Source organism: Fluviispira multicolorata (assembly GCF_009208585.1).
In the GTDB taxonomy this organism is placed as follows: domain Bacteria; phylum Bdellovibrionota_B; class Oligoflexia; order Silvanigrellales; family Silvanigrellaceae; genus Silvanigrella; species Silvanigrella multicolorata.
In genome coordinates, this window is record NZ_WFLN01000006.1 from 519043 (window position 1) to 576713 (window position 57671).

General features: G+C 31.6%; 53 protein-coding genes (2 of these 53 only partly in view). 26 read left to right on the plus strand and 27 right to left on the minus strand.

Going from position 1 to position 57671, the window contains the following annotated elements; genetic code table 11:
* Positions 1–431, minus strand: partial view of a hypothetical protein gene (locus GCL57_RS08715; protein ID WP_152212964.1) — the 5' portion only. 238 nt of this gene lie to the left of the window's left edge; the window shows 431 of its 669 coding nt (coding positions 1–431); its start codon is at positions 429–431; the stop codon falls past the left edge of the window.
* Between the two features lie 84 nt (positions 432–515).
* On the minus strand, positions 516–1271 hold the full coding sequence (locus GCL57_RS08720) for a substrate-binding periplasmic protein (protein ID WP_152212965.1): 756 nt from the start codon (positions 1269–1271) through the stop codon (positions 516–518).
* Between the two features lie 273 nt (positions 1272–1544).
* On the opposite strand from GCL57_RS08720, the gene GCL57_RS08725 reads away from it, so the two are divergent.
* Positions 1545–2927, plus strand: a complete 1383-nt coding sequence (locus GCL57_RS08725; protein ID WP_152212966.1) for a hypothetical protein — start codon at positions 1545–1547, stop codon at positions 2925–2927.
* Between the two features lie 8 nt (positions 2928–2935).
* Here the strand turns inward: GCL57_RS08725 and GCL57_RS08730 are convergent, their stop codons facing one another.
* The 8 genes from GCL57_RS08730 to GCL57_RS08765 all read right to left on the minus strand — a co-directional run bounded on the left by GCL57_RS08730 (position 2936) and on the right by GCL57_RS08765 (position 10197).
* Positions 2936–4591, minus strand: a complete 1656-nt coding sequence (locus tag GCL57_RS08730) for a ribonuclease J (protein ID WP_152212967.1) — start codon at positions 4589–4591, stop codon at positions 2936–2938.
* 11 nt (positions 4592–4602) lie between these two features.
* Entirely contained in the window at positions 4603–6372 is a 1770-nt protein-coding gene (locus tag GCL57_RS08735) for an AgmX/PglI C-terminal domain-containing protein (RefSeq protein WP_152212968.1), read from the minus strand.
* 5 nt (positions 6373–6377) lie between these two features.
* Positions 6378–6920 (minus strand): hypothetical protein, encoded by a 543-nt coding sequence (locus tag GCL57_RS08740; RefSeq protein ID WP_152212969.1) that lies wholly within the window; start codon positions 6918–6920, stop codon positions 6378–6380.
* Positions 6921–6928: 8 nt separating this feature from the next.
* Positions 6929–7480 (minus strand): hypothetical protein, encoded by a 552-nt coding sequence (locus GCL57_RS08745; RefSeq protein ID WP_152212970.1) that lies wholly within the window; start codon positions 7478–7480, stop codon positions 6929–6931.
* Positions 7443–8267, minus strand: a complete 825-nt coding sequence (locus GCL57_RS08750) for a MotA/TolQ/ExbB proton channel family protein (RefSeq protein WP_152212971.1) — start codon at positions 8265–8267, stop codon at positions 7443–7445. Before GCL57_RS08750 ends, GCL57_RS08745 begins: the two co-directional genes overlap by 38 nt.
* Before the next feature lie 9 nt (positions 8268–8276).
* Positions 8277–8582 carry a hypothetical protein gene (locus GCL57_RS08755; protein ID WP_152212972.1) on the minus strand — a complete coding sequence of 102 codons (306 nt, stop codon included), beginning with the start codon at positions 8580–8582 and terminating at the stop codon, positions 8277–8279.
* 79 nt (positions 8583–8661) lie between these two features.
* Positions 8662–9921 carry a DNA methyltransferase gene (locus GCL57_RS08760; RefSeq protein WP_152212973.1) on the minus strand — a complete coding sequence of 420 codons (1260 nt, stop codon included), beginning with the start codon at positions 9919–9921 and terminating at the stop codon, positions 8662–8664.
* A gap of 9 nt (positions 9922–9930) precedes the next feature.
* Positions 9931–10197, minus strand: a complete 267-nt coding sequence (locus GCL57_RS08765) for a hypothetical protein (protein ID WP_130612309.1) — start codon at positions 10195–10197, stop codon at positions 9931–9933.
* A gap of 73 nt (positions 10198–10270) precedes the next feature.
* On the opposite strand from GCL57_RS08765, the gene GCL57_RS08770 reads away from it, so the two are divergent.
* The 6 genes from GCL57_RS08770 to GCL57_RS08795 all read left to right on the plus strand — a co-directional run bounded on the left by GCL57_RS08770 (position 10271) and on the right by GCL57_RS08795 (position 18110).
* A complete protein-coding gene (locus GCL57_RS08770) occupies positions 10271–10891 on the plus strand; it encodes a 5-formyltetrahydrofolate cyclo-ligase (RefSeq protein ID WP_152212974.1) in 621 nt (206 codons plus the stop codon).
* A gap of 366 nt (positions 10892–11257) precedes the next feature.
* A complete protein-coding gene (locus tag GCL57_RS08775) occupies positions 11258–13399 on the plus strand; it encodes a S8 family serine peptidase (protein WP_152212975.1) in 2142 nt (713 codons plus the stop codon).
* Between the two features lie 72 nt (positions 13400–13471).
* Positions 13472–14131, plus strand: coding sequence for a hypothetical protein (locus GCL57_RS08780; RefSeq protein ID WP_152212976.1), 660 nt, complete (start codon positions 13472–13474; stop codon positions 14129–14131).
* Between the two features lie 82 nt (positions 14132–14213).
* Complete coding sequence (locus GCL57_RS08785; RefSeq protein ID WP_152212977.1) at positions 14214–16172, plus strand: S8 family serine peptidase; 1959 nt, start codon at positions 14214–14216, stop codon at positions 16170–16172.
* A gap of 47 nt (positions 16173–16219) precedes the next feature.
* The gene (locus tag GCL57_RS08790; RefSeq protein ID WP_152212978.1) at positions 16220–16828 is read left to right on the plus strand and encodes a hypothetical protein; all 609 of its coding nucleotides are present in this window, start codon (positions 16220–16222) and stop codon (positions 16826–16828) included.
* A 319-nt stretch (positions 16829–17147) separates the two neighbouring features.
* Positions 17148–18110: a hypothetical protein gene (locus GCL57_RS08795; RefSeq protein WP_152212979.1), complete on the plus strand. Its 963-nt coding sequence runs from the start codon at positions 17148–17150 to the stop codon at positions 18108–18110.
* Between the two features lie 16 nt (positions 18111–18126).
* Here the strand turns inward: GCL57_RS08795 and GCL57_RS08800 are convergent, their stop codons facing one another.
* Genes GCL57_RS08800 through GCL57_RS08820 form a run of 5 tightly spaced genes read right to left on the minus strand, consistent with a single transcriptional unit; the run spans position 18127 to position 24256 of the window.
* Positions 18127–18594 (minus strand): acyl-CoA thioesterase, encoded by a 468-nt coding sequence (locus tag GCL57_RS08800; RefSeq protein WP_152212980.1) that lies wholly within the window; start codon positions 18592–18594, stop codon positions 18127–18129.
* Positions 18595–18640: 46 nt separating this feature from the next.
* Complete coding sequence (locus GCL57_RS08805) at positions 18641–19636, minus strand: GNAT family N-acetyltransferase (protein ID WP_152212981.1); 996 nt, start codon at positions 19634–19636, stop codon at positions 18641–18643.
* On the minus strand, positions 19637–20572 hold the full coding sequence (locus GCL57_RS08810; RefSeq protein ID WP_152212982.1) for a phosphatidylserine decarboxylase: 936 nt from the start codon (positions 20570–20572) through the stop codon (positions 19637–19639).
* Positions 20573–20630: 58 nt separating this feature from the next.
* Complete coding sequence (locus GCL57_RS08815) at positions 20631–23432, minus strand: excinuclease ABC subunit UvrA (RefSeq protein ID WP_152212983.1); 2802 nt, start codon at positions 23430–23432, stop codon at positions 20631–20633.
* A 38-nt stretch (positions 23433–23470) separates the two neighbouring features.
* Positions 23471–24256 (minus strand): ABC transporter ATP-binding protein, encoded by a 786-nt coding sequence (locus GCL57_RS08820; protein ID WP_152212984.1) that lies wholly within the window; start codon positions 24254–24256, stop codon positions 23471–23473.
* 135 nt (positions 24257–24391) lie between these two features.
* Between GCL57_RS08820 and GCL57_RS08825 the strand changes: the two genes are divergently transcribed.
* On the plus strand, positions 24392–25270 hold the full coding sequence (locus GCL57_RS08825; RefSeq protein WP_152212985.1) for a hypothetical protein: 879 nt from the start codon (positions 24392–24394) through the stop codon (positions 25268–25270).
* A 12-nt stretch (positions 25271–25282) separates the two neighbouring features.
* Here GCL57_RS08825 and GCL57_RS08830 read toward each other — a convergent pair whose 3' ends face one another.
* The gene (locus GCL57_RS08830; RefSeq protein ID WP_152212986.1) at positions 25283–26182 is read right to left on the minus strand and encodes an OmpA family protein; all 900 of its coding nucleotides are present in this window, start codon (positions 26180–26182) and stop codon (positions 25283–25285) included.
* Between the two features lie 124 nt (positions 26183–26306).
* Between GCL57_RS08830 and trmB the strand changes: the two genes are divergently transcribed.
* The 10 genes from trmB to GCL57_RS08880 all read left to right on the plus strand — a co-directional run bounded on the left by trmB (position 26307) and on the right by GCL57_RS08880 (position 35511).
* Positions 26307–27008: a tRNA (guanosine(46)-N7)-methyltransferase TrmB gene (gene trmB / locus GCL57_RS08835; protein ID WP_246164827.1), complete on the plus strand. Its 702-nt coding sequence runs from the start codon at positions 26307–26309 to the stop codon at positions 27006–27008.
* An 11-nt stretch (positions 27009–27019) separates the two neighbouring features.
* Positions 27020–27937 carry a cation diffusion facilitator family transporter gene (locus GCL57_RS08840; protein WP_152212988.1) on the plus strand — a complete coding sequence of 306 codons (918 nt, stop codon included), beginning with the start codon at positions 27020–27022 and terminating at the stop codon, positions 27935–27937.
* On the plus strand, positions 27937–29049 hold the full coding sequence (gene queG, locus GCL57_RS08845; RefSeq protein ID WP_152212989.1) for a tRNA epoxyqueuosine(34) reductase QueG: 1113 nt from the start codon (positions 27937–27939) through the stop codon (positions 29047–29049). The genes GCL57_RS08840 and queG overlap by 1 nt, the downstream gene beginning before the upstream one ends.
* 116 nt (positions 29050–29165) lie before the next feature.
* The gene (locus GCL57_RS08850; protein WP_152212990.1) at positions 29166–29951 is read left to right on the plus strand and encodes a hypothetical protein; all 786 of its coding nucleotides are present in this window, start codon (positions 29166–29168) and stop codon (positions 29949–29951) included.
* A 38-nt stretch (positions 29952–29989) separates the two neighbouring features.
* Positions 29990–31606, plus strand: coding sequence for an acyl-CoA mutase large subunit family protein (locus GCL57_RS08855; RefSeq protein WP_152212991.1), 1617 nt, complete (start codon positions 29990–29992; stop codon positions 31604–31606).
* Positions 31603–32100 carry a deoxycytidylate deaminase gene (locus tag GCL57_RS08860; RefSeq protein WP_152212992.1) on the plus strand — a complete coding sequence of 166 codons (498 nt, stop codon included), beginning with the start codon at positions 31603–31605 and terminating at the stop codon, positions 32098–32100. The genes GCL57_RS08855 and GCL57_RS08860 overlap by 4 nt, the downstream gene beginning before the upstream one ends.
* Before the next feature lie 93 nt (positions 32101–32193).
* Entirely contained in the window at positions 32194–32742 is a 549-nt protein-coding gene (locus GCL57_RS08865) for a hypothetical protein (RefSeq protein WP_152212993.1), read from the plus strand.
* A 243-nt stretch (positions 32743–32985) separates the two neighbouring features.
* Positions 32986–33273 (plus strand): co-chaperone GroES, encoded by a 288-nt coding sequence (gene groES, locus GCL57_RS08870; RefSeq protein WP_152212994.1) that lies wholly within the window; start codon positions 32986–32988, stop codon positions 33271–33273.
* A gap of 62 nt (positions 33274–33335) precedes the next feature.
* Entirely contained in the window at positions 33336–34970 is a 1635-nt protein-coding gene (gene groL / locus GCL57_RS08875) for a chaperonin GroEL (RefSeq protein WP_152212995.1), read from the plus strand.
* A gap of 118 nt (positions 34971–35088) precedes the next feature.
* Positions 35089–35511, plus strand: coding sequence for a hypothetical protein (locus tag GCL57_RS08880; RefSeq protein WP_152212996.1), 423 nt, complete (start codon positions 35089–35091; stop codon positions 35509–35511).
* A 20-nt stretch (positions 35512–35531) separates the two neighbouring features.
* Here the strand turns inward: GCL57_RS08880 and GCL57_RS08885 are convergent, their stop codons facing one another.
* On the minus strand, positions 35532–37292 hold the full coding sequence (locus GCL57_RS08885; RefSeq protein ID WP_152212997.1) for an ABC transporter ATP-binding protein: 1761 nt from the start codon (positions 37290–37292) through the stop codon (positions 35532–35534).
* 712 nt (positions 37293–38004) lie between these two features.
* Between GCL57_RS08885 and GCL57_RS08890 the strand changes: the two genes are divergently transcribed.
* Positions 38005–38643 carry an NADPH-dependent F420 reductase gene (locus tag GCL57_RS08890; RefSeq protein ID WP_152212998.1) on the plus strand — a complete coding sequence of 213 codons (639 nt, stop codon included), beginning with the start codon at positions 38005–38007 and terminating at the stop codon, positions 38641–38643.
* A gap of 90 nt (positions 38644–38733) precedes the next feature.
* On the opposite strand, the gene msrB is transcribed toward GCL57_RS08890, so the two are convergent.
* The 3 genes from msrB to GCL57_RS08905 form a co-directional block, all read right to left on the minus strand.
* On the minus strand, positions 38734–39237 hold the full coding sequence (gene msrB, locus GCL57_RS08895) for a peptide-methionine (R)-S-oxide reductase MsrB (protein ID WP_152213025.1): 504 nt from the start codon (positions 39235–39237) through the stop codon (positions 38734–38736).
* Positions 39238–39283: 46 nt separating this feature from the next.
* Complete coding sequence (msrA, locus tag GCL57_RS08900; protein WP_152212999.1) at positions 39284–39901, minus strand: peptide-methionine (S)-S-oxide reductase MsrA; 618 nt, start codon at positions 39899–39901, stop codon at positions 39284–39286.
* Between the two features lie 100 nt (positions 39902–40001).
* Positions 40002–41558, minus strand: coding sequence for an APC family permease (locus GCL57_RS08905; protein WP_152213000.1), 1557 nt, complete (start codon positions 41556–41558; stop codon positions 40002–40004).
* 385 nt (positions 41559–41943) lie between these two features.
* Between GCL57_RS08905 and GCL57_RS08910 the strand changes: the two genes are divergently transcribed.
* The gene (locus GCL57_RS08910) at positions 41944–44283 is read left to right on the plus strand and encodes an aminotransferase class V-fold PLP-dependent enzyme (protein WP_152213001.1); all 2340 of its coding nucleotides are present in this window, start codon (positions 41944–41946) and stop codon (positions 44281–44283) included.
* A gap of 2 nt (positions 44284–44285) precedes the next feature.
* Positions 44286–45029, plus strand: coding sequence for a 4'-phosphopantetheinyl transferase family protein (locus GCL57_RS08915; RefSeq protein WP_152213002.1), 744 nt, complete (start codon positions 44286–44288; stop codon positions 45027–45029).
* On the opposite strand, the gene GCL57_RS08920 is transcribed toward GCL57_RS08915, so the two are convergent.
* Positions 45026–45280, minus strand: a complete 255-nt coding sequence (locus GCL57_RS08920; protein WP_152213003.1) for a hypothetical protein — start codon at positions 45278–45280, stop codon at positions 45026–45028. The two genes, GCL57_RS08915 and GCL57_RS08920, sit on opposite strands and share 4 nt — an antisense overlap.
* A gap of 35 nt (positions 45281–45315) precedes the next feature.
* Complete coding sequence (gene serS / locus GCL57_RS08925; protein ID WP_152213004.1) at positions 45316–46584, minus strand: serine--tRNA ligase; 1269 nt, start codon at positions 46582–46584, stop codon at positions 45316–45318.
* Between the two features lie 178 nt (positions 46585–46762).
* On the opposite strand from serS, the gene GCL57_RS08930 reads away from it, so the two are divergent.
* Together GCL57_RS08930 and GCL57_RS08935 are read left to right on the plus strand one after the other, a co-directional pair.
* On the plus strand, positions 46763–47407 hold the full coding sequence (locus GCL57_RS08930; protein WP_161597670.1) for a nucleotide exchange factor GrpE: 645 nt from the start codon (positions 46763–46765) through the stop codon (positions 47405–47407).
* Positions 47331–48782: a hypothetical protein gene (locus GCL57_RS08935; RefSeq protein ID WP_152213006.1), complete on the plus strand. Its 1452-nt coding sequence runs from the start codon at positions 47331–47333 to the stop codon at positions 48780–48782. The genes GCL57_RS08930 and GCL57_RS08935 overlap by 77 nt, the downstream gene beginning before the upstream one ends.
* A 5-nt stretch (positions 48783–48787) precedes the next feature.
* Here GCL57_RS08935 and GCL57_RS08940 read toward each other — a convergent pair whose 3' ends face one another.
* Together GCL57_RS08940 and galE are read right to left on the minus strand one after the other, a co-directional pair.
* Positions 48788–50713, minus strand: a complete 1926-nt coding sequence (locus GCL57_RS08940; protein ID WP_152213007.1) for a leucine-rich repeat protein — start codon at positions 50711–50713, stop codon at positions 48788–48790.
* Positions 50714–50923: 210 nt separating this feature from the next.
* Positions 50924–51946, minus strand: a complete 1023-nt coding sequence (galE, locus tag GCL57_RS08945) for a UDP-glucose 4-epimerase GalE (protein WP_152213008.1) — start codon at positions 51944–51946, stop codon at positions 50924–50926.
* A gap of 191 nt (positions 51947–52137) precedes the next feature.
* Here galE and GCL57_RS08950 point away from each other — a divergent pair, with 191 nt between their 5' ends.
* From GCL57_RS08950 to GCL57_RS08960, 3 genes are read left to right on the plus strand one after another with little or no spacing between them, the layout of a single operon-like run.
* Positions 52138–53037 (plus strand): Hsp33 family molecular chaperone HslO, encoded by a 900-nt coding sequence (locus tag GCL57_RS08950; protein WP_152213009.1) that lies wholly within the window; start codon positions 52138–52140, stop codon positions 53035–53037.
* Position 53038: 1 nt separating this feature from the next.
* Positions 53039–53812 carry a DNA/RNA nuclease SfsA gene (gene sfsA, locus GCL57_RS08955; RefSeq protein ID WP_152213010.1) on the plus strand — a complete coding sequence of 258 codons (774 nt, stop codon included), beginning with the start codon at positions 53039–53041 and terminating at the stop codon, positions 53810–53812.
* Positions 53813–53821: 9 nt separating this feature from the next.
* The gene (locus tag GCL57_RS08960) at positions 53822–54721 is read left to right on the plus strand and encodes a DMT family transporter (RefSeq protein WP_152213011.1); all 900 of its coding nucleotides are present in this window, start codon (positions 53822–53824) and stop codon (positions 54719–54721) included.
* A 316-nt stretch (positions 54722–55037) separates the two neighbouring features.
* Here the strand turns inward: GCL57_RS08960 and ahcY are convergent, their stop codons facing one another.
* The 3 genes from ahcY to GCL57_RS08975 form a co-directional block, all read right to left on the minus strand.
* Positions 55038–56330 (minus strand): adenosylhomocysteinase, encoded by a 1293-nt coding sequence (ahcY, locus tag GCL57_RS08965; RefSeq protein WP_246164820.1) that lies wholly within the window; start codon positions 56328–56330, stop codon positions 55038–55040.
* Between the two features lie 168 nt (positions 56331–56498).
* Positions 56499–57524 carry a glycosyltransferase family 9 protein gene (locus tag GCL57_RS08970; protein ID WP_152213013.1) on the minus strand — a complete coding sequence of 342 codons (1026 nt, stop codon included), beginning with the start codon at positions 57522–57524 and terminating at the stop codon, positions 56499–56501.
* A gap of 30 nt (positions 57525–57554) precedes the next feature.
* On the minus strand, positions 57555–57671 hold the 3' portion of the coding sequence (locus GCL57_RS08975; RefSeq protein ID WP_152213014.1) for a glycosyltransferase family 2 protein. Its footprint extends 747 nt past the window's final position; 117 of the gene's 864 nt are visible here — the last part of the coding sequence; its start codon lies off the right edge, out of view; the stop codon is at positions 57555–57557.

The following is a 57671-nucleotide window of genomic DNA, read 5'->3' on the forward strand; positions in this document are numbered from 1 at the left end:
GATGAAAAATGTAGATTTCCTATTCCAAAATAGGAACCAAGTTTAATATCAATAATACTTAAATCTATCCCATATCCTGTTTTTAAACCTATATTTGCAATTTCATATGTACTCGCAGAAGTACTTATAGAGCTTGTAGATGTATTTCCATATAATACTCTTCCCCCGGTAAAAAAACCTTTGCGCATAAACGTTGCATCACCTCCAACAAGCAGCATTTGTGATTCAAACTTAGGTTGTCCTGCTGTCGAGGCTATTGTGGCAAATTTACCATAATCTGGCTGAAATAAACTGATTATAATGCCACCAGAAGATTCGTTATTTGCTGCAGATATTGGGTATGATATTAATAAACATAAGGATAACAATAAGGTATTTGTTATAACTAATTTAAAATTGAATTTTTTAAATTTTATAAAATTCATATTCATTTAACAGTCACTCATAGAGAAAATCTCTAAGTATTTTCGGAATTCATATAAGTTTTTATAGGAAAAATTGAGTCAATTTTATGTTTAAGGGTTTTGAAATTTCTTTAAAATGTCATCATAGAGACCATTGTCTTTAATTTCTTTTAAGCCTTTATTAAAGGCTTTTAATTTGTTTTCTGAATTGAGAGCTTTTTTTGAAAAAGCCATATAGAGGTCAGAAATTTCAATTTCCGGCTTTAAAATTGTAAAGGTATCTTCAAACTCATTCGGATTTTTTTGAATAAAATATAAAGCTACATTTTTATCGATTAATGCAATATCTATTTCTTTTAACTTAAGCTTTCTCATATTTGACTGCTCATCAGTACTTATAATTTTTCTTAGATCTTTTCTTTCATCGAAATTTTTTTCATAGGCATATCCACGAATAACTCCAAAACGATATTGCTTGAGTTCATTGTAAGTCATGTTTAGATTATCATATTTATTATATTTTATTTTTGAATTTTTTAGTGTTATTAAAACTAATGATGTACGTATAATAGGAGCAGAAAAATTAAAATATTTGATTCTTTCAGTTGTTTTATCAGCTGGGAATATAGCATCATAGTTTCCAAGCTTTGTTTCACTTAATGCAGAATCCCATGGCATAATATTTGTCTCTATCTTGTAGCCTTGCGTGTAGAATGCGGCTTCTATGATATTCTGAATCACCCCATTTTTATCTGGATTCTCAATTACATAAGGACACCAATTGAGTGAGCTAAGCTTAACTGTTAAATTTGCTCCATAGGAAATATTAAAATTTGCAAGGCAGATGATTAAAAATAATAGTTTCATTTAGAAAACCGGCCCTTTAATTTTGAGATCTTTCGATTAAAATGGTATATCGGTAAGACTTTTAAAAACTTGAATTTTAATTTGCTACAAATGAAAAAAGGTAAAATATGGAGAATAAAAATATTATTGACATTTTTAAAATAATCTTGTTAAATTAAAGTCTTATAAGTAATTAAATTAGAGAAAATCAAGCTTATATAAGAATTTTTCTTATTCGCTCTTGAAGAAAATTTGGATCAAAAAATGCAAAAAATATTATGAAAGGATATTTTAATGAATAAAAATTTATGTTTATCAATTCTAATTTTAATTATATCTTGTAGAAATAATAATAGCTCAGAAAATTTAAGCAATTGGCAGCCACCAGAAGATGCATGGAGAGATCCAAATCCAGCTTTAACAAATAAGATTAATGAAGAAATTTACTTTAAACTATCTAATATAACAGTGCCTTGTAGTTTAAATAACACCAATCAAAACTGTCAATTAATAGATATACATCCAAATTATATTAGTGATATTGAAGGGAATAAAGAGAGTGAAGGATTAAGGGTATTGATAATTGATGACTCAAGTATGAGACTAGCTGCTTATACTAGATTTCGTAAGAGAGTATTCCTTAATTTATTAGAAAATTCTGAAGGTAGTTTTTTGCTAGATAAAACTACCATTAAGATTCCATATGCGGCAAAAAATATATTGATTGATATATTAAATAAAAATGAGTATGAAAAATTTCCATCAGAGCTATTGGTAAAAAATAAAGGATTATTTAATCGGAAAATTTCTGGATCCTTTGACAATTTAATATTTAATAAAAATTCTGGGCATGGGTTATATATTTTTAATTATATTGCAAATAATAGCCCTAAATCTCAATTTATACTTGCATATATGACACAGGAAAAATTCTCCAATATTTTAAATGAAACTTTAGATGCGGATATTTTAAAGCGAGAGATTGATTTATTATTTCGTAAACAATCTGATGAATTAAAGAAATATATCGAGAGTTATAAAATTGATTTTATTTCTTTATCATACGGTATATCTGTTAATTATCTTGATAATTTTTTTCCTCATTTAACGAGTCAAATAAAAAACTATATTATTGCCTCATATTATAAGAATTTTATTGATAATATTTTGTATAATAATAATGTCATTCTTGTTCAGGCAGGGGACAACTCAATAACTCCAAATCCCGAAAATAATCCAGGTTATTTAGCCGATTGTACAAAAAATACGAGACGATTGCGAGTCAGTTTTGTAAAGGATCTTAGTTTTTCTATCCCTTTTTTTGGAACGAAAGACTTAAATTTAATAAAAGGAAAGCAAAAAAATTTTATACCTTGTACAGATATTTATATAAATTTTTCTGTAGGAGATGTTAGACCATATATTTATAATAAAGGAGTAATAAACTTTTCTTCATATAATATTGGTACTTTACCAATTACAATAACTGATGCTTCAAGCTCGAATGCTACTCCAGTTGCAGTAACGTATCTTCTTTTTTTAAAAACTTTGAATCCATTATTAAGTAATTACGAGTTAATGGAGCAAGTCAATATTCTTAAGGGAAATTCATTTGTAATTTTGGATCCTTCATTGCATAAGCAGTTACCAATCTATAAATTAGGGTATTTAAATTGAAAACTATATTAAATCCTCTGAAAAAGAATAAGAACATTTGTTTTAAAATTGAGTTTCTTTTCAATATATCTGCGCACTGCAATGCGAAGATCTTCCTGCATAACTTCATCGTTGAAATTTCGTTTTTTAACTGCGAGATCATAGGTATAGTTAAAAATCATAGACATTTTTTTGGAAAGTTCTTGAGCATTTAAGGGAATTCCTTTTAAAGAAACAGAGGGTGTGCCTAGAAGTTCATAGCCCTCATCTGGAAAGACAAAGCTAACAGCAACAACTCCTCCATAAATAAGTGCCAAACGATCTTTATAAAAAGGGCTTGATTGAGGAAAAATGCCACCAGGGCAGACGTAGTCTCTCCCTGAATGAACAGTTTCAACCACTCCAAGAGCCTCAGGACCTGCGACAACCACATCTCCATTTTCTGCGAGAAAACAATTTTCAGGCAGTAAACCACAATCGATGGCAAGTTCTCTGTGTTTCTTTAAATGTCTATAAGTTCCATGCACGGGCATAAATGAAATAGGCTGGGCTGTTTTAATACATTTAATAAGATCTTCTTGATAGCCATGTCCACTGACATGAATATTTTTATGATCTTTTGCTGTGACAACTTGACATCCCGAGCGTGTCAATTGAGTCACTATACTTTCAATGGGTCGTTCATTTCCAGGGATAATTCGTGAAGAAAAAATAATTGTATCTTCAGGATCAATCTTAAAATCAGACACATTGTCCCAAGCAATTCTGTGCAGACCTGAAAATGATTCTCCTTGACTGCCTGTGCAAATTATACAGACTTCATGTCTTGGATATTTATGCACATCCTGTATTTCTATAATTGTATTTTCTGAGAAGTTTAACAATCCCAATCTATTTGCAATTTCGGTATTGCGAAAAAGTGATCTACCAAATAAAGCAACTTTACGCCCAGTTAATCTTGCAGATTCAAAAATACTTTGTAGACGCCATATGTTACTTGCAAATGTTGCAATAACAACAATTCCTTTTTCTTTATCAAAAAAATCAATGATACTTGGAAGTATTTCTGTTTCACTAAAATCTGTTCCTGTTTGAAATGAATTTGTGCTGTCACTCATCATCAGGTGCACAGTTTTATTATTTAAAACTTTTTTTATATTTTCATGCGTCATCGATTTTTCGGGTGGATAGTAATCTATTCGAAAATCACCCATGTGGAGAATATTACCAAGTTGTGTTTCAAAAAAAAGTCCTGCAGCATCTGCAATACTGTGATTTACGGGAAAAGGCGTTACTTTTAGATTTCTAAAAAAGACGGTTTCAAAGAAATCCCATTTATTTAAAATAGCATCATTGATTTCTGCATCTTCAAATTTAGATTTTATAAGTTCAAGAGTAAATTCTGTGCCATAAATAGGAGCCGGATATTTTTTGTAGAGATGTGGAAGAGCACCAATATGATCTTCGTGTCCATGTGTTATTAACCAAGCTTCGGGCCATATTTGGTTTTCATCAATAAATTTTGTGTCTGGTAAAATAAGATCAACACCTAAAAGGGAAGCGTCAGGAAATAATGCTCCTCCATCAACAAAGAAATATCTGTCCATGACACACAAAATTGTCATGTTCATTCCGATCTCGCCACATCCGCCGAGAGGAATGATTTTTAAAGAAAAATCGTCCATTTAAATTCCAATCACTTTTTCTGAGTCACAATAAATTGAAATGGGTAAGTGACAACAACAGAGCCATTTTTAGGTTTTGGAAAATTCCAAAACGAGATACGAGACTCTATGCAAGTTATCAGATTTTGATCTTTAATGCTTGAGTTCAAAACCACTATATTTGCAGCCTTACCGCTTTCTAATATTCGCCATCTTAGTATTAAGTTTCCTTGTAAGACCGGATTTTTACGTAAAACAGTATTATAGCATGATCTCAATTCTTCTTTTTTATTAAAAATCGAAAATTCAACCATTTTTATATCAATGGTTGCTTTTGGAGGGGGTTCGTCAGGAATTTTATAGACGCCCGTAGAATAAAGTGCGTTATGCCACATATTGGCAAATTCTGTTTCTTTATTCTCATTATCATAAATTCTTTTCATATTTGCGGGAATTATTAAATTTGTATTTGTAATCCAAATAACAGGTGTGGAAAGTGATGAGGATTGTTTTTCAAGGATATCTTTGTTTTTTTCTATATCTCTAGAAAAAGATTTTCTAAACTCTGATTTTTCAGCAATGGATGCATTTCTTTCTGCATCTTTATATTGTTGAAACTCTGTATAGAAGGACTTGGCTGGTTGGCGTCCAATAACCTGTCCAGTTGAGGGTGGTTCTACTATACCAACTTTTTTTGCATTAAATTCTTTAGCGTAATATTCTTTTAAAATTTCATGTTCACTTGTTAAGTACTCTACAATTGCTGCATCTGTTCTTTTTAGTTGATTAATTCTTTTAATTAAGGTAACGAATTGAGACTCTCCTTCGTCACCTGAAATAGTTGTAAAGAAAGCAGGATAAGGTTTTAAATATTTAAAATATCTTTCAAAAGTAAAAAAGGGAGTCGATGTGTCGATTTTTTTATAATTTTCAAATATCTTTTTTTCCCAAATTTCATATGGAGTATCAAAATCAATATATTTATGCGCATCTTGTAAAAAAGGGATGACCGATTGATATTCTTTTCCTGTTTCAGCATATTCCCATCTTTTTTGTAATTCTCTAATCCAAAATACAGCAAGTTTAGCAGAGTTTTCTTCTGAATACTGTGTTTTAAATACAAATGGAAGAAGGCGTAAATTATCAGGTGCAATGAATCCTAAAGAGACTTCTTGAGGTAAATTAATAAGTCCTGTTTCAGGTTTCATAGGTGCTTTTAATAACCAAAATAATATGGGGAGAAATGCGAGTCCTGTTGCGAGAAGGCTTATAGGAATAACATTACGCTCAATTGAAACATCATAGGGAGGTAATGCGAATGGATTATTTTCAGCCCCTTTTAAATGCGGAAATTTTTTAGGAATTTGTTCTTTTTCGATTTTAAATGCGATGTCAAAACCACTGTAACGTACCGTTCCGCGCGATCCATATTCCAAAGAAACAATAAGAGGATCTTCAATTGATGTTAATTTAGCTAGAGAGCCACGTGGTGAGGTGAACTCTTTTAATTCTCCAAATTTATTTCCTGAGTTTAAAAAGCCATCAAAGCGTGGATCAAGAATTATATCTACATAGCTCCGGCCAATTTTAAATATACACATTTCGAGCAGTGCTCGGGCATAGGGAATAAAAATATCACATGTTGGCTTTGATCCTATATTCACTTTTTTTGTAAAAAGTGAAGAGATTTTTAACTTTTTTTCAACTTGAATGGCACCCATTTGAAACACAGTCAAATGTAGATATGCATTTTCGGAAAGAATTTTTTTTCTTTTCATTCCTTTAAAATAATTTCCTGCCATAGAGCTTACCTCTCTACCACGAAATCAAAATCATCATATCCATATTGAGAAAATAATTTCATAATATAGCGAATATCTTTAAATGAAACATTGTTATCAGACCATATTTTAACGCGTGAAATTGAGCGATCTTCAATGCGCATAAGCATTGATGTGAGCATTATATTTTGTCTTCTATCCTCAAGATATTTCAAAAATTCATTGCCTTGTTTTGGTAGATAAAATGATTTACCAGTGTCAAAGTATATTTTAAAACCCGAATCTTTTTCTAACAGAAGGAGAATGGAAAGCGCAGATTTTCTTTCAGTGAAATAAAAACCAGGATTTATTTTCTTTAAATTCTTAAATTTTGTAAATGATCTTGTAGTGGACTCCATGACATAAAACTCTTGTCTTATTTTGATTGTTATTAAAAATATGAGCCAACTTACAAAAGCAGCAATCGCTAATGAAAAGAAAAAATGTCGAGAGGTGACTAAATAGAAAATTTTAGAACTTTCTCTTTCTTCCTTCCAAACACCAAATTTTTTTGTTGCTCTCGTAAACATTCAATTCCTCATGGAGATTTTATTGCATCTAAAAAAACCACAGATGGATAAGACTTTTTTAAAGATGTTTTTCCTAAAATTTGATTCTCTAATGTTATAACTTCAAAAGCTTGTTGAAGTATTTCAGCATGTTTTTCATATGAAAGATTTCGTTCGAAAACAATTCCATAAACTTTAGCAGGAAATATAACTCTTTTATTTTTATAGAAACTTATTTTTTCTAGAAAATCTTCCTTCCAATTTTCACCTAAAATAAGCACGTCATTGTTTGGTTGTGGAGCTATAATACTTTTCAATGATCCGAATAAAACATTATCTTTTAAAAAAACAAAGACAGGTGAATTATTTGTAAGCATAGCTTCATTTTTAATTGGTTCTGTTTTTGAATATTCAGTATTTACAGTTCTGACATTAAAAAAAACAACTTTTCTGTCGTGCATTTTTACCAACTCAATAAATGTAAATAAAATGCCCAGTCCGATTGTAACAATGAGAGCAAAACCCCAGTGCGTCCAACCAAAACTAGATAATTTCTTCTTCGTCAGGAACCTCTTGTACACTACTCGCTCCGCCTTCATTACCCATTCTCCTCGGTTGTGCTTCCATACCGTCGTCAGGATCCATTCCACTTGAAGGGGAATAACCTCCGCCTTGAGAGTCATCGTTTGAATTATTATTGTTATTTGATCCGCTTCCACCACCACCACCCGCAAACATAGGTTGCATTTCTGGTGAAAGAATATTTAAAATAACGCACAAACTGTGCTCCATTTCTGCTTCAAGTCTCCATGCTATGGCGTCTAAAATTCCAAAAGGTAACATAAGCACCACAGCGGAAACGAGTGAAATGGCTAATGGTAAAAGAGCGTGGGAAAGACCAGAGGAAAAGGCAAAACTTTTAATACCAAGCTCAAGACCTTCAACCATATGAAAGGAACCCCAAATTCCTTGAACGGCAGCTATTGCACCTAATAAAACACAGGTAGCAGCTAAATTCGGGAGTTGGTTGATACGCCTTCTGATGCGCGGGAAAAATCTTAGACTTTCTTCTGATACAGCTGAACGGACACGCATTGGGTCCGTTTCATAAGCATCTATCGCTTTTATTGTAAGCATTGGGACTGTTGTTCTTGAAGTTGCGCGACAAAAATTACGAGCTCTTTCCATGTCATTTGCAGACAGCATTTTTTTCATTTGAGTGTTGTATTTCTCAAAATTGATGCGATAAACAAACTGAAGAACGATAAATTTTTCGAATATAATAATGTACCCTACGGACACAATTGCTAATAAAATATAGGGGATAATTTCTCCATTCCGATACATCATAAATATATCATTTAACATAAAAACCCCTTATTTTTTTATATCAAAATCTAAAGATAAATCTTTTTCTGTTATGCCAGCTAATTCTTCAGGTCTATCAAGTAAATTAAGCAATTCTTTTTCTGGTTTAAAACCCGTATTGAAGGTATCAAAATCATATTCAAAGGGGGAAAGTGGAATATCTGAAACGTCTGCACCTTCAGGTTCCCCTTCGATTTTTATTGATTTTCTATTATCATCAATGGATTGTGAATAAATTGTAGATGAATTAAGTAGACAAAGTTGGATTAAACTAACAAATATAAATTTATTTTTCAATTTATTTGCGAAATACATCTTTTTCCCTTCAATTTATAAAAATTGATACATTTTGTTATATTTTGCTGTAATATTTCATTAACATCAATAATAAGTATTAATTTTTTTGACTTTTTGTTATGAAAATTTTGCATCTAGGAAAAATTTTGTACTTCTCTTCAATTGTAGTAATTCTTTGTTGAGCAATGTCTGCTACTGAATAAAGACCTTTATAGTTTATTAACTTATTTATTTTTTCTTCATTTTGAATGCAGCAAAATGAATATTTGTTTTCATTTTTAAAATTTAATTCATGAACAGCTTGGGCAAGAGTTGCCGTGCCTGCAAAAAAATCTAGGCAGTTAATTTTTTCATTATCACACTTATTTTGATACATAGAAAGTAGATTTTTTAAAAGTCCAACGGGTTTTGGAAAATCAAAAACTTTTTCGCCATTAAATAAAGATTTAAGTTGAGTTTCGGCATCTTCATTGCTTTCATAATTTAAAGTAGCATCGTCCGTTGCATGTCTTTTTACTTGCTCTATGTCTTTTATAATGCGTCTTAGTCCAAATGATTTTGTGATAAATACGCTCTGATTAAGAATATCTTGTGAGACTCGAAATTTTCCATATACAAGTAAATCGTTTTGTAAGAATCCATTTTTTATGATGGCACTATTATTAATCTCTAAGTTAAGTGTTCTATTTGTATATACCCCTTTGTTATAAACTCCATCTTTGCATTTTGCTTTTGTACCTGCATATAAAATTCGTGATGAAATTGGATTTGTAAAATTTAAAACAGGCCTGCTTAATTCAGTGCTTTTATTTCCCACTAATTTCATAAGTTTTGCTTTATCTTTTGCAAAAATAAGCACATATTCAATGACATTTCCTATGTGCTTATCTAAAAAAGAGGGTTTGTTTTTTTTACGCCACTTAATTGTACCGATATGATTTTCTTTTCCAAAGATTTCACGCATAATAACAGTAAGGTTTGCATTTTCTCTATCATCAATTGAAACGAACATCACTCCATTTTCATTTAAGATATTGTGGGCAAGAATAATTCTTGGAAACATCATACAAAGCCAAGCATCTTGATTTTCATGTTGTGCTTTAAATTTGTCATTAAAAGTAAATTTTAATCCCGTATTGTAAGGAGGGTCAATATAAATAATATTAAACTTAGCCTCAATTTTTTTTAAATATTTGAGAGCTTCAAAATTTTCGCTGCGAATGAGTAGATTATTATCTTTTATTATTTTTTGAGATAAAGAAAGAGATGACCCCGATTCATAAAAGTCATGTCGAGGTGATTCGAGTGCAAGGCTAGCTGCAAGTTCTTTGCCAATAAAAGAAAGAGTAGCGACCATATTTATTAATTATTCGTCTTCATCTTCATCATAAATAATAATATCTTCCCATGAGAATCCATTTGCAACCATGACAATTTCATATTCTTTACCATCTTTTTCAATAAAATTTTCTGTAAAGAGGCACTCTTTTCCGTCAATAGTAATGAAATTAGGTACTTCATCTTCGTCTCCATGACCTGCATTGCGATATAGATCATCTATTTTTTCGCGTTCAACAAGGTAGTATTCACCTTTTACGGGTGACATTTTTACAAGTGTATCTGATAATGCCATGGCATTTCTCCTTGAAAGAGGTTAACAAGCGATACTTAGGTTATTCTAATTATAGGGAGGCGACAAGACAGAAATGAGAAATTTAAGCAATATCCTTTCCTCAAATCAAAATGTCTTAGATGTTTCAAAAAAAAAGATAGAACTTAGAAAAATACTTGTGGAAGAAAGAAAAAATCTTGCTGAAAAGTCAAAACCTCAGGATTGGGGCGCACGCCAATTTTTTAGAACTTTAGATTTATTAAAATTGTCTATTCAAGATTTAAAAAATAAGGAACACGAAAAAAAAATCCGTGTTGGTTGTTATTTTCCAATAAGAAAGGAGCTCGATATAGCTTGTTTTGCTTCTGAAAGCTGGCTTTTTCCAGCAATTACAGAAGAAAATAAATTAGCTTGGTTTGAATATGGGGATGGAAAAGAAGATTATATTGAAAATAAGTATGGAATAAAAGAAAAAAAATCTGAGCATTGTCTTATATATTCTGAAGAAATGCCTCCTCTTTTGCTGTTTGTTCCTGGTTTGGCTGCCTCTGCAGAAGGATTTCGTCTTGGCTATGGAGGTGGTTATTATGATAGATTTCTTGCGAAGTTTAAAAATAATGTAACATCTGTGCTTTGTTTGCCATCTGAAAATTTTGTTTTTGATTTGTTACCTACTGATGAATGGGATCAGAAAGTTGATCTCGTAGTTTGGTAAATAAACAGATAACAGACATATATTAAATAAATAACCTTAAGCACATTTCATCTGTTATCATCATTTTCAACATGTGTCCCACTGTCGATAGACTGAGTCATTTAACTTTTGTGTGAAACATACCAAAAAGTAAATTTTTTTTAGTATTTGAAAAAACACCTTAAAGTCATATTTAAAATTAAATTAAATTATTTTTTTAACACATCAGCGTACTATTATAAATTATAAGACACCGATATTCACGCTCAGTATTTTTTTTATAAAACCAACCATAAAAATTTGACAAAGCAGATTATCTTTTATATTTTGGCTATCCAGTCAATACATTAGATAATATGAATATTTCTCAAAAAGCGGAGTGTTTTTATGGGTTTATACAAAAATTGTACAGCTTTGCTCTCTGTTTCAATTGTCTCAGTTTCTTTTCTTTCCTCCTGTGGGAAAAGCACCAAACAGGCGGAAGAAACGGCTTTATTGAATCCGCCAAGTTTCGGTCAAATTGGAAATAATGGAGGGTTTAATAAAGGCGATGAAATAGTTCGTAATGGTACAGGAGATAATCAAATGATAAGTCCTGCACCGATTTATGAGGAAGATTTTAATGATTCTTCAGATTCAAAAAATACTGATAATTCAAATCGAAATGAAAATGAAGAAGATAAAAATAAAGTAACAAAATCATCTGAGAAATTTTGCACAGATTTAGATAATACTAAAAAGAATCCTCTTGGAAAATATCAATGGCATTTAAAAAATACCGGCCAAACTGCCTTTGCATCTTCAGCTGGAAATGTTGGAGAAGATATTAATGTAGCAAGTGTGTTAAAGAAACAGTGCTTAAGTGGATTTGGAGTTAATGTGGCCGTTGTTGATACAGGCCTTGAAATAGATCATCCATCACTCATAGACAATGTTAAAAATAATAAAGATGCAAATGAAAGAGAAGGCCAAGATCTTCCAACGTCGAAAAACTTTAGGGATAATAAACTTTCTAAAAATAATCCCTCACCTATAGCATCTGACGATGAAGATCATGGAACCATGGTGGCTGGTATCATTGGTATGCGCAGTAATAAAGGTTTTGGCGGATCGGGTGTTGCACCGAGAGCATTTTTATCTGGATATAACATTATTCAGCAAGAAGATGGTGTGCAGACTTTCCAGAATTTTCTGGATTCTTTAGGTGGCTCCAGTGATTCGAATAAAAATCATGTTTTTAGTATGAGCTATGGTGACAATAATATAACTCAAATAGATCCAGAAGAGTTTGTTACGAAAGGTTCTCTTACAGCATATTCGTATGGAGCTAAGCATTTGCGTGGTGAAAAAGGTGCAATTTATGTTAAGGCTGCAGGAAATGGTTTCTATAAATTAGGTAATGAAAAAGATTATATTGCTGCATGTGCGACTGCTCTTGAAATAAATGTCTCTTGTCAAAACTCGAGCATGAACACTGATAATACTATGCCAGAAGTTATTACTGTCGGTGCATTAAATGCAAAAGGCACTAAAACAAGTTATTCTACCACAGGATCTTCTCTGTGGATAAGTGCTCCTGGTGGTGAATTTGGTTTTGATAAAGAATGGATAAGTGAGCAATTTGAAAGATACGGAAAACTTTACGACTGGTCCGCAAAAAGAGCGACTGCTGGAGAACCTGCTATTGTCACAACAGACGTAAGTGGATCTCGTTATGGCATGAGTAAAAAAGTCAATATGGATAATTTAAATGAAGTTATTGATATTAGAAATAAGTTTAATGCAGGTCTTATTGAAGAAAATGAAAGTTATAATTATACAAATTCCATGAATGGAACATCTTCTGCGACTCCTGTGACTTCAGGAAGTATTGCACTTATTCTTGAAGCAAACCCAGAATTAACTTGGCGTGATGTGAAATATATTCTCGCTGCAACTGCAACAAAAGTGGATCCTACTTTTGAAGGTGTGAAAGTAAATCTTTCGGGCGGTGAATATTTAGCTGAACAAGGATGGGTGAACAATGCAGCTGGATTTCATTTTTCAAATTATTACGGATTTGGTCGCGTAAATGTGGCTGAAGCTGTTAAGTTAGCAAAAAAATATAAATTAGGTAGCCTTGGTAATTATGTAGAAAGAGCTTGGTTCCCTAAAGCAAATGCATATTTAATGAATATTCCAAAAGGCGAACCAAATTCATCATATCTTACTTTACAAGATGTTAAAGAATCGCAAGCAGTTAAAATCGAATCTGTTCGTCTCGAAGTGTCAATTGATAGCTCTTATATTGGTGATGTTGGAATTGAATTAATTTCTCCAAGTGGCACTAAGAGTATTATTTGGAATATCGGAAATGCATTTGCAAACAATGGTAATTTAAAAGCAATGCCAATCCAAAGTAATGCTTTCTATGGTGAAAGTAACGTAGGAAAATGGAAAGTAAGAATTGTAAATTCGGGCATGCACAATGCAAATGTTACGCTCAAAGGCTTAAGAATTCAATTTGCAGGACAAGATACATCTAAATAATAGAGTGTCCTGCAAATTTATGAGATTCTACTGTTTACTTAATAATTAATTTTTATTTAGGAATTTAAGTCTATGAAAAAATCAGTTTTAACCTTAGGTTTGTGCTTATCTGCCGCACTTTATACAACTCTCGCAATTGCTGAAAAATCTAAAGAAAGCGAAGTATTAAAAAATTATGTGGCAGAAGATCAATACAATGAAAATAATCAGAATATAAGTGTTTTAAGCGGAGTGCGTGCTAGTCTAAAGAAACAGAGTGAAAATAATTTTAAAGAAGAGAACAAAAAATTAAGTAATTATTCATCATTAGATTCAGATTTTACATCTTCTGATCCAAGTGGAGACAAAATATTATTAAAAAAAGATGCACTTAATATTTTTCAAGTTGATTCAATGACGTCTTCGTCAGAAAGAAAAAAAGGTGTTAGCTCTGCAGCAGATGAACAAGTTCCAAAAAAACTCGGTTATCGGGTTGTTGTAAATAATAATACAGGCAAGGTCGGGGTTTTAAGTGAAAAAATAATTGTGAAAGCAAGTAATGAATTTAAATTAGATAAAAATAAATTCACCTATAAAGGTTATCCCGCAGTTGGTTATTATATTGTTGACATTCCTGTTGGGGCAAAAATAACTGATGTTGTGAGAGAAATTAAAGTTGAGAACAAAGCAGATTCTGTAATCGAAAGTATTAAAGTAGAAGTTATTGAAAACTTTTCAAAGAAACCTCTTTAAAAATAAAGCTCTTTTGAATTTGATCAATTAAAAATGGGTTGCGAACTCGGCTCATTTTTAACCTTTAAAACGGAGTGACCCCATGATCTTAAATAAAAAACAGATATCATTGTTCTCTGTTCCTGTCATAGCAATTTCATTTTTATCATCTTGCGGAAAGACAAGTCATGAGAGTGCTAATCTTAAAAGTAATGGATTTTCAAAAGCAGAATTAGGGTTAGATTTAAACTCTGAAACAAATTCCGCTGCAAATAAAAGAAAGAAATTCTGTACTGATTTAGATAATGCTAAATTAAATCCGCTCGGTCAGTATCAATGGCATTTAAAAAACACTGGACAGAAGGCATTTGCTTCAGAAGCAGGTATAGCTGGCGAAGATATAAATGTTGCTGATGTACTAAAGAAACAATGTTTAAGCGGAAATGGAATTCGAGTTGCTGTTGTCGATTCGGGTATGGAAGTCGACCATCAATCATTAAGACCAAATATTGAGAATAAAGAGTTTAAAACTAAAACTTGGTCCATAAACTTCAGAGACAATAGATTGGCTTCAAATGATCCCTCACCCATTGCAGATGATGAAGTTGATCATGGCACAATGGTGGCAGGAATTATTGGAATGAGGAGTAATTTAGGCTTTGGAGGTTCAGGAGTTGCGCCACGCGTTAAGCTATCTGCCTACAACGTTATATCCGATGGGGCACAAAGTTTTGAAAACTTTATTGATGCATTGGGTGGATCGGATGCCTCAAAAGAAAATGATATTTTTAATATGAGCTATGGTTTTTCAAACGCAGAGCAAATGGAGGAAAGTCATCCTTTAATAGCCTCAGGAGCGGTTGCATTCCGTTATGGAGCACGTCAATTGCGTGATGGCAAAGGTGCACTATATGTTAAATCAGCTGGAAATGGTTTTCAAAAACTGAGTTATGATTTTAGAAAATGTTTAAAAGCTATTGAATTAAATATTTCTTGCCAAAATTCAAATATGAATCTTTTAAATGCTATGCCTGAAGTTATTGTTGCGGGTGCATTAAATGCTAAAGGAACAAAGTCAAGTTATTCAACTACGGGTGCATCTCTTTGGGTAAGTTCTCCGGGGGGAGAATATGGTGTGGATAAAGAATGGGTTGAAGATAACTATGCGCGCTTTTCAAGTCCAATAAATTGGAAACAATATAGAGCAACAATTGGAGAGCCTGCAATCATTACGACAGATTTCAGTGGAACGCGCTATGGTATGAGTAAAATGCATGATGCAAATAATTTAGAAGATATAATAAATATTAGAAATCAATTTAATGCTCTAGACACTGATGAAAATCTAGATGGTAATTATACAAATACCATGAATGGAACATCTTCTGCTGCTCCTGTGACTTCAGGAAGTTTAGCTCTCATTCTCGAAGCCAATCCTAATTTAACCTGGAGAGATGTTAAATATATTCTAGCTAAAACTTCAACAAAAGTGGATCCAAATTTGCAAGGGACAAAAGTTGAATTAGTGAAAGGAGAGGTAAACTCTGCTTATCAGGTGGAGCAAGGTTGGGTCGCAAATGCAGCTGGTTTTTCATACTCTAACTGGTATGGATTCGGGCGAGTGAATGTTGGCGAAGCTGTAAAATTAGCTAAAAATTATGATGCTTCTTTAGGAAATTATCGTGAATGGAGTTCCCAATATTACGCAGCAAAAATTGCAGTTCCAAAAGCAGATCCAAAAGGAGTTGATGCAAAAATAAATATTCCAAATAGGGATGGTTTAAATATTGAATCGATTCAGATTCAAGTCTCTGCTGAAAGTACAAACTTAGGAGATCTTGGTCTTGAAATCACATCTCCAAGTGGAACAAAAAGTATAATATGGAATGTCGGAAATGGATTTGCATATAGCAAAAAAATTAAAAATATGACAATGCAAAGTAATGCTTTCTATGGTGAAAAGAGTGAGGGTGTTTGGACTTTAAAAGTCATAAATGCAGGTTTTTACAATTCAAGTACGACATTTAATGGTTGGAAAATTATGGTCACTGGGCATAAATAAGCCTCAGTGATTTTATAAAAATTATTTTTCTAGGAGTAAAAGAATTTATGAAAATAAAACAAATCTTTCCACTAGTATGTCTCCTCTCCTCTTCGTTACTGTGTGTGCAAGGAGGATATGCCATCGATAAAAACTTAATAAAAGATAATAAGTCTGAAGTCAGTGATGAGTCATATACTACAGAAGCACAACAAAAAGAAGTTTTAAAGAAATATAAAGAAGGAGAAACCTTTAAACAAGGTAATTCTGAATATACCATATATCCAGAATTAACCCTTTCTTTTAATAAAAAAGAATCAGCTCAAGACGCTAAAAAAGTAGTTAAAACAGCAAGTTTTTCAATTTTTGAAGCAAAATCAGAACCATTATCTGATGATAAATCATTACAAACAAAAAAGAAGTCTGCTGTAGTCTATAATAAAACAACAGGAAAGTTTGGTGCATTTAATGGAAAAATGATTGTGCAATTAAAAGAAGGTAAAACTTTTTCAGACACAAGCTTTAAAATTTCAAAAAGTTTTCCACATTTAGGATATATAGTCATAGAAATGCTAGACAACATGACTATAAATGAAAGTATTTCTAAACTCAAATCAAACAGCAGTGTCGCAAATGTTACAGTTGAGGTTGTGGAACATTTACAAGAACCTCTTTAACTAATAGATATACATTTATTTTTTTTTATGGCGTATATTTTTTTGTAAATATGCGCCTTTATTTTTCTTTGATTTATTTATAATAATATTAAAATTTTACAAAATAAACAAAAAATAAATAAAATAAAAAATTGATTATTTATTTTATTGTTTTATAAATAAGCTGTATTTAGATTTGTATTATTATAATAAAAAAAACTAATTACAACTATTCAACTAAAGCCGACAAAATATTCAATAAATATTCGCCCCGAATCATGCTCAAAAAATAATTCGGCGGTTTGATGGAAAAATAATTTTATTTAAAAGGAATAAATCAATGAAAAATAACTCAGTTATAAAAGTATTTTTAACTTCTTCCATTGCCGCATTTGTTGCCACTGCATGTGGAAGTGATAAAGTTAAGGATAAAGATAAGATCTTTAAGGTTTCGCTAACGAGTAATTTGGCATCTATTGCTCCGGAGCAATTTATTATTAAAGGTATTTATAAAAGTTGTTATGGAAAAACAGATAATTCTGAATGGAACTTGTCCCTCGATGTGGCACAGTCTGATGCTTTCGTAAGAAAAGGTGATAAGAAATGTATCTTGCAAATAAAAGAAATAAGTGCGGGCGCTGAAGTTTATACATATACAAAGGTTGATACTAATTACCTATCATTGAATGAAGATTCATATAAGAAATTTATAAACCTTAAAGATTCATCTAGATATATATTTGTGAAAGCAAAAATCAATACTTTAGACTATTCTGAGTTGCCTATTATAAATGTCCTTTTTAGTAATTTTCTTAACTCAAATTTAGTTAAGACTTCGTTTGGAAAGCTTGAGTTTTATGATGTTACTTTAAGTTTTGGGCATACAGAAAGTGCAAAATTCTCAGTTGATGAAAGTGAATTCAAACCTGAAGTTGATGATCAGGGTAATCGCCATTTTTTAGGAAGTTTACATTTTAAAAATACTGCTGACGCTCAGAAAAAAGCTTCAATGTATTTTGTTGTTGAAGAAAGTGATGGTCTTGATTTATCCGATATAAATGTGCTAAACAGATATGTTGAAGTTCATAAGGATAATCCCAATATAATTTTCCCAATTACGTCTGATAATGGTGATTTCACTTTAAATGCAAGTGTATTCAATAGGCAAGGTGGAGGCACCGCAATCTTAAAAGGTGTGCCTTTTAAGACTCATATCGTTATTGTAAGAACGGAGCAAATATTTGGAAAAAGTGAAAACAGCTTTTCGATTATTGATTTCACTGCAACAAGAGATTGGGATTAAGTATTAAATAGAGGATTTATTTTTTCCAGAATTGCTCACGCATTTTCTTTCTTTGTAGAGCAGACTCAAAGCGTTCTTGATCTTTATTTGTCGTTATATCTACTTTAGCGATTTCAACGGGTCTTGAGTTTTCATCAACAGCAACCATTGTAAAGTAACTAGAGAGCACATGATTGCGGATGCGTGTTCTTGTATTTTCAGAAACAACTTTAATACCAATTTCCATTGAAGATTTTCCAGTGTAATTAACATTTGCTAAAAAAGTAACAAGCTCTCCAACGTGTATAGGATGTCTAAAGAAAACTTGATCTGCTGATAAAGTAACAACGTAATGCCCAGAAAAACGTGATGCACAAACATAAGCAACTTGATCAAGTAATCTCATTATGGCTCCACCGTGAACTTTTCCAGAAAAATTCACCATATCTGGAGTCATAAGTACTGTCATTTCGATAGATTTATCATGAACAATTACTTTTTTCATTTTTTACGCCTTATTATAAATGATTTATATTTATTTTATAACTTTGTTAAGTTCCTTGCAAGCTGCTAATAAATATGTCATTATTTAAGCATAAAGCCTGTAATTTTTGCGTGGTAATTTTTTTCTCATGAATAGATTTTAAAAATAAGGATGGAATTTCTTGAAAATCAAAGAGTTCAGAGAAATAATGCGCGTGGACTCCCGGAAAAAATATAAGCTCTTCATCTTTACTTTTTGCTAAAATTTTATTTAAAAGTATGACTATAAAATTAATTTCTTTGTAATATATCGAGTGGATAACATTTTGAAAATCATCGCCTTTATTAATAAAGCAAACGGAATACAAACGTGTTTCAAAGTTTAATAGATACATCTGCATATTTTTAATTTTTAAGATGTCAGAAAATTCTATGTAGGAAAGAATTGACTCACCCTTTGGTGAATAAAATACAATAAATTGCCAAATTTTAATTTTTTCAGCTTCACTCAGCGCACTTAAATTATTAAAGTAAAAAAAATCGGTATTTTTTAAATCTATTTTATTTATAGCTTTAAGATACTCAATATTTAATCTTTTTAAATTTTTTAAATAAATTGGATTTGTAACTTTTGAGTGCAATTGCGTTAAATATGTTTTCCCTGCTGGAAGGTAATTTAGTTCAGTATAAAGAGGATTTATATCACTAAAAAGAAATAAAAAATCAACTAAGTTTTCTCTAGCTTTATTTTCGGCTTGCAACAAAACCCTCTTTGCAAAACCTTTTTTTCTGAAGTGAGGATGAGTGCAAACGCTTCCAATACAATAAGAATTCAATACAATATTCTGTAACTGAAAGCGAATTGGGTAGAGAGTGCAAAACGACACAGCCTGACCATTGTGTCTAAATAAAAAAAAATATTCTTTATTCTCTTTTTTAAATACTTGTGGAAAATTATTTAAATAGTCAGAGCTTTCAAAACATAAATTTGTTAAATATTGTAACTCTTGGAAGGAGAAATCTTTGTCTCGGACGATTTCTGGGAAAACATCCGAATTTTGCATTTAAGCTTTCCTTTCCGCTAAATGACCAATTTTCTCTCCCATTTGAACGAGCGTTTCAATGCCTTGTTGTGAGGCTTTTACAATGTCATCATCGAATTCCATAATATCATTTTCAAAAAAGAAAATGCAGGTGCTTCCGCCAAATTTAAAGTATCCTTTTTCATCTCCTTTTTCGACTTGCACTGCGGGTCGATAAGTTTGCACAATTGTTCCAACAAAAAGAGCACCTACCTCTATTAAAAGAACTTTTCCAAACTGATCGGAATCGAGTTCACAAAGTGTTCTTTTATTCATACAATAAACAGGGATTTGTTGTTCAAGTGCATAGGGATTTACAGAATGAAGTAGACCAGGGACAGTTTTAGTAATTCCTGCTTTTCCAGATACTGGAAAGTGAAAGCGATGATAATCTGAAGGGCATAATCTGAGAATAGCGCAAGCCCCATTTTTGTAACGTTCTGATAAGCTCTCATTTCCCTGAAAAAGATCAATGAGTTTAATAGGAGCCCATTTTACATTGCTAATTGTAGCATCTGTGATATTTGGAAAAACAAGCAATCTACCATCACCAGGAGAGATAATACTATTTGTTAAGCGATTAATAGGTCTTGCTCTTGAATGTAATTTTCTTGCAAAGAAGTCATTAAATGAGTGATATTCTGAAATATCTTTTTCTGACTCAGTAACATCTATACCCATTGAATTAACAAATTCTTCTATTTTATGTTTACTTGCACCTGAATCATTGTAAGCACCATAAATATTACTTATCCATTTATTTGTTAAAAATTTAGAGGTAAATGCAGCTCCAGCAGGGCTTCCATAAAAAATTTTCATGGCATCTTCGCCATATATTTTTTCTATAAACTTCTCTCCACTCTTTCTTTTTATGACATTAATTTGTTTAGAGGCACTTCCTAAAATAGATTTTAACATTTTTTTGCTTCCCTGATCGATAGCACTTAAGTTTTTGCCAGTCTTTTGCCCACGAGTTTTATTCTTGAGCAACTGCTAGCAATCTTTCTATGATTTTTCCACCATGAACTCCACTTTCTGGTCCCATTTTTATGAGATGGTGTGCGTGCTCTTCAAAGAGTTCATGATGCTCTACAACGACAAATGTATGCCCTTCGCTACAAAGACGCAATAAAGTTTCAAGAAGGTTTCCAATGTCAAAATCTGAGAGACCTCGAGTCGGTTCATCCAAAATACAAAAGATTTTTTTGGAAGACTTTGAAAGTGCAGCACAAATACGTAGACGTTGCGCTTCTCCACCCGACATTGAGGTTGTGGGCAAGCCCAGTGGGATATGTCCAAGTCCAAGTTGATTGCATAATAGCAGCGCTTTTGAGAAGCCGGATTGTTTTCCCAGAGTTTTTAAGCATTCAGCCATACTGGTTGAAAGCCATTCGTGAATACTTTTTTGGTTCCATTTTATTTCGAGAATATCGCTTCTATAACGACTTCCATTGCAGTCAGGACATATTTTTTCGACGGAACCCAAAAAGAATAGGTCATCTTCGATTGTTCCTTTGCCATTGCAGTTTTCGCATCCCCCTACTCCATTGAAAGAGAAATCTGAAATATTAAAACCCAGCGCTTTGGCTTCACGTGTGGCCGCAAAATTTTTTCTTAATAAATCCATGAGTCCTAAAATTGTTGCAGGAACGCTTGAGATTGTTCTGTGTAGCGCTTTTTGTTCTACACTTATAATGTCATTATTCTCAAAGAAATTTTTTGGTAAAATAAAATGCTGCCAAATGCCGATTTTTGCATCTGAATCATATTCTGAATTTTCTGAAATATTAGTTTCTTTATATTTATCAAGAGCTGCTTCTAGGCCAAAGCGAATTAAAGTGGATTTTCCTGCTCCACTTGGGCCAATGATGATATTGAGTTTTTTTAAAATGAATTCTATATCTATTTCTCTACAATTCATTGCAGAGAATCCCTTTAGAATAATAGAATTTTCTTTTTGATATGAGTTTAATGGAAAAATATTTTTTTTAGTTAAATTAAGATTTAATTTTGAAAATTTGGTTTGAAAGCAATTTGGTTTTTTATCTATTACCTTTAAAAGTTTTCCACCATTTTCTCCACCGCCAGGTCCAAGTTCAAGTATTTCATCTGCACTTGAAATAAGTGTTTTATCATGTTCTACCATAAGCACTGTGTTACCTAAATCTCTTAATTCCTCAATACATTTTATTAATGATGGAATTTCTTTTTTACCAAGCCCAATACTCGGTTCATCTAAAACATAAAGAGCATCAGTTAGGCCATTGCCAATAACTCGTGTCAGTAAAACTCTTTGATACTCACCTCCAGATAAAGTTTTGCAGCGGCGGAAAAGTTGTGCAGAGCCAAGGCCTAGTTTTTCTAAAAGTGATATTTTTTTAAATGCTTCATCATAAATTTCTGGAATAGCATTGAGTTTTTTTTCATATTTTTTTTCTAATTTTATTTTTTCCAGCCAACGAAGAGCGCTCGATATTTCTTTTTGAAATAATTCACTGTATGAAACACCAAAACAAATTGCATTTAGGCCTGCTTTACCCACACGAGCGCCATTACAATTAGTACATATTTCATATTTTCTGTATTTTGCGAGAAGTATTCTTGAAGTGCTTTTATAACGCTCTTGTTCGAGTATATCAAAAAAATTTTTGAGTGTGACATATTCTGTGTCACTGGATTTTTTATTTGAAGAGTCGCCATACCATATAAAGTTTTTAACATCTTTTGATAGATTAGAATATGATCCTTGGATTTTAATATTTCTTTTTTTGCAAGTCCGAATTAATTCTTCTTTCATCCATAAAAATGTATCAGAGTTCCAAGGTTTAATAGCTCCTTCAGCAATAGATAAATTTGGATTTGGTATTATTTTCTGAGGATCGAGAATGGGGACATTTCCTAAACCATTGCATGTCTGACAAGCTCCTAAAATTGACTGCCAGTCAAGATCATTGGTTTGAATAATTGAGGTTTGTTGATGACATGAGGAACAAAAAGGTTGAACGTGGAAAACCTGATTATCATTTGTAATTTCTTTATTTGAATTTAATTTCACTAAATTTAAATAAGAAAAGCGAGGAGAAAATTTTACCTGCGACCAGATTGTTTCAATTCTATTGGATATTTCTTCAGTGCTTAATTGCCAATTTATGCGATCAAGAATGATTTCCATAGATATATTTTTTAAACTATTTTCTTTAATAAAATCTTCAAAATCAATAATTTTATTTTCTATAATTCCACGTGTATAACCTTCAAAAATGAGATCATCTAGATTTTTCTTAGAATCAATGGTGTATGGAACTGAAATAATATAGTTTAATTTGTTTTCTTTACTATTCTCATTAGTTAATAATTCTATCAATTGATTTGAAGTATCAACATTTACGGGAGAGCCGCAGTTTGTGCAGGAAGGATCCATTAAAGATATAAATAGTGTGCGTAGAGGCGTTGCAATATCAGCAGCCGAAGCAATAACACTGCGTGGATCTCCTGTTTTATTATTTTGTTTTAAAGACACCGCAGCTGGTATATTATCAATTTCATCAAAATCACCTTGAGGAAGGCCTTGCAAAAACTGTCTTTCATAAGTTCCTAAGGTCTCAAGAAATCTTCTTTGTGATTCAGAATAAATTGTATCAAATGCCAAGCTGCTTTTACCACTTCCTGAAACACCTGTAATTGCAATCCATTTTTTTAATGGAATGTTAAGATGAATATTTTTTAAATTGTGGGTTTTAACGCCTTTGCAAATTAAATATTCAGAAGTTGATGTCATAATTTCTTCTTTTCCAATTAATATGGATTTCTGTTAAATTAACTATTCAAATTTTCAAGCTCTGCATCTGCGTGAAATTTATTTTCTCGGATTGTTAAAAAATGCGTGATCCATTCATCATTTAAGTTTAAAAGCTGTTCTTTTGTACCAATTCCAATTATTTTTCCGTCTTTTAATATAGCAACTTTTTTTGCAAAGCGGAATGCAACATCGATATTTGAAGTCACGCAAACCATAGTTGTGCCAATTTTAAAACCAATTCGATGAATTATGTCGATAACAATTGTTGTTGTAACAGGATCAAGACCTGCCGTGGGTTCATCAAGCAGTGCGAGTTCGGGATTCGTTACAAGCGCACGAATAAAACCGACTCTTCTACGCATACCACCAGAAAGTTCACTTGGAAGTTTGTCTGCAGCGTGATTCAAATTGACTTGCGATAAAAAACTTAAAACTCTTTCTTCTCGCTCATTTTTTGTAAAAGTGGTCATATTTTCCATAGCAAAATTAATATTTTCGCGGACGGTCATAAAGTCAAACAAAGCGCCTTGCTGAAAGGCGATCCCCACTTTTTTTAAAATTTCCGATCTGTCTTTGTGTGCTAGACCTTGTAAATTCTTGTCAAGGACATGAATTGTTCCTGATTGCGGTACAATGATTCCTAATATAATCTTAAGAAGTGTGCTTTTTCCAGAGCCACCCGGTCCTAGAATAGTTAAAGATTCGCCTTTAAATATATCAAGATTTAAGTTTTGGAGTATAGGTTTATTCTTAATAAAAGAGACATTTATGTCATTCAGTGTTACAATTTTGGATGATTGCACTCAGCCTCCTTAACTTATGACTGGCAGTTCTTTATATTAGGTTATTATTGTTTGATTTGCAATTATTTCAGATAGTGCTTAGTAATATAAGCTTGAATGTCATAATTTATTTAATGAGTGAGCCTAGTGAATATAATGAATATTAATTTTAAAAGATCCTTTTTAATTATCTTATCTTTAGTTAACATTTATGTATTTTTTGCGAGAGAAGCTTTTTCCGAAGAGGCTCAAGAAAAAAAATCTATCGTTACTTTAGATAATGATGAAAAGATGATGAGTAATATAAAATCTAGAATTTCGGCATGTGTAGAGTTAGATAATAAAATTCTTTCATACGTTGATAAAATATATTTTTTGAAAGATTGTAAACTTAGACTAATTAAGGGTTCAGAAATAGTTAATAAACTTATTCAAATTAGAAAGAAAAAAATTATTAATTTAACAAGTGAAGTCTATTCTCTTATTCCAATTGGCGAAAATTATGGGAATGATGAATATTATAATGAATTTGAAAAGCGCAATGCGTTAAGTTTAAGAGAACTATGTAATTTATATGAAAAAGGAATATTGACTTCAGATAATATAAATTATTTTTTTATTGAAAACTGTAAAAGAAGACCATTTGAAAAATACAGTGATGTCCTTTTATTTAATGGTAAAAGCCGCCCTATTTATTCACTTCAACCACAAACAATTGAAATATTTCCCCTTGGTAGACCTGTTTTGATTGAAAAAAATAATCTTGATATAGTTGAAAGCGAAGGAAAACTAAAAAAACATTTGCCATCAGCACAAAAATTATGTGGCTCTCTTAATCGTAAAGTTGTTACCTTTCATGATAGTTATTACTTTATTGAAGATTGTCATCTGTTTAAAATTAAAAATTTGACTTTAGAAATCCAAAAAAAGGCAGATAATTTAGGTGGAATACAAGAGCTGACAGTTGTACAAAAACTTGGTATACCTGAAGGTGAAGAAATTCGAAGTGATGAAGTTCTTAAAAAAATCAGATAATTAAAAAATTAATTAATTGTTCTCTGGTAATAATTTTAGAATCACTCCTCTCATTAAATTTTTCTGAGGCCAAGATTTTACGGGTTGCATACCCGATTGAAGCCAATCATTACCATATCCAAGAGTCACAACTTGCTCTGGATTTAAATTAAATCTTCTAACTAAATAATTTCCTACTGCTTGAGCTCTCATCAGTGACTCTAAACGCAGTTGCTCTTTATCTCCAGAAGTTAGATAAAATCCATCGATTTCTAGGCGGCCATTAAGATTTTTAAAATAAGAGAATTTATCATCAAGATACTCTTGCCCCTCTGGAGTTAGATCAAAAGAGTAATTTCCATTCCCTAAGTTAGTAAAGATATTTTCGTAAGCAATCTCAAATTTTGGACTGATTAAAATTTTTCTTGATATTATTTTTTCGACTGGAAAGACAACATCTCCTGCCATTGGCCGCCAATAAAGATTTCCCATTTCAATAAATTTGCGCGGATATTTTCCTGCTGGATATTGAGTTATATCGATTCCTTTTATTATAGCTTCAACTGTATTTCCATTAATACTCTCGACATTTCCTCTTCCTAAAAAAACCCATCTTCCAGGTGGAAGGCAACGAGCAATTTGGACTTCTCCGCCAACAGTGGGCATTTGATAATATGCAATTTTTTTATTGGAATATAGATCCCAACTAACTAGAAATTCATTTTTAATATTTGAGCGTTCAGAGTAAGTTAACTTAATTGATTGAGTGGCAAGTCCTGTGGGAGTGCACTCTTCAATTGGATAAGAAGTCTGAAAAAAATAGCTGATTAAAGAAATTGCTGTACATGAATATGATATAGAAATATTGAGTAAAATGAAACTTGCTAGTTTTGAAAGTTTTATGATTATTTTAAAAATCATTTTAAGCTTCATATTTATTCCATTGCTTCATTTAGAGCTTGATCCCTTGCCATCTTTTCGGCAACCTGCGCTTGAGGCAGTGGGCAAATTTTATAATTTGTCAATTCCATGAGTCATATAAGGAAGATTTTTGCTGATGAGAAAAGTTGGAACTATCATAGATAATTTGAGAAAAGGTGAAAAAGCTCCTGATAGACATGAAAACCCATATTTAAAAGAGGCTATTGGATTATCAGAATACCTCTTAACTCAAGCAGAGTTGGGCGAAAAATACTCTTCACTCTTTACAGATATGACAAAGCCCATAGTAGTTGAAATTGGTTGTTATATGGGTAAAACAGTACTTGAACTTGTTGAAAATAATAAAGATAAAAATATATTAGGACTTGATATCACCTACAAGCGCGTTGTGAAAGCTGCCCGTAAATTAAAAAGAAATCATTTAGATAATGGGCGCATTGCAATTTGTGATGGTATGGCTTTTCTGAGAGATATTGTTCCAGACAATTCTTTACTTGGCGTTTGTGTCTTTTTTCCAGATCCTTGGCCTAAAGAAAGGCATGAAAAAAATAGACTTTTAAAGGCAGATTTCATCGAAATTTTATTTTCTAAATTGTCACCTCAAGGTTTTTTTTGGTTTAAAACAGATCATGAGCAGTATTTTTTGGAAACTCAGAAAAAAGTCTTACATTCTGGCTTTATAAGCGATGATGAAAAAGATTTTACTCCGCGTTCAAAACCTCAAAATATTCAGGGTGATTCTTACGAAACAGCATTTCAAAAACTCTTTACTATGAAGGGAGTGCCTTTCTACCAAAGAGTTTTTATTAAGCCATAGAAAGTAATGTTATGCTTCATAGATTAACGGATGGACTTTCAAATTCGAAAATAGCTCAACGAGCAGCTTTGGTAGCAGCAATTTGTGCTGCTTTTTTAGCAGTTGGTAAACTTACACTCTTTTTTATGACAGGCTCATTGATAGTTGCGTTATCTGCTTGGGATAGCACTATGGATATGATCGTCAGTCTCGTAAATCGAAAAATTGTTAAGTTCGCACGTCTTGATGCAGATCATAATCATCCCTATGGGCATGGACGCGCAGAAAGCATCGCTGCCCTTGGTCAGGGAAGCCTGATTATTGGTGGAGGAATTGCGATCGCTGTCTCAAGCGTTCGACAAATATATGATGTGTTAAATGGACAAACTGTTTTAATAAATCATTCAGATTGGAAGCAAATTGTCTTTTTTATATTTGCAGCTTTTGTGAGCCTTTTTGTAACAAAATGGTTAAAAGTAAATGGCTTAAAATTAAATAGCCCAGCTTTAATAGCAGATGCGGAACATTATAAAGTTGACTTTGTGACAAATATTTCATCAACTTTAGCCCTTTTTTTAGTTGCAATAACGGGATATACAATTTTAGATCCTATTTTAGCATTGTTATTTTCTGGTTATATTATTTATGGTTCTTTGGGGTTAGTAAAAACAAGTATAAATGAACTTATGGATCATGATATACCTGATGATATAAAATTAATCGCAATAGAAATTGTTAAAAAAACCGACGAAAGAATTTTAGATATCCATAGATTTAGAGCAAGAAAAAGTGGTCATAAATACTTTTTTGATTTTCATGTTACATTACCAGAATCACTTTTATTTAATGAAGTTCACTATATTATAGATAAAATTGAACATGTATTATCATCTGAATTTGAAGGTGATGTTATTGTCCATGCAGATCCAAGTAGCGTAAGTCCAGACTGATGATATTAAGAGAAGATATAATTGAGTTATTAAAAAAATATGATGCATATGCAACAGGTGTTTTTTCATTTGAAGATAAAAAATATGTAAATGTTTTTGATAAAGATTTTAAAGCTTTTGAACAGTGGTTGAATGATAAAGCGCATGCTGGAATGAAATTTTTAGAGAGTAATATTGATGTGCGTAAGGATCCTTCTTTTATTCTGCCAAACTCAAAAACGGCACTTGTCTTTTTATTTCCTTATTCAATGGGACACAGAGTAAGAAATAAAAGAGTAGTTTCTTTTGAAATAAAAGCAAAAAAAAATTCATTAATTGGTAATAAATTAATTTCTAGATATGTTTATGGGAAAGATTATCACAAAATTTTAAAAAATAATTTAGTACTCATTGGTCAAGCTCTTCAAAAACATTTGAATAAAAAATTTACGTTTAGACCTGTCATTGATTCAATTCCTTTTTTTGATAGAGCGCATGCTAGAGAAGCTCATATTGGGTTTATAGGTAAAAACACAATGTTAATTCGACCTGGTATGGGTTCTTTTTTCTTTATCGCAACTCTTTTGTTGGATTTGTCACACAGTGAAATTATCGAACATTTTGATACTCCAAAAATAAATCCTATTGCAAGCTTAGATTGTGGTGACTGCACCAAATGTTTAGATTCATGTCCCACAAATGCACTCATAAAACCGTATTATTTGGATGCAAATAAATGTTTATCTTACTTAACTATTGAGCATCGAGATATTGTCCCCAAAGAATATATTTCACATTTTTCTAAAACGATTTATGGCTGTGATATTTGTCAAGAAGTGTGTCCTTATAATTTAGTCACTTCTGATTTTAATATTTTAAAAGGATTTGCAGAATATAATAGCTCTTTTTTATCAATAAGTATCAAAGATATCGCTTTAATGACTCCACTTGAGTATGAAAAATGGTTTGGTGGAACCGCTGCTACACGTGCAAAGTACCAAGGTCTTATTCGTAATGCTTTGTATCATTTATATTCAAATCAAGATGAAGATTTGCATAATATATTACAAAAACTTGAAAACTCTGAATTCAAACTTATTTCTAATACCGTTAAGCAGATCCAGAATTTTTAAAACTGCTATTCTTTTCAAAATTTTTAAAATATGTATTCTGTCAAAGGCAAGCAGGACAATTTAATAAACTTGATCCCTCTTGAAGATTAATTATATGTATCACTAAGGAATATAAAATGCTTCAAAAAGGCATGTTAAAAAAACTTACTCTGTCTGCATTAGCTACAGCTTTAATAACATCATGTCAAAGCTTAAAACCATTGCCGGCTGGAATTCAATTTGGCTATGAGGCTGTGAACCCTGCTTCTATTATCGCAATTCCAACTTTCGTTCTTCCTGATCCTTCAAAAACATCATCTATTGATCCCTCAATCATAGCTTCTGAAAATATTATAAATCTTTTGCAAAAAAAAGTGATTGACTCCTTTGATGGGCAACCCAATATCAATGGTTATCCATTCGATGTGGTAAATAAAGCTCTTGAAAAAGGCAAATCAAATATTTTGGAAAACTTAAAAGGAACCATGAATAATGTTGCAAAAAGATTTTCTTCACGCGATTCAACTGTCCGCTCACTCATAACCTCTTCTTGTTTATCAAGAAAAAATTTCGTAGAGTTTTATTCTTATTGTCTTGCGGGTGAACCCAAATGGATTGAAAATTTAAACTCATTAACTGCTCGAGTTATGAATGCAGACACCGCATTAATAGTTGTAATAACTCAGATTGAATCAAACTTTGATGATAATATTTATTCGATAACGGGCGGGTTTTCTATATTGTTAGTTGATACGAATAATGGAAAACTTATTTGGGGAAAAGATGGGAGCGCAACTTTAATCAACCCAGTAGAAAAAAAATATTTTCCAAACTGGACTGAACTTATAAATACTGTTTTTTCAAATAATTTTTGGGAAGATTTTCCTGGCAGAATCATCAATAAAAAAGTGAAGTCAAAATAAGAAATAATTAATTTGATCGCAAGTAAAGGAAGAATTAAATGTCAGCTTCTAATAAAGATCCGAAAAGGAAAAAAGAATTTGTGACAGCTTCTCGCTCTGTGGTTGAAGAACTTTATTATCCCGAGGATTATCAAAGGAACAAAGAATTTTTAAATAAAATAAATTTTCCTGGCACGTATCCATATACTCGTGGGGTTCATTCAGGAATGTATCGTAATAGTTTATGGACTATGCGTCAGTATGCAGGGTTTGCAAGCGCAGAAGAAAGTAACAAAAGATATAAATATTTATTAGAGCAAGGTCAAACAGGTTTAAGTGTAGCATTCGATCTTCCAACTCAAATTGGTTATGATTCCGATAGTGAAGAAGCAGCAGGCGAAGTTGGTAAAGTTGGCGTTGCAATTGATACTTTGGCTGATATGGAAATTTTATTTGATGGAATTCCTCTTGATAAAATATCAACTTCAATGACTATAAATTCTTCGGCGTCTGTTTTATTGGCATTGTATATTGCAGTTGCTGAAAAGCAAGGAGTAAGTACCAACAAATTAAGAGGAACAATTCAGAACGATATATTAAAAGAATATATTGCAAGAGGAACTTATATCTTTCCCCCTAAACAATCTATGAGAATAATTACCGATATCTTTGCATTTTGTAAGGAACATGTTCCTTTATGGAATACAATTTCTATTAGTGGTTATCATATACGCGAAGCGGGTAGCACTGCCTCAGAAGAAGTGGGTTTTACTCTTGCAAATGGTATTGCTTATGTTGAAGCGGCAATAAAAGTGGGTTTGCATGTGGATGAATTTGCTCCCCGCTTGTCATTCTTTTTTAATGGTTTTACCGATCTCTTAGAGGAAGTTGGTAAATTTAGAGCTGCAAGAAGAGTTTGGGCAAAAATTATGAAAGAGCGTTTTGGCGCTAAAAATCCAAAGAGTCTTATGCTGCGCTTTCACACCCAAACTGCCGGTTCGACTTTAACAGCACAGCAGCCTGAGAATAATATTGTTCGTGTGGCAATTCAGGCACTTGCCGCTGTTTTAGGAGGAACACAGAGCTTACATACAAATTCAAAGGACGAAGCTCTTGCTTTGCCAACAGAAGAATCAGCCCGCATTGCTCTCCGCACTCAACAAATTATAGCTTACGAAAGCGGTGTAACTGAGACAGTTGATCCTCTTGCGGGGAGTTATTATGTCGAAGCTATAACTGATCGAATTGAAGTTGAAGTTAATGAAATTATTTCAAAAATTGATTCATTGGGAGGAATGGTAAAAGCAATTGAGCAGGGTTTTGTACAGGCTTCAATTCAAAAATCAGCTTATCAATATCAACAAGATATAGAGACTCATGAAAGAGTTATTGTGGGTGTTAATAAGTTTATTGTTGAAGAAAAGCGTCCTGAAGGTTTATTAAAAATTGATGACTCAGTTGAAAAAATTCAGATTCAGAGCTTAAAAAAAGTGAAAAATAAGCGTAATAATTCCGCTGTTCAAAACTCGCTCAAAAAACTGAAAGAAGCGGCGCAAGGAACGGATAATTTAATGCCACACATTTTAAATGCCGTGCGTGTGTATGCGAGCATTGGCGAAATTTGCAATATATTGCGAGATGTTTATGGCGAATATAAAGAAAGTGTTATTTTATGAGCGATACTGTTTCTCAATTAAAGGAAGATAGAAAATCTTTTTCAGTAATTAAAATAAATTATGAAAATAAAAAAAATATAGAGCGTCCAACTTGGGATGATTATTTTTTAGGAATTGCGGAAGCAGTTTCTAAAAGAAGTCATGATGGAGAAACACAAGTGGGCGTTGTTGTTATTGATGAAAATAAAAGAATTTTAGCGACAGGTTATAATGGCTTTCCTCCTGGTTGTGATGATAAAAAACTACCTAATCTACGTCCTGATAAATATCCTTTTATGGTGCACGCAGAAATAAATGCTATAGCTGCATCGAGGCAAGATCTACGCAACTCGGCTCTCTACTGTACTTATAGTCCGTGCAGGGACTGCGCAAAAGCCATAATCACAGCAGGTATAAAAAGAGTGGTCTTTAAGAATGCTTACAAAAACGAAGATTATGAATTTGTTATGGATTTTATGCGTTCCTGCGGTCTTGAAGTTCGCCAAGTAAAATAATAACTCTTTATAAAATCATTTGCACTCTTACTTAATTTCATATAGATAATCTTTCGTTGGGGGGCTTATTTATGTATTTAGGTGCCAGATCTTATGAATAGTTTTATTATTTCAATGGTTTGTATCTTTTTGCTTCTGTTTAGTCAAAAGTGTTTTTCGATTAAAAATTCTGAGAGTAATTTTATTTTAATTAGCAATTCTCAGCAAAAATCGAAATATATTGATTATAGAATGCCAGACTCTGATTCTATTGGAAATTTTTCTAAAATTCCTTCCAAAGTCCAAAAGCAATATCCTAAAATGGCACCCTTATATCTTTTTTATAATGATGAAAATATCTATACAAAATCAAATATAAATATTCTTGCATATAATAGCGATATTTTATTTCTTATAAACAACGAAAAAAATGTTTTAGAATTAGGAAAAATAATTCATCCAAGTGATGAAAAAGTTCAATCTTTTTTAAATTCAATTTCTAATTCAAAAATTGTTGCAGCATATTGGGAAAAAAAATCTGTACCAGCCGCAATTATGCTCGATAAAAAAGGCGTTGTTTATTTAGTAAAGCGTTCCAAAAGCCATGATATTTCAATTGAACAGCTTGGGCTCTCAAATATTTCATTTTCTGCAAATCCATAAATTTTAAGTATGTATTAATAATGAATTGAATGATAAAATTCTTGGCATTTTAGATTTTGTACTTTACAAAATCTATTTTATTTTTACATAAAAATATATAAATAAAATTTTATTCCGCAGCGAGCCTTGACACTCGAGTTGTGACGCTTATTTTCCAGCTGAGGTATCGGGAGGAAGTCTCCTCTCACCTTTAAAATTAAGTTTTTAATGTTGTGGTTTATTTCCACTTTTTGGAGGCTCATTATGAAGATTCGTCCACTTTCTGACCGTATTTTAGTTAGACGTGTTGCTGAAGAAACTAAAACAGCTGGGGGAATTCTAATTCCTGATAATGCTAAAGAAAAACCTGTTGAAGCAACTGTAGTTGCTGTTGGAAATGGCAAAGTACTTGCAGACGGCAAGGTTCGCGCAATTGATATTAAAGTTGGCGACCGCGTACTTTTTAGCAAATACAGTGGAACTGAAATTAAAGTTGACGGTGAAGATCACCTTATTCTTCGCGAAGATGACGTTTTGGGTGTAATTGGTTAATAAATAATCTGACCCAATTATAAATTGGGGTTTTAATTTTAAAAATAATTTAGGAGATATCCATGTCAGCTAAGATGATTAATTTTGGTGAAGATGCTCGTAAAAAAATTCTTGTAGGCGTTAATACTCTTGCAGATGCTGTAAAAGTGACCATGGGACCGAGAGGCCGCAATGTTGCTATTGACAAATCTTTTGGTTCACCAAATGTGACTAAAGACGGCGTAACTGTTGCAAAAGAAATTGAACTTGAAGACAAGTTTGAAAATATGGGCGCGCAAATGGTTAAGGAAGTTGCTTCAAAGACTTCTGATGTTGCGGGTGACGGTACAACAACAGCTACAGTACTTGCTCAAGCAATTTACCGTGAAGGCGTTAAGCTTGTTGCTGCTGGTCATAATCCTATGGATTTAAAGCGCGGAATTGACAAAGCTGTTTCAGCAATCACTGCAGAACTTAAGAAAGCAAGTAAAGCTATTTCAAGTCACAATGAAATTGCACAAGTTGGAACAATTTCTGCAAACTCTGATAAATATATTGGTGATATTCTTGCAAAAGCTATGGAAAAAGTAGGCAAGCAAGGCGTTATTCAAATTGAAGAAGCGAAAGGCATGGAAACAACTCTCGATGTTGTTGAAGGTATGCAATTCGATCGCGGTTATCTTTCTAATTACTTTGTAAATGATCCTGAAAGAATGGAAGTTAATTACGAAGATGCTTATGTTCTTATTTTTGACAAAAAACTTTCTTCTCTTAAAGACCTCGTGCCAATTCTTGAAAAAGTAATTCGCACTGGCAAACCACTTCTTGTTATTGCTGAAGACGTTGAAGGCGAAGCTCTTGCAGCTCTCGTTCTTAACCGTCTTCGTGCAAATCTTAAGATTGTTGCAGTCAAAGCTCCTGGCTTTGGCGATCGCCGTAAAGCAATGCTTGAAGATATTGCAATTCTTACTGGTTCTACAGTTATTTCTGAAGAACTTGGTATGAAGCTCGAAGCAACAACACTTGAACAACTTGGTGTTGCGAAACGTGTTCGTTCTGACAAAGACAATACAACAATTATCGATGGCCAAGGTTCTAAAGCAGATATCGAAGCACGCGTTAAACAAATCAATAAGCAAATTGGTGATACGACTTCTGATTACGACCGTGAAAAACTTCAAGAGCGCCTTGCTAAACTCTCTGGCGGTGTAGCTGTTATTCGTGTTGGCGCTGCAACTGAATCTGAAATGAAAGAAAAGAAAGCACGCGTTGAAGATGCTCTTCATGCAACTCGCGCTGCTGTTGAAGAAGGTATCGTCCCAGGGGGCGGAGTTGCTCTTATTCGTGCACAAAAAGTTCTCGAAGCTCTTCGTGCAGATATTAACAACGACGAACGTTTTGGTATTGATATTATTTCTCGTTCTTGTGAAGAGCCACTTCGTCAGATCGTTGCAAATGGAGGCTATGAGCCATCTGTTGTTGTAAACAATGTACGTGAAAACTCTTCTGCTAATTATGGCTTTAACGCTAAAGAAGAGCGTTATGAAGACATGGTTGCAGCAGGTATTATCGACCCAACTAAGGTAACTCGTTCTGCATTACAAAATGCAGCATCTGTTGCTTCACTTCTTCTTACAACCGAATGCATGATTGCTGAGCGTCCAAAAGACGACAAAGCAGCCCCTGCACCAGGAGCTGGTTATCCAGGTATGATGTAATTTCTTAACAAGAAATTTATTATAAAAAAGCAGCTTTCAATTAAATTTGAGAGCTGCTTTTTAGTTTCTGCTGAGAGTTTAATTTTTAATCGATTCAGTTTTTAAGGATGTTTTAAGAATGTATTTTAAAAGATTTATTTATATTTCATTAATGTTTTTTGCTTTAAATTCTTATGCCTCAAATAAAAAGCAAAATATTGAAAATGCTTACAATGATTTTCTTTTGGCAAAATCAGAATACTACAATGCACTTATTCGTAAAGATAATTTTATAGATGAATATAGAGTTGATGTTATTGCTGCTCAAGAGCATTTATTTTCTGTTGCAAATAAGAAACCGAGTACTTCTGATCTTGTAAATGAAATTATTACAAACGAAGAAATTTGGAAAGAACAAGTTTTACATGATAACAATGAAGTTATAAATCAATTAACTTCTGAAATTGAGGCAACTCAGTTTAATGCTGCTGCAGATGCTGCAGCTTATCTTGAGTTATTTGATTTAAATTTATTAGAAGCAAATGCTGAATCGATCTCTTAAGTGCTTTGCATTGAAAGTTTTTATAGAATTTTTTCACCCATTTGCAAACTCCATAGTGTGGCATATATTCCGTTTAAATTGACTAAATGGTTATGATCACCCGACTCAATAATTTCACCATTATTAAATACAAAAATTTTATCGGCATTTCTAACAGTAGAAAGTCTATGCGCAATTATAATAGTTGTTCTACCAATGACTACTTTTTCAAGAGATTTTTGAATGGCAAGCTCTGTTTCATTATCAACGGCCGAGGTAGCTTCGTCTAAAATAAGTATGGGTGGATTTTTTAATATTGCTCTTGCTATTGCTAATCTTTGCCTTTGGCCTCCCGAAAGCTTTTGCCCCCGTTCACCAATAATAGAATCATAGCCGTGTTCAAGATGAGTTATAAAATCATGAGCCTCTGCAAGTTTAGCCGCATGAATAATTTCTTCTCTTGTTGAATGAAAGGTTCCATAAGCAATGTTATCTGCAACACTTCCTCCAATTAAATAAATATCTTGACTCACGTACCCAATCGATTTTCTTAAATCTTTAAGATTAATTTTTGAAATATCATGACCATCTAATAAAATTTCGCCAGAATTCTTCTCATAAAAGCGAAGCAATAGTTTAAGTACGGTGCTTTTTCCTGAGCCAGTAGCTCCAACAAATGCAAAAGTTTTACCAGATGTAATATTGAAAGATAAATCATTTAGAATCTTCTTGTTTGAATATGAAAAATTTATATTCTTAAATTCAATATTACCTATAACATTTTTGAGATCTAAGCCAGTTTCATTGTAAGAAACTTTAATAGGAGTTTTTAATAAATTCATAACTCGATTGATAGATGCAAGAGAGCGTTGGTATGTGTCAGTTATTTCAGAAAGTGCTGTTAAAGGCCATAAAAGTCTTTGAGAAAGAAAGATTAAAATACTATAAATAGCTACATTTAATTTATTGTCTAATACTAAAAATCCTCCATAAACAAGGATTATTATAAAACCTAACATGACAGCCATGCGAATTACAGGAGTGATAGCTGAACTTAGTTTGATTGCACTTCGATTAGATTCTTTGTATTTTTTGCTTAAACTTTCTATTCTACTAATTTCATATTGTTCTGATGTAAAACTTTTTATTGTTGAAATCCCTAAAATATTATTGTTCAAATGAGAGTTAATGCCTCCTGCATTTTCTCTAACTTCTAAATATTTTGGTCCAATTTTTTTTTGAAAATGAAATGCACCAAATAGTATGAATGGAATGGGTATGAGTGAGAGAAAGGCAATAGTTGGTGATAATATAAAAAATATCAATCCAATTAAAACGGACGAGAAAAACACCTGAATTATTGAGTTAATTCCTCCATTTAAAAATCTTTCTATTTGGTTAATATCATCATTCAATATAGAAAGTAAATTGCCAGTATTTTTATTGTCAAAAAATGACATTTCGAGTTTTTGAATGTGAGAGTAAACATCAATTCTAAGGTCGTGCTGCAAATTTTGTGCTAAATTTCTCCATTTTAAAGAATATAAAAATTCAAATAAAGATTCGAAGATCCAGATAAGTGCAGTTAATAGGCCAAGGATTACAATTTGCTCTTTAGTAGATATAAAACCAAATTTAGCTAGAAAAGATTGATTTGTATTTACAACTGTGTCAATAGCTATACCAATTAGGATTTCGGGCATAATGTCAAATATTTTATTTAGAGTTGAATAAATACCTCCAAGAATAATTTGCTTTTGATAGTTTTTAGAATATAAAAATAATCTTTGAAATGGATGCATTTACTTAATATCCTATAGTTCATTTAACTTTAAATGATGGTTAAGAACAATTGATTTTTTATATCACTCATGTCATTAATACAGCATGTTTGATTTTTCAATAAAAAATTAAATTATTATTGATTCATTACCAATTTATTCTTCCTGATTTTTTAAAATACTGATTATTTTTAGCATTTTAAAAATAATCATTGTCTAATCTATGTGAAGTTTTAGGTCAAAGAGATAGATTTTTAATATATTTTTGAGTGCTCTAAATAGAGGAAAAATTATTTAAGTCTATTTTTTTTCTAAAATCATCATTAAAAGTTTCTTATACTATCATTTTTCTAATTTTTATTCTTTTATTACTCATGTTCTTTTTTAACTTTATAAAGTATTAAATATGGTTTTTATTTTTGCATATTCAGGAACCAATTTCTGTTAATAAAAATTTTCAAAAATTCTAAATATTTAATTATATATCCACAACCAAATATTTTCAAAATATTTTAAAAACAGATTCTGTTGTAAAGATTTAAAAGTAACAAGAAGAATGCAAAATATTTTATAATAAATTAAAATAATAAAAATTCATTTGAAATATTACATATTATAGAAAAGCATAAAAATAATTATTTGAAGCGTATTTTGTATTAAAAGCTTATGATTTTAAGTATAATCTTATTTATTTTTTTGACTTCGTTACAACAAACAATCCATGGGGTGCGTTATGAAAATTGGCGTTTTAGGTTCAGGCACGGTTGGGGAAACTCTTGCAAATGGTTTTTTAAAGTTTGGGCACAGCGTTATGAGAGGAAGTCGTTCAAAAGAAAAACTTTCAGACTGGCTAGAAAAAAATAAGCAAAATGCTCATATTGGAAACTTTGAAGAGACAGCTAATTTCGGTGAAATCATTGTTGTCGCAGTAAAAGGCTTAGAAGCTCTCAATGCATTGTCCCTTTGCGGAGAAAAAAATTTAAGTAAAAAGATAATAATTGATGTAACAAATCCAATAAGTAATAATCCTCCTGTTAATGGGGTAGTGAATTTTTTTACAGAAATGAATAGTTCTCTAATGGAACAAATGCAAAAGAAATATCCTGAGGTTAATTTTGTGAAAGCATTTTCTTCAGTTGGTGCTCCCATGATGGTGCAGCCTAAACTTTCAATAAAGCCGACAATGTTTATTTGTGGAAACAGCGAACCTGCAAAGATAACTGTAATGGAAATTTTAGAGCAGTTCGGCTGGGAAAGTGAAGATTGTGGTACAGTCGAAGCGGCACGAGCAATTGAGCCTTTATGTATGCTTTGGTGCATCTCTGGGTTTAGAGACAATGATTGGACTCACGCATTCAAAATGTTACGTTAATAAAGAAGTGTTTTACTTTGACACCACTACTCATTATAATGCATGATCGCAATTCCTTCAAATGGATTACTTTTTAATTTTTTAAATTCGTTATTTCTTTTTCTCAAATAGATATAAATATTTGCCATAACCTTGTTTTTCCATGTCTTTAACAGGAATAAAGCGTAAAGCAGCTGAATTCATGCAATAGCGCTTTTTGGTAGGGGTTGGTCCGTCATCAAAAACATGTCCAAGGTGAGAGTTTGCGTACTTTGAGCGAACTTCTGTCCGTTCTTCAAATATAAGGAGTTTTTTATCTGTTTTGGTTGTGACATATTTAGTATCGATAGGCTTAGAAAAACTAGGCCAGCCTGTTCCAGAATCATATTTATCAGTTGAACTAAACAAAGGCTCTCCAGAAATGACGTCGACATATATTCCATCTTCTTTTTTGTCCCAATATTCATTATCAAAAGCTCGCTCAGTTCCATCTTCTTGAGTGACTTTTTTTTGAATGGGAGTGAGTTTTTGAATTTTAGTCTTTTTGTCGACCTTAGAATATTTGGAGTCGTCTTGAGAAGACTCTTCAGATTTTGTTTCATTCGTTTTGGCCATAGCTTGTCCTGTCATAAGAAGAAGTGTTGATAAAATAATATTTAGTTTAATTTGATTTTTCATTCCAAACCTCTTTTACGCGGGCATCTCTGCCACATGATTTACGATAATAGGTATATCGGATAGGATTTTTCTTATAATAGTTTTGGTGATATTCTTCTGCTGTGACAAAATTGGTGGAGGGAATAACGTCTGTAGCGACGTTATTGAACTTTTCTTTAATTTTTTCTTTAGATTGAATAGCTAATTTTTTCTGTGATTCATTTAAATAAAATATGACTGTTCGATATTGCTTTCCCTTGTCACAGAACTGACCTTCATTGTTGGTTGGGTCGACGTGTTTCCAAAAGTAATTAAGAATCTCAGAATAAGAGATTTTTTGAGGATTAAAAAAAATTTTTGTGGATTCAACAAACTGGGTTTTTCCTGAAGAAACTTTTTCATAGGTGGTGGTTTTATCGTTGTCTCCATCGTAACCAACAACTGTTTTTGTAACACCTTCAAGTTTATCAAAGTCGGCTTGGACACACCAGAAACATCCACCCGCTACAATGGCGATTTCTGTTCCGCCGTTTGCCTTTGTTGTTAATGAATTTTTATTGTTTTCTAGTGAAAAAATAAGATGTGGGATAATAGAAAATAAAAGTAATAATAATCTTAACATAAAGTAACGTCTCCAGAGTTTAAAAGGGAGAGCATACAAAAGAACAACTAAGATTAGATTACCAATTTTTTAAATTTATACAATATATTTCTTTTAATAATTAAGACACTAATTTTTCTTTGTTTTTATTAATTCTATTGGTGAGTGATTGATTGCTTTTAAATATTTGGATAACAGTTAGGATAATTACGAGAGATATGATGAATAAGCTTACTGTTTCAAAATAAAATGATGATTGCGTAGTTTTTAAATAAGTTATCATGCCAATTAAAAATGCGTGAATAGGTAATATAGCATGGAATATTAAATTAAAGTTAAATTTATTTTTCAAAATATCTTTAATTATAAGAAAAATAAATATGGATGAAAAGATAGATAAAACATATTTAATTTGATTCCATTCACACCAAATAAGCATTAAATTACAGAAATAAAAACTTAAAAAAGATAATATTTTGTAATTTTTAACTTTAAAACTTGTGTCATTATATTTGTTTAATCTTGCATATAAAACATAGAGTGGAACATATGACATTGTTAATATAATTAAACCGCAAAGTATAGCTATCATACTTTGCCATCCTGAAACAGAGCATAAAAATATGGCGCCAAGAATAAAATTGACTGTATTTGCAAAATAAGGAGATCCGAATTTGTTTCTTTGTGACAGAAATTTAGGAAATATTTTCTCTTCAGATAAGTTGCTTAATACGCGTGAAGCCGCAACTTTATAGCCTAATCCAGTGCCAAATGGAGAAATAACTGCATCGAAATAAAGAAAATAACTCATAAATACAAAACCAAATAGAGCAAGTAAACCAGCAATTGGTCCTGAGTCTCCTGCAAAGTTTAATTGAGACCAACCATTGTTTAAGTTATCTGAAGGAATGGAAAGGTTAAAACCAATTTGAATAAGTAAATAGATAATTATTGCTATAAAAATTGAACCAAAAACAGCTATGGGAATGTTTTTTTGTGGATTGTCTGTTTCTTTTGCTAAGAAAATAGCAGTCTGAAAACCAATAAATGAAAATGCAATTCCACCTGTTGAGATGGCGGTCAGCATTCCTGAAACTCCTTCGCTAAAAAAATCTAAAGATAAGTTATTATATGCATTGTATGGATTTTTATAAATGACATAGAAGAAAATAAAGGCAACTGAAATAGGTATGATGACTTTAACTATCGTGATTAATTTATTAAACCGACCAACGGTATTTGATGCAAAAATATTTATAAAAAACATAATAAAGAGAAGAAAAAAAGACAAAAATAAACCGGCTTTAGATAATGTAAATTCTTGTGTTAGAGGATTGCGGATCCAAGTGAAATAGTTTGATGCATATTGGATAGTTGCTTGAACTTCTATGGGGGGAATGAGAGCCGTCCAGATCCATGTGAGAATACTGACAAGTATACTGCCATTTTTACTTAAGCTATGATTTGCTGCATCTGGTAAATTATTAAACTGTTTGTTTAAGATAATTTCTGCATAACTAAGAGCAACAATTGCCATCATGAGGCCCCCGATTATCCAAGAAATAATGGCAGCATTACCAGCAAGTTTTGAGGTATAATAGGCTCCATAAAGCCAACCAGAACCAATGATTGAGCCTAATGAAAAAAATAGTAGATTTAAAAGTGTTATTTTCTTCATGTATTTTTCTTCCTAAATAAAAAATAGAGGTCATATTAATTTAAATGATTGAACTTAAATTTTTATGATTCTTGTCTGTTGAGAATGAATATCAAAAATTTGTTATTCATATCAAATATTCTTGATTATCTCTCTTTTAAGAAAGATTCTAGTTAATGAGCATCTTTCTTATTTAAAAACCAATTTTTTGAGCTTAATCAAGTTTAACTATATTCATTTTACTAGATAACCAAAAAAAATATGAAAATCAATTTTTAACAAATTATGTTATTTAATAATTATAAATAACATACAAAAATAATTATTTTAACTGGAGTTATTAATGTATATTTGATACTTATATTTTATATTAAAACTTCAATTATTCCAAAAAGGAGAATCAAAAATGGTAACTTCTCTGCAAAATCGTATTTATTTTGATTGCAATGCAACAACTCCAATCTTAGAAGAATCCTGTAGAGCTGCTATTTGTTCTATGCAACGCGTTTATGGAAATCCAAGCAGCACACATATGGCTGGGGCTGAAGCTAAATTGATTTTAGAACGTTCTCGAACGTATGCGAGCCGAGTATTAAATGTCAGCCCAAATGAAATTTTTTTTACAAGTGGTGCAACTGAGGCCATTCAAATTAGTGTCCTTTCACTTTTACAAAGCTTGACAAAAAAGAACATTAAATTAAATGAAAATAATGAAAGAAAAATACTCATTGCTTCTACTGAACATAAAGCTGTGTTAAGTGCTGTTGAACATTGGTGTCACGTACTTAAATTAAATCTACCTATAGTTGTAATAGAGGTAAACTCAGGTGGAATAATTAACTATGATCAATTAAAGTTCTATGCAAAAGATGCATTTTTTTTATGTACAATGGCTGTGAATAATGAAACGGGTGTTATTCATAATTTAAAAAAAATTGAAAGTATTATTAGGGAACAATCGCACCATATATATTGGTTAGTCGACTGCGTACAAGCACTGGGTAAAATTGAACTTGATTTTAAAAAATTAAGTGTAGATTATGCAACATTTAGTGCTCATAAAATTCATGCACCAAAAGGAATTGGGTTCTTATTTTTACGTGAAGGAGCTCCTCGTTGCCCACTGATTGTTGGAGGTGGACAAGAGCAAGGTGTGCGTTCAGGTACAGAGAATTTGCCTGGAATAGCTGCGCTGGGTGTTATTCTTGAAATGTTAAATGATAGAAAAAATGGAAAAATAGTTCACTCAATAAGAACTGAACAAGAATTACAATCATTTAGAGATATAATTGTAAATGCCTTGAAAAAAGCTTTTCCAACAATTGAATTCAATGCTGATTTTAAAGAAACTGTAGCTACTACAATAAATTTTTCAATTTTTGGATTGTCTTCACGAGAATTGATGAATGTTTTTGACGCTGCAGGTATAAGTGTGAGCGGTGGTTCTGCATGCAATTCAAAATCAGTGAATCACAGTCATGTTTTAACGGCAATGAAATTACCTGAATGGAAACTTAACTCTGCAATTCGACTTTCTTTTGGATTTGCTACAACAAAAGATGAAATTAATGCTGGGGCAGAGGCTATTTTGTCTGCAGGAAAAGCTTTGAGAAATTCATGCATTAATTTGACTTGTAATATTGAGAATAATTCTTTCGACTCTCTTTCATTACAAGATGAAATACACGGTGTTTTTCAAATCAGTTCTCATAATGCAAATACATGGGTTTTAATTGATAATAATTCAAAGACCTGTTTGATAGTCGATCCTACGCAAGATAGTATTGAAAGAGTTGTGAATATTGTAAAATGCCGAAAATTAAATGTCTGCGCTATTTTAGATACGCATTCCCATGCAGATCATGAATCTTCAAGAAAAGAAATTTTTAATTCTCTTCAATTAAATGACAATGCAATAGATTATTTAGGGTGGCCTAATAATGAAGATCTTTTGAAGTTTTCATCACAGCAATGGATTGTTAAAAGAATATCAACACCAGGTCACACCCTTGATAGTATGGCTTATCTTGTCTACAATCTTTCTGAAAATAAAGCTCCAATCTTTGCATTTACAGGCGACACCATTTTAAGCAGTGGTCTAGGACGAACAGATTTTGGAATAAGTGGCATAAAGCAATTCTATGAGACACTGCACCTTCTTGATAAAATATTTGATAATAAAACAATTATTTGTCCTGCGCATGACTACGATAACAGTTTTGCAACCCTTTGGGGGTTTGAAAGAAAAAATAATAATCTACTTGCTAAAGCCTTGAACACTTATAATTTCATGGCGCTTGAAGAGTTTTGTAATGAAAAAAAATTTATTGATTCTCAAATTGCTTTAACTTCTCAACAAGGACAAATTATATGTGGATTAATAAATACAAGTAGTTTAGATTATAAAAAAATTCCTATAGTTGATTTAGAGACTTTACTTAAAGAAAATTATTATATTATTGATATTCGAGAAAAAGCTGAATCGCTTTTATTTAAAGATTGGAATGTTATTGGTCTTGAAAAAAGGCCAATGAATATACCAAAAAGTCAAATAGTAAACTTGATAATTGACCTTATACATGATAACAAAAGTTTAATTAAAGAAAAAATTGCACTCGTTTGTTCGACTGGAAATAGGTCATTATTTATTGCAAAGAGTCTTAGAAGAATGGGGTTTGATTGTGTTTGGAGTTTAAATGGTGGTTTTGCATATTCAAGATTAAAGGATGATGAACAAGGTTTTTAAAAATGAGTAGTTGGTTATTAATAAAAAATAAAAATATATTTTTGAAAAAATCGGATATTCACTTATGGAGAGTTAGACTCTCTCAAGAAGAACGCCTTTTGCAAAATTTAACAAAATTTTTAACTTATGAAGAAGTTGAAAAGGCAAATAAATTCTATAAGAATATTGATAAAATTCGTTATATATTTGCCCGTTCCATATTGAAATTACTTATCTCAAATTACTTAAGTTTGGACGCAAAAAATATCCATTTTTCATATTCTAAATATTTTAAACCATTTCTTGCAATAAATAAAAATTTATTAAATTTAAAGTTTAATATGACACATGCTGGAAATTGGATTTCCTACGCTTTCACATTGGAAGATGAAATCGGTATAGATATTGAAGAATATAAGAATGATTTTGATATGACAGGCTCTGCTAAATTGGTTTTTTCTCCAGAGGAATTTTGTCTGTGGCAAGAATTACCTGAGAATGAAAAATGTGCTTCATTTTTTCATATTTGGAGTTGCAAAGAAGCTATAATGAAAGCAATTGGATTAGGTTTTCATTACCCTCCTGAAAAAATCACTGTTTCAATTAATCCCTTTATCCCATGTTCATTCATTGAAGATAAGAATTGCAATCATAATTTATCTGATTGGACATTAGAAAAATTTAATATTGATAATAACTACTCTGCTGCATTTGCAATTAAAAAAAAGAATATTAATTTAAGCTTATTTGAGTGGGATTTCTATTAAACTTTAATACCAAATTCTATGAAATTTTCTTTTGGTATAAAATGTTTTGGTTTTAAATAAGTAATAACTAGATTTAAAGAATCTTTATTTCCTACGCACCAAACAAATGATTGAGTTGTTCCATTTTTTTGCACTCCTGTAGTACAATTTAAAACATTTCTGATTTGTATAAATTCTTTTAAATGTTTTTCAAAATGTTCAGCAGTGCCAAAGGAATCAGTTCCATAATAATCCCATACACAGGCAATCATATTTTCTCCAAAAAAAAGATAAAATCAATCGCCTTCTAGCCAATATATTCTGCATTATCCATGAATTTACGCAATGCTTTTGGAATGCGAATACGACCATCAGGCATTTGATGATTTTCAAGCAAAGGAATTAATAAGCGAGGTGTCGCTGCTGCAGTATTGTTTAATGTAAAGCAAAATTGAGGTTTACTATTTTCATCACGTGTGCGAATTTTTAAGCGACGTGCCTGAAAATCATAAAAGCTTGAGCAACTATGGGTTTCTCCATAATTATTTCGACTTGGCATCCATGTTTCAATATCATTCTTTTTAACCTGTCCTTGTCCTAAATCTCCTGTACAGACTTGCACAACTCTATAAGGTAATTCAAGTAATTGTAGAATATCTTCTGCATTTTGTAATAATTCTTTATGAAGTATGTCGCTTTTTTCAATATTTGGCTCGCAAATAACGACTTGCTCTATTTTTTGAAACTGATGAACGCGGTAGAGACCTTTTGTGTCTTTTCCTGCAGCTCCTGCTTCTCTACGAAAACAGCTTGACCATGCACACATTTTAATTGGTAAATGCGACTGATCAAGAACTTCATTTTGGTGATAGCTTGCCAACGGAACTTCAGATGTACCAACAAGCCACATATCATCCTTTTCAACAAAATAAGCTTGGTCAGCACCACCTGGGAGATAACCTGTACCTTCCATTGCGCTTGTGCGAACAAGTACGGGAACACTCATTTGTTTGTAATTACGCTTTTTTAGCAATTCGAGAGTTAGAGAATGTACAGCTCTTTCAAGCTCTGCTCCTTGGCCCATTAAAAAATAGCTGCGTGATCCTGCAATTCCTGCTCCTCTATCAAAATCTATAATTCCGAGATTTTTTCCCAGCGTGATGTGATCAAGAGGGGGGAATTCAAATTTTGGTAATTCTCCAACTTTACGTATTTCAACATTGTCTGCATCGCTTGCACCAATTGGAGTGTCGTCTGAGGCTATGCTTGGGACTGTAAGAAGAAGTTTTTCAAACTCTTTTTCAATTTCTCGCAGATTTTTTTCTGCTTCTTCGAGTTTTGGTCCCAGAGCTCGCATTTGAGCAACAAGAGATTCTCTTTCTTCCTTCGATTTTGCTCTCTTCACAGCATCGGAGCCTTCATTGCGTTTGCTTCTGAGCTCTTCTGTCTCTTTGATATATTTCAAGCGCTTTTCATAAAGTTCGCTAAAAATATTTGGATCAAATTCAAATCGCTTATTTTTTGCTGCAATAGCAACGGCTTCTAGATTGTCTCGGATAAATTTTGGATCAAGCATAGTCAGGAGCGCCTTTCTTTCAAAGTAGCTTAAACGCACGTCATTCTTATAAAGTGAGGAAAACTTTTCAAGCACCAAATGCATTTATTCAAAATTTTTCTTGTTGACCTGATGCTTTCTCTGCTTAAACTCTCAGTGACCTTGATAACGAATGAACCGAAATGAGAGGATACACACTATGTTTTTAAAAAATACAATTGAAATGTCATCAGAAGAGGCCATGGGCGAAACAAACTCTTCTGAAATGAATGACAACTCATCAAGCAGCGACAAACAAAGTCCTGAAGTTCAAGGTGCTTCAAAAGCTCAAAGTGAAGAAGTATCAAAAATGTCTACACTCGAGGCTGAATGTGCTGCGGCGCAGGCAAAGCTTACTGAAACGCACGATCGTATGCTTAGAATAGCCGCAGACTCTGAAAATATGCGTAAAAGAATGGAACGTGAAAAATCAGAAACCCGTATTTATGCCATTCAAGAATTTGCCAAAGATTTGCTCCCTGTCATTGATGCCTTCGATAAGGCAATGTCTGCTATTGAACTCACTCAAATTAACTTTGAAACTGAAGAAGGCAAAAAAATTGCTGGAATTGTTGAAGGTGTTCAGTTGGTTTCTAAGGTGTTTCAAGATGCGGTTAGAAAGCATGGTATTGAAAGGCTCCCCGGTAAAGATACGCCATTTAACCCAACTTACCATAATGCAATTGCTAAAGTCGTAGACTCTTCTTTAAAGCAGGAAACAGTAATCGATGAATTTATGGCTGGTTATAAAATCGGTGATCGTATTCTTAGAACAGCAATGGTTCGTGTTGGTGCGCCAGATTGAAATTAAGTTATTATTATTACTATTAGCGCAAACACATTTCGCAGCATTTGCACAACTCTCAGTTTTAGATAAAGCTGAGAGTTTTTTTTATAATAAAGAATATGAAAATTCTAGTGAATTATATAATAATATATTAAAAAATGAATATTCTTCAAAAAAAGATGTTGCTGTAGCAAAATGTAGAATTGCTCTCATCAATATAAATGAAAAAGATTTCATGCAATCGCAAATATATTTAGAAGAAGCTTTAAGTGAAAATATATTAAGCTTGCCAATGACATCTATTTGCTCATATGGTTTGCTTCAAATTTATATAAAATTTCAAAAATATGCTTTGGCGGTAAGTTTAGTTAAAGTTTTAGAGTTTCCTAATTTGCAACCCACTTATTTAGCAAAATACTATGCATTAGCAGCTGAAGCCGCAAGATTTTCCTTAAATAAAGAGTTTGAGAAATTACAACTTAAAAAATTAAAAGATTTGATGAAAAAACAAAACTATCAATATATTTCTCTAAATAAAGAGGAGACAAAAAAAATATCATTGTTTGATATAGAGTCTAGATTGTCTGTCCTTAATTTTGATGAAAATATATCTTCAGAGTTTTCAAATGACTATGTTGCAAATGTTTTTATTTCTAAAATGAAAGAAGGAGATCATTCAACAGCCCTTGAAATTTTAGAGAAAAAAAGTTCTCAAAATGCAGAAAGCATTACTTTTGATTCTGGAATTAATATTAAAAATTCACTTTTACGAAGCCGATTGGTGCAATTATTACATGATAATCCTCAAGAAATGAGAATTGGTGTGATATTAGCAAATGGTGAAAAAAAACAGCAATACAATCAAAACTTCTTAAGGGGAATATCAAGTTTTTTATCTTCTACCGCAACAAATGGAGTCAATTATAAAATTTATATTGAAGAAACCAAAAATGATGGAGGTCATTTATCTAGTAAAGCTTTTGATCATATATTTAAGAATTATGTTCATGCACTTATTATCGGTGATGGATTTTATAATAATGAAGATTTGAAAAAACTTTCAAGATTATTTTCAATACCTATTATTTTTCCAAATGACAATAAAATTAATAATAAAGATATTTCTTCTTTATCAAGTGAATTAAAGGAAATGAATTCTATAAAAATGGTGTCTGAGAATGGAAAGTTTAAAAACTATTTTGAGAGTTCATTACAGGAGAAAATTCAAAATTTAAGCATTGAGTCTAAGGTTTTTGATTCTCTTATTTTAATACGGAATATGCAGTTTTTAGCAAATGGCTCGCAAAGCGCAGAACTTGAAAAAATAATGCATGAGACAAACTGGAAAATAAATGGAATTGCTATCTATGAAAATTACAATTCCTTAAAATAAATTTTTTAATTGTCATAATAATTATGAATTGTAACCGCATTGGAACCTGAAAAAAACTGATTTGCCTTATAAAGATCAGATTTTTTTAATGAGTTCATTATTGATATTGAGTTTAAATTGATATTTCTGTCGAAAAATATCTCCATTTTATTTTCACTGAGATTATCATTGAGATATAAATTTTGTAAATTTGGTAATGAATCAAATAAATCTTGTGATAGAAAATCTATATAATTTCCTGATAAATTAAGAGTTTCAATATTTTGTAATGGTTTAAGCGCATCAATAGGAATTTTAGTGAATTTATTATGGCCAAGATCAAGATTTTTTAAATTTGATTGTGATTTAAATACTTCATTTGCTAAGCTATATAATTTATTTCCTTGCAACTTTAAATCTGTAATGTTATGATAATAATACAATTGTTTGTCAATATTTTGGATTTCATTGTTAGATAAATTTAATTCAATAAGATTTTTTGAAATATTATTTGGAATATATGAAAGCTTATTTTCGCTTAAATTTAAAATTTTAAGTTCATTTGAAAATGTTGTTTTATTAATGTGAACTATTAAGTTTTTAGAAAGATCTAAATTTTCAATGTTTGGAATACTATTAAAAAAATTATCATCAATAAACTCGATTTTATTATTACTCAGATTAATTGAACTGATATTTGTTGGATTTTCATAATACTCATTTCGATTTTTTAATCCTAAATAAGGAAGATATTTAATTTGATTTGAGCTTAAATTTATTTTTGTTAAATTTGGATTATGAGTAAAAATACTTTCTGAAATTTCAGTAATTTTATTTTCTTGCAATTCGATTTCTTTTAAAGAAATCATTGAATTAAAGAAATTTTTATCAATTTTTGAAATACGACTATTTATAAGTTTAAGTGTTTCTAAATTTTTAAGGTCTTGCGTACCATTTAGCTCTAAAAAAATGTCTTCATCTTGAGGGTTTGATTTTGAATGTGTCATATTTGCTAGTTCTAATTCTTTTAAATTCTTTAATCCTGCAAATGTTTTAGAGTTTATTGACGAAATATAATTACGATCTAGATTAAGTTTTTCTAGCTCACTAAGTCCATTAAATGCTTGATCTTCAATATACTTAATATTATTACCTCGAAGATCTAGAATTTTTAGACTTTCTAGGTTTTTAAAAGTATTTGCTTTTAACTTATCAATTAAATTTCTTGAAAAAGATAAATCTATTATATTTGTTAAATTTGGAAAAAGAAACGAATTATCATTATGTTGAGCAATCTTAAATTCTCGTATATTTAGTTCTCTTAAATTTTTAAATTTATCAGTTAAGTAAATTGAACTCATATCAAGTAGGACTCTGCCCTCACTGATTGGTTTGATAACAGTAGCATTAAAAGTTATTTTATCGGCATTTGTATCTATTTTATCATTTATATAATTAGCAAATTCAACTGCTGGGTAAAAACTTGATTGTTGAAGCCATGTATTAAAGTCATAGTTAAATTTAATTTCAATATTTTGACTCTTGCCATTTATTGTAAGTATAAATGGGCAGGTTTTCATTGTATCAAGTTCATCTGATATTTTATTTTTAATTTCAATTTCAAATACGCTTTCTGAATTATTAAATCTGACACCATAACAGAAAGAATGTTTTGTATTAAATCTATCAAGACGAAATGAAATGGATTTCGAATTTATTACTTTATGCTCAATATCCTTTACTATTATTGCTTGTGATTTTTTATTAATTCCTTTTTCATGATCTCTTCTCGTTTTTTTTTGCCAATTGAAATCAGTTGAAACAGGGTATACATAAACAAGATTTTCTTTGTAGTCGCCAACAGTATACTCATTTCCATGAGCTTTGACAGAAGTGCAAAAAACAATAGCTAATAAAGCGGAGCTTGAAAGTAAATACCCGTGTCTTTTCATGAGAAATCCTTTTTTCAAGAAAATAATTTTTTAGCATTTGATCTAATATAATTTAAAAAATTAGATCAAAATAATAAATATCATATTTTATTTTTTATAAAAGGGGTTTATTAAAAAATTATTATTATATAAAACTTAAATAGTTATATATATTTTTATATATTTGTTAAAATTAAAAATAATAATATTTTTTCTTATAATTATATATATTTACTTTGAATTATAATTAATGATGTTTTCTCGAATGTTATTCCATTTTAAAGAATCTTCAATTCCTGAATTGATATGCAGTTCGGCTTTCCAGCTTATAAGATCGAGTGCTGTATTTTCATTTGCATAGGCACCAGCAACATCTCCAGGTCGAGAGGGGGCTTCTTTTTTAGGAATTTCTTTCCCATAAACGTTTTCAAATTCTTTTAATAATTCTTTGACTGTAACGCCCTTACCTGTTCCTAAGTTAATCACATGGTAATTTTTTGTTTTTGGGGGTTTTGTCAAAAATGCAGAATCAAAGTTTTCAATAGCTTTGACATGAGCCTGAGCTAAATCCCAAACATGAATATAGTCTCTAATTCCACTGCCATCTCGCGTTGGCCAGTCGGTTCCGGTTATATGGAATTCTTTATTTTTACCTATTGCAGTGTCAACAAGTTTTCCTAAAACATGTGAAGGATCTTTCACATAAACTCCAGAACGCATTTTAGGATCAGCACCAATAGGATTAAAATATCTTAATGCAATTGCCCTAAAATTTGAAAATGAAGAGCAATAATCTTGAAGTACCAATTCCATGATATATTTTGTTTTTGCATAAGGGCTGCTTGGTTTTAAAGGAGATTCTTCTGTTACCATAAAATTTGGGGAAGCATCATAAATTGAAGCAGAAGAACTGAACACAATGTTATTACAACCACATGATTTTAAATTATTAAAAAGTTCATTTGATTTAGATACATTTTCTCTATAATATTCATAAGGTTTTTCAACGCTTTCAGACACGACAATAAGTGCTGCACAGTGTATCGCATGAGAGATTTCTGGATGCTCATTAAAGATTTCTCTTAAAAGTTTTTCGTCCGCAATGTCTCCCTTGTAAAAAATTTTATTTTTAACAAATTCAATGCGACCGTTGACAAGTGAATCAAGTATTACGGGTGTGTGTCCTGCATCTTCTAATGCAGAGCATATAGTACTGCCTATGTACCCAGCACCTCCGGTAACCAAAACTTTCATTTTTTTTCCTCTTCTGTAGAATGATCTGAATAGATTCTCTTGAAATATATTTAAAAGAGATGAAAAAGTTTAACTGATTCTATCGTATGACTCAATATTTTGTCGTAAAATCCTTAAGATTGGTATAGAGGTAAAGGCATCAATCAGGTTGTTTTTTTGCCTGGAAATTTCTTTAATGTAAGGACTATTTTATGTTTCAAGATTATTTATTTTTTGCTGTGGATACTAAAGTACAGTATTGCTATCGCATGCTACATTTGAGCAATTTAATGCAAGAAGTTAAAAATATTCATCATTTAAATGTTCCTCGCGCCTTGCTCCTGGCTGATTCTATGCTTGGTTGTGTGCTGCTTTCCTCTGTACTTGATTATGAAGAAAGAATTAATCTTCGCATTCAATGTTCTGGAGATTTCACAATAGGAGCTGAAACAACTTTCCAAGCAGAAACAAAAGGCTACATAGAGTGCGAAGAAAGCACTCCACTTGTGCAAAGTCTTGATAAAGGTGAAAATCTTATTGCAGAACTTCAAGTTCGTTCATTGCGCTCACAAAGAAATAATGTTGGATTATCAGAAGGTTTTACTTCTTCACAAACCAACTCTATTGAAGTTGCATTAAATGAACATTTACAATCAAGCTTTCAAATGAATACAACTTTACATTTAAGCAGTTGGATTGATGATTTAAGTGGTGAAATTCAAGCGTTTGGCGTTATTTATCAAGAACTCCCTGGTATTTCTGAAGAGGCTACTCAAAAATTAAGAAATCATATTCAGGGTCTTCCTTCTATGAGAGATCTCTTTTATGAGAATAATGACCCTGATATTCTGGCTCAAAAACTAATTCCTGATGCAATAAAAGCTGTAAAAAGCATAAATCCTAAATTGGTTTGCAGCTGTTCTCAAGAGAAGGTTGAAGGCGTTCTTGTTACGTTACCACTTGATGAATTAAAAGATATTATAAATAAATCTGAAAATATTGAAATGAAGTGTCATTATTGCAGTACTAACTATCATGTTCCAATTGAAAAAGTAATGCAAATGTATGCAAGTAGAAACTATTCTCCTGATAACTCTTCAGAAATAAATTAAAATGTTTTTATTAAAATATGCGCAACCGTTAGAAAAGTGTAAATTCATAAGCAGATATAAACGTTTTTTTGTAGATGTGTTGTCTCAAGATGATTCTATAAACACAGTTCATTGTGCAAACAGTGGAAGTATGAAAAGCTGTCTCGTAGAAAAAGCTCCCGCTTATATTTTAGACTCACAAAATCCGAAAAGAAAATTAAGATATTCTTTAGAACTCCTTTATTTAGAAGATGGATTTGCCTGTCTAAACACAGCAAGAGCAAATCAATTTGTTGAAGAATTGCTTCTTAAAACCGTTGGTAAAACAAAAGATTCGATTTTTATAGAGAGACATTTTCCTTACAAGATCTTTGAAAAATGGCAATCTGTCAAAAGAGAAGCAGTTTTTACAAAAGAAACTCGTTTTGATTTTTGCCTCAGCTCAGATGATAGTAATAAAAAATGCTGGATTGAAGTTAAAAGTGTGAGTATGAAACTTAATGACAATACATGGGCATTTCCTGATGCAGTAACAACTCGGGGGCAAAAGCATTTAAGTGAACTTATAAAAGCAAAACAATCTGGCGATGATGCATGGTTATTTTTTGTTCTCATGAGAGGCAGTGAAGTCAATGAAGATATTCTTTTAAATGGTTTTCGAGCAGCTTATGAAATTGACTTAAAATACGCAAATTTATTGGAAGAAGCTAAGAAAATGGGAGTCTGTATTGCTCTTATAATTCCAAAAATTTCAATAGATGGTTTTTCTTTAAGAAAATTTAATTGCTTAAATTGAGGAATTTAAATGCAGTTTCCTTTAAAAGGTATTTATCTTAAGTCTTTTTTTCTTCTTATTTGTCTTGGACTTTGTTGGGGAACTGGATTTTCCATTGCTAAATTTGCAATGGAAAGTGGAATTACTCCATTAGGGTATTCTTTTTGGCAGAGTTTTGGACCAGCTATTTTTATTCTTTTTGTAACACTTTTCAAAGAGAAATCTTTTCCTTCATTCAAGTTAAAGCATAATTTATTTTACTTTATATGTGGGATACTTGGAATTGTATTACCAAATTTAACCATATATTTTTCTGCTACACATGTTCCGTCAGGTATATTGGGGCTTATTGTTAATACATCACCAATAATAACATATGTATTATCAATTTTCTTTCTGCTAGAAAAATTTTCATTAAATAGATTTTTTGGAATTATATTTGGTTTTTTTGGGCTTGTCATTTTATTTTATCCTAAGTTATCAAATTATTCTAATTTTAAATGGATGCTCTTTGCGCTTATAACTCCATTATTGCTTGCTTCTTGTACTATATTCATGGTGAAATTGAGGCCTACAAACTCATCATCACTTGCGCTTAGTTCTGGAATGCTATTAGCGTCTTCTCTTATTATTGCTCCAGTTACTTTTATAACCGGAAATTTTCATGTTATAAGACTTCCTTTAGATCTACCAAATTTTTTTATTATTTTCGAGATAATCTTATCCAGTATTGGCTATGTTGTTTTTTTTGAACTTTTGAAAATAGCTGGACCTGTTTATTATAGCTTAGTTGGTTGTATTGTAGCCATCGTGGGGTTATTCTGGGGATTCATTATTTTTAATGAAAAAATAAATTTATTAGAATGGATTTCAGTGGTGTTTATTATTCTATCTATTTATATGGTTTCTTTTCATAGACAAAAGGCATAAAATCCATAACCATATTCATCAAAATTTATATAAATATATTAACTTAAATTTAAAAAAACATATGGAAATCATTATAATATATTTATTTATTGTTATTTAAGTTTGAATTATTTTAAAAAAATTAAATAATTATTTAATTCAGGGGAATATTTCAGTTTTATAGAAGAAGTATTATTGAAAAATAGGATCTGATTTTATCTGAAATATTCAAATGCTAGACTTATTGTTGCTCAATTTTAGCGGATAGGCGCTTAAGATTTTGTTCATTGGCGGGGCGATGATATGTTCGATATTGATTCATATAGAGATTAAATAATTAATATCTATATGAATCGGGTTTATATGGTCCTTCAATGGGAAGGCTTAAATATTCAGCTTGTTTATTTGTAAGTTGTGTTAATTTAACTCCAAGTTTGGCAAGGTGTAATCTTGCAACTTCTTCATCAAGTTTTTTAGGCAGTGTATAAACATCAATTTTATATTTCCCATGATTTTGCCAAAGTTCCATTTGTGCAAGGACTTGATTTGTAAAACTTGTGCTCATTACAAATGCTGGATGTCCTGTAGCACAACCTAAATTGACAAGGCGACCTTCAGCTAAAAGAATGATTTCGTGACCATCTGGATAATGGTATTTATCAACTTGTGGTTTGATATTTATATGCTTAATTCCCTTAGTTGCTTTAAGGCCTGCAACATCAATTTCAACGTCAAAATGTCCAATATTACAAACAATAGCTTGATCGCGCATTTTAGACATATGTTCGGCTGTAATAATATCGCAGCAGCCAGTTGCTGTAACAAAAATATGGGCCTCTTTTACCACTTCATCCATTGTTACAATTTGATAACCTTCCATTGCAGCTTGTAATGAATTTATCGGATCAATTTCTGTAATTAAGACGCGTGCTCCATGATGTCTCATGGCATGAGCACATCCTTTACCAACATCACCATAGCCCGCAACAACTATAGTCTTTCCCGCTATCATGACGTCTGTAGCGCGTTTGATTCCGTCCGGAAGTGATTCGCGGCAACCATATAAGTTGTCAAATTTACTTTTTGTTACGCTGTCATTGATATTTATTGCAGGAATCTTTAATTCACCTTTTTTTACCATTTGATGTAGGTGGTGAACTCCTGTTGTTGTTTCTTCTGAGACGCCTTTAATTTCTTTTAAAAGTTGAGGAAACTTTTTGTGCACTAAGCCAGTTAGATCTCCTCCATCATCAAGCAACATATTTGGACCATTGCCATTCGGAAACTTAAGCGATTGTTCAATACACCAGATATACTCTTCTTCCGTTTCGCCTTTCCATGCAAAGACAGGAACTCCGGTTTTTGCAATTGCAGCAGCTGCGGCATCTACAGTTGAAAAAATATTACAACTTGACCAGCGAACTTCCGCACCTAATATACCAAGTGTTTCAATTAGAACGGCTGTTTCAACTGTCATGTGCAAGCTACCCGCAATACGTGCACCTTTCAGTGGTTTGGAATTGCCATAGCGTTCTCTTAAAGTCATAAGACCTGGCATTTCTTTTTCAGCAAGTTCAATTTGCTTTCTGCCTAAATCAGCTAGAGAAATATCTTTTATCTTGTAATCCATGGTTGGCTCCATTCTTATTTTAAAAGTGCGGAATTAAACTTAAATAACTGCAAAATATTTTAATAGGAAATATATTTAATTTCTGAAAGAAACTAAATATATTGATCACCTCAATTTTTAAACTAAGATGATTTTACAGTAAGAGACTACGGTATTAGAATTAGATAATCAACAGGCAGGGGTTTTGTTCCATCTTTCAATTATTTCAAAAACAGTATGCGATTCAATATTATTAATACATGAACAATTATTAATAATGTTACATTTAATTGTGCATTTATTACTTTTATCTTTATTGATGCCAAGTATAAATTCTGCTTGTTTACCAAGAGGTCCCCATCTTGCAGGAACCATTTCTTTTATAGGTGGATATATACCAAGCGCATGAATTCCTAATGCTGCTGCAATGTGCAATGGTCCTGTACTGGCAGCTATAAGTCCATCGCATTCTTTTATAAATGATATAAATTGTGATAAATTAAATATTCCAGCAATATTTCTAACATGTGGTGCGTATTTAATTATTTTATCTTTTATAAATTCACTTTCAGATTCAGTGCCTGAAAGAAAAATATTGTATTTTTCTTTTGGTAATAAATTGGCTAATTTAACGAATTTTTCTGGGGGCCATTCTCGTGCGCTGCCTTTAGATTTTGGATGTAAAATAAGATTAAATTTATTTTTGTCAATTAATTTTTTATGATTGTCAGGTAAGCCTTCTGTACGAGTAAATCCATAATAATTAACTAATTCATTTGTTGTAATATTTGTATTTATGTTTAATGGGGAGAGTAATTTTAAATTGAGTTGGGCTTCGTGAAGCGTGGAGTTTTTTCGACTTAAATTGACCTTTTTATTGCAATAAATCCAATGATAAATTCTTCGGTTTGTCCCGATTCTGTTTAAAATTTTCAGATTGTAAGAGTATTTTGAAATTTCTTTATTAGGGAAAACATGAATGATAGAATCACAGTTTATTATTTCATTATTTTTCTTTATTTCTTCCCAATCGTAGAATTCGTCTATAAATTCACAGCAATCAATGATTGGTTTTGTATATTTTTTTCCAAGAAATAGAACTTTTGAATTAGGAAATTGCTTTTTAATTGCTCCAGCCATTGGAATCGTTAAAATAACATCTCCAATATTGTCTGTTCTACTTATTAAAATTCTTTTGAAAGAATCTAGATTCATAAAATGAATATTCCATAAGTCATTATGAGTTTATAACTCTTTTTCATTAATTTCTACATAGTTGTATTTTTTAAGGAAAAAATAATTTGCATATTTGATAAAATTAGAAAATGCAGAGCCAATGCAAACGATTAAACCTATTCTTCC

What these genes read in the sequence shown, in the direction of transcription:
- GCL57_RS08865 (WP_152212993.1), top strand. Translation starts at nt 32,194, where the DNA reads ATGAATAGTTTTATTATTTCAATGGTTTGTATCTTTTTGCTTCTGTTT.
- GCL57_RS08735 (WP_152212968.1), bottom strand. Translation starts at nt 6,372, where the DNA reads ATGGCAGGAAATTATTTTAAAGGAATGAAAAGAAAAAAAATTCTTTCC.
- GCL57_RS08780 (WP_152212976.1), top strand. Translation starts at nt 13,472, where the DNA reads ATGAAAAAATCAGTTTTAACCTTAGGTTTGTGCTTATCTGCCGCACTT.
- serS (WP_152213004.1), bottom strand. Translation starts at nt 46,584, where the DNA reads ATGCTTGATCCAAAATTTATCCGAGACAATCTAGAAGCCGTTGCTATT.
- GCL57_RS08760 (WP_152212973.1), bottom strand. Translation starts at nt 9,921, where the DNA reads ATGGTCGCTACTCTTTCTTTTATTGGCAAAGAACTTGCAGCTAGCCTT.
- GCL57_RS08800 (WP_152212980.1), bottom strand. Translation starts at nt 18,594, where the DNA reads ATGAAAAAAGTAATTGTTCATGATAAATCTATCGAAATGACAGTACTT.
- GCL57_RS08795 (WP_152212979.1), top strand. Translation starts at nt 17,148, where the DNA reads ATGAAAAATAACTCAGTTATAAAAGTATTTTTAACTTCTTCCATTGCC.
- GCL57_RS08920 (WP_152213003.1), bottom strand. Translation starts at nt 45,280, where the DNA reads ATGATTGCCTGTGTATGGGATTATTATGGAACTGATTCCTTTGGCACT.
- GCL57_RS08885 (WP_152212997.1), bottom strand. Translation starts at nt 37,292, where the DNA reads ATGCATCCATTTCAAAGATTATTTTTATATTCTAAAAACTATCAAAAG.
- GCL57_RS08755 (WP_152212972.1), bottom strand. Translation starts at nt 8,582, where the DNA reads ATGTATTTCGCAAATAAATTGAAAAATAAATTTATATTTGTTAGTTTA.
- GCL57_RS08950 (WP_152213009.1), top strand. Translation starts at nt 52,138, where the DNA reads ATGTTTCAAGATTATTTATTTTTTGCTGTGGATACTAAAGTACAGTAT.
- GCL57_RS08770 (WP_152212974.1), top strand. Translation starts at nt 10,271, where the DNA reads ATGAGAAATTTAAGCAATATCCTTTCCTCAAATCAAAATGTCTTAGAT.
- GCL57_RS08775 (WP_152212975.1), top strand. Translation starts at nt 11,258, where the DNA reads ATGGGTTTATACAAAAATTGTACAGCTTTGCTCTCTGTTTCAATTGTC.
- GCL57_RS08970 (WP_152213013.1), bottom strand. Translation starts at nt 57,524, where the DNA reads ATGAATCTAGATTCTTTCAAAAGAATTTTAATAAGTAGAACAGACAAT.
- GCL57_RS08790 (WP_152212978.1), top strand. Translation starts at nt 16,220, where the DNA reads ATGAAAATAAAACAAATCTTTCCACTAGTATGTCTCCTCTCCTCTTCG.
- GCL57_RS08810 (WP_152212982.1), bottom strand. Translation starts at nt 20,572, where the DNA reads ATGTTAAAATCTATTTTAGGAAGTGCCTCTAAACAAATTAATGTCATA.
- GCL57_RS08720 (WP_152212965.1), bottom strand. Translation starts at nt 1,271, where the DNA reads ATGAAACTATTATTTTTAATCATCTGCCTTGCAAATTTTAATATTTCC.
- GCL57_RS08840 (WP_152212988.1), top strand. Translation starts at nt 27,020, where the DNA reads ATGCTTCATAGATTAACGGATGGACTTTCAAATTCGAAAATAGCTCAA.
- GCL57_RS08765 (WP_130612309.1), bottom strand. Translation starts at nt 10,197, where the DNA reads ATGGCATTATCAGATACACTTGTAAAAATGTCACCCGTAAAAGGTGAA.
- groL (WP_152212995.1), top strand. Translation starts at nt 33,336, where the DNA reads ATGTCAGCTAAGATGATTAATTTTGGTGAAGATGCTCGTAAAAAAATT.
- sfsA (WP_152213010.1), top strand. Translation starts at nt 53,039, where the DNA reads ATGTTTTTATTAAAATATGCGCAACCGTTAGAAAAGTGTAAATTCATA.
- GCL57_RS08730 (WP_152212967.1), bottom strand. Translation starts at nt 4,591, where the DNA reads ATGGACGATTTTTCTTTAAAAATCATTCCTCTCGGCGGATGTGGCGAG.
- galE (WP_152213008.1), bottom strand. Translation starts at nt 51,946, where the DNA reads ATGAAAGTTTTGGTTACCGGAGGTGCTGGGTACATAGGCAGTACTATA.
- trmB (WP_246164827.1), top strand. Translation starts at nt 26,307, where the DNA reads ATGAGAAAAGTTGGAACTATCATAGATAATTTGAGAAAAGGTGAAAAA.
- GCL57_RS08905 (WP_152213000.1), bottom strand. Translation starts at nt 41,558, where the DNA reads ATGAAGAAAATAACACTTTTAAATCTACTATTTTTTTCATTAGGCTCA.
- GCL57_RS08725 (WP_152212966.1), top strand. Translation starts at nt 1,545, where the DNA reads ATGAATAAAAATTTATGTTTATCAATTCTAATTTTAATTATATCTTGT.
- queG (WP_152212989.1), top strand. Translation starts at nt 27,937, where the DNA reads ATGATATTAAGAGAAGATATAATTGAGTTATTAAAAAAATATGATGCA.
- GCL57_RS08740 (WP_152212969.1), bottom strand. Translation starts at nt 6,920, where the DNA reads ATGTTTACGAGAGCAACAAAAAAATTTGGTGTTTGGAAGGAAGAAAGA.
- GCL57_RS08940 (WP_152213007.1), bottom strand. Translation starts at nt 50,713, where the DNA reads ATGAAAAGACACGGGTATTTACTTTCAAGCTCCGCTTTATTAGCTATT.
- GCL57_RS08805 (WP_152212981.1), bottom strand. Translation starts at nt 19,636, where the DNA reads ATGCAAAATTCGGATGTTTTCCCAGAAATCGTCCGAGACAAAGATTTC.
- GCL57_RS08860 (WP_152212992.1), top strand. Translation starts at nt 31,603, where the DNA reads ATGAGCGATACTGTTTCTCAATTAAAGGAAGATAGAAAATCTTTTTCA.
- groES (WP_152212994.1), top strand. Translation starts at nt 32,986, where the DNA reads ATGAAGATTCGTCCACTTTCTGACCGTATTTTAGTTAGACGTGTTGCT.
- GCL57_RS08930 (WP_161597670.1), top strand. Translation starts at nt 46,763, where the DNA reads ATGTTTTTAAAAAATACAATTGAAATGTCATCAGAAGAGGCCATGGGC.
- GCL57_RS08890 (WP_152212998.1), top strand. Translation starts at nt 38,005, where the DNA reads ATGAAAATTGGCGTTTTAGGTTCAGGCACGGTTGGGGAAACTCTTGCA.
- GCL57_RS08825 (WP_152212985.1), top strand. Translation starts at nt 24,392, where the DNA reads ATGAATATTAATTTTAAAAGATCCTTTTTAATTATCTTATCTTTAGTT.
- GCL57_RS08915 (WP_152213002.1), top strand. Translation starts at nt 44,286, where the DNA reads ATGAGTAGTTGGTTATTAATAAAAAATAAAAATATATTTTTGAAAAAA.
- GCL57_RS08935 (WP_152213006.1), top strand. Translation starts at nt 47,331, where the DNA reads ATGAATTTATGGCTGGTTATAAAATCGGTGATCGTATTCTTAGAACAG.
- GCL57_RS08750 (WP_152212971.1), bottom strand. Translation starts at nt 8,267, where the DNA reads ATGTTAAATGATATATTTATGATGTATCGGAATGGAGAAATTATCCCC.
- GCL57_RS08785 (WP_152212977.1), top strand. Translation starts at nt 14,214, where the DNA reads ATGATCTTAAATAAAAAACAGATATCATTGTTCTCTGTTCCTGTCATA.
- GCL57_RS08960 (WP_152213011.1), top strand. Translation starts at nt 53,822, where the DNA reads ATGCAGTTTCCTTTAAAAGGTATTTATCTTAAGTCTTTTTTTCTTCTT.
- GCL57_RS08815 (WP_152212983.1), bottom strand. Translation starts at nt 23,432, where the DNA reads ATGACATCAACTTCTGAATATTTAATTTGCAAAGGCGTTAAAACCCAC.
- GCL57_RS08880 (WP_152212996.1), top strand. Translation starts at nt 35,089, where the DNA reads ATGTATTTTAAAAGATTTATTTATATTTCATTAATGTTTTTTGCTTTA.
- ahcY (WP_246164820.1), bottom strand. Translation starts at nt 56,330, where the DNA reads ATGGATTACAAGATAAAAGATATTTCTCTAGCTGATTTAGGCAGAAAG.
- msrB (WP_152213025.1), bottom strand. Translation starts at nt 39,237, where the DNA reads ATGGCCAAAACGAATGAAACAAAATCTGAAGAGTCTTCTCAAGACGAC.
- GCL57_RS08855 (WP_152212991.1), top strand. Translation starts at nt 29,990, where the DNA reads ATGTCAGCTTCTAATAAAGATCCGAAAAGGAAAAAAGAATTTGTGACA.
- GCL57_RS08910 (WP_152213001.1), top strand. Translation starts at nt 41,944, where the DNA reads ATGGTAACTTCTCTGCAAAATCGTATTTATTTTGATTGCAATGCAACA.
- GCL57_RS08830 (WP_152212986.1), bottom strand. Translation starts at nt 26,182, where the DNA reads ATGAAGCTTAAAATGATTTTTAAAATAATCATAAAACTTTCAAAACTA.
- GCL57_RS08850 (WP_152212990.1), top strand. Translation starts at nt 29,166, where the DNA reads ATGCTTCAAAAAGGCATGTTAAAAAAACTTACTCTGTCTGCATTAGCT.
- msrA (WP_152212999.1), bottom strand. Translation starts at nt 39,901, where the DNA reads ATGTTAAGATTATTATTACTTTTATTTTCTATTATCCCACATCTTATT.